Origin of the sequence: Pseudomonas sp. SM4 (genome assembly GCF_051913165.1) — a bacterium.
GTDB lineage: Bacteria > Pseudomonadota > Gammaproteobacteria > Pseudomonadales > Pseudomonadaceae > Aquipseudomonas.
The window spans coordinates 109432-165658 of record NZ_JBODOE010000014.1; the positions used below are offsets into that span (position 1 = coordinate 109432).

52 protein-coding genes and 1 other RNA gene (2 of these 53 running past the window's edge) are annotated in these 56227 nt (G+C 60.3%); 30 read left to right on the forward strand and 23 right to left on the reverse strand.

The genetic code is table 11. From position 1 onward, the window contains the following. From lpoB to ACQ4MY_RS23835, 4 genes are all read right to left on the reverse strand, one after another. Nucleotides 1–579: the 5' portion of a penicillin-binding protein activator LpoB gene (gene lpoB, locus ACQ4MY_RS23820; RefSeq protein WP_008084530.1), read on the reverse strand. Its footprint begins 9 nt before the window's first position; the window shows 579 of its 588 coding nt (coding positions 1–579); its start codon is at nt 577–579; the stop codon falls past the left edge of the window. A 36-nt stretch (nt 580–615) separates the two neighbouring features. Continuing rightward, complete coding sequence (locus ACQ4MY_RS23825) at nt 616–990, reverse strand: YcfL family protein (protein WP_008084528.1); 375 nt, start codon at nt 988–990, stop codon at nt 616–618. Between the two features lie 15 nt (nt 991–1005). After that, nucleotides 1006–2400 carry a COG3014 family protein gene (locus ACQ4MY_RS23830; protein ID WP_008084527.1) on the reverse strand — a complete coding sequence of 465 codons (1395 nt, stop codon included), beginning with the start codon at nt 2398–2400 and terminating at the stop codon, nt 1006–1008. Between the two features lie 208 nt (nt 2401–2608). Further along, nucleotides 2609–4009: a COG3014 family protein gene (locus ACQ4MY_RS23835; protein ID WP_440096669.1), complete on the reverse strand. Its 1401-nt coding sequence runs from the start codon at nt 4007–4009 to the stop codon at nt 2609–2611. Between the two features lie 191 nt (nt 4010–4200). Between ACQ4MY_RS23835 and ACQ4MY_RS23840 the strand changes: the two genes are divergently transcribed. Together ACQ4MY_RS23840 and ACQ4MY_RS23845 are read left to right on the forward strand one after the other, a co-directional pair. After that, nucleotides 4201–6099 (forward strand): FTR1 family protein, encoded by a 1899-nt coding sequence (locus ACQ4MY_RS23840; RefSeq protein ID WP_440096670.1) that lies wholly within the window; start codon nt 4201–4203, stop codon nt 6097–6099. A gap of 110 nt (nt 6100–6209) precedes the next feature. Then, nucleotides 6210–6665 carry a YaiI/YqxD family protein gene (locus ACQ4MY_RS23845; protein ID WP_440096671.1) on the forward strand — a complete coding sequence of 152 codons (456 nt, stop codon included), beginning with the start codon at nt 6210–6212 and terminating at the stop codon, nt 6663–6665. Nucleotides 6666–6782: 117 nt separating this feature from the next. On the opposite strand, the gene elbB is transcribed toward ACQ4MY_RS23845, so the two are convergent. Continuing rightward, on the reverse strand, nt 6783–7451 hold the full coding sequence (gene elbB, locus ACQ4MY_RS23850) for an isoprenoid biosynthesis glyoxalase ElbB (protein ID WP_008084520.1): 669 nt from the start codon (nt 7449–7451) through the stop codon (nt 6783–6785). A gap of 115 nt (nt 7452–7566) precedes the next feature. Between elbB and ACQ4MY_RS23855 the strand changes: the two genes are divergently transcribed. Beyond that, nucleotides 7567–8802 carry a sterol desaturase family protein gene (locus ACQ4MY_RS23855; protein ID WP_440096672.1) on the forward strand — a complete coding sequence of 412 codons (1236 nt, stop codon included), beginning with the start codon at nt 7567–7569 and terminating at the stop codon, nt 8800–8802. On the opposite strand, the gene ACQ4MY_RS23860 is transcribed toward ACQ4MY_RS23855, so the two are convergent. Continuing rightward, nucleotides 8783–9433: a DedA family protein gene (locus tag ACQ4MY_RS23860; protein WP_440096673.1), complete on the reverse strand. Its 651-nt coding sequence runs from the start codon at nt 9431–9433 to the stop codon at nt 8783–8785. The two genes, ACQ4MY_RS23855 and ACQ4MY_RS23860, sit on opposite strands and share 20 nt — an antisense overlap. 207 nt (nt 9434–9640) lie before the next feature. Here ACQ4MY_RS23860 and hemB point away from each other — a divergent pair, with 207 nt between their 5' ends. Further along, nucleotides 9641–10654, forward strand: a complete 1014-nt coding sequence (hemB, locus tag ACQ4MY_RS23865) for a porphobilinogen synthase (protein WP_440096674.1) — start codon at nt 9641–9643, stop codon at nt 10652–10654. 18 nt (nt 10655–10672) lie between these two features. Further along, nucleotides 10673–12898 carry a polyphosphate kinase 1 gene (ppk1, locus tag ACQ4MY_RS23870; RefSeq protein ID WP_159814363.1) on the forward strand — a complete coding sequence of 742 codons (2226 nt, stop codon included), beginning with the start codon at nt 10673–10675 and terminating at the stop codon, nt 12896–12898. Between the two features lie 162 nt (nt 12899–13060). Here ppk1 and ppx read toward each other — a convergent pair whose 3' ends face one another. From ppx to ACQ4MY_RS23895, 5 genes are all read right to left on the reverse strand, one after another. Continuing rightward, nucleotides 13061–14563 carry an exopolyphosphatase gene (gene ppx, locus ACQ4MY_RS23875; RefSeq protein WP_440096675.1) on the reverse strand — a complete coding sequence of 501 codons (1503 nt, stop codon included), beginning with the start codon at nt 14561–14563 and terminating at the stop codon, nt 13061–13063. A gap of 207 nt (nt 14564–14770) precedes the next feature. Further along, nucleotides 14771–15508: an amino acid ABC transporter ATP-binding protein gene (locus tag ACQ4MY_RS23880; protein ID WP_440096676.1), complete on the reverse strand. Its 738-nt coding sequence runs from the start codon at nt 15506–15508 to the stop codon at nt 14771–14773. Then, complete coding sequence (locus ACQ4MY_RS23885) at nt 15495–16145, reverse strand: amino acid ABC transporter permease (protein WP_158954951.1); 651 nt, start codon at nt 16143–16145, stop codon at nt 15495–15497. The genes ACQ4MY_RS23880 and ACQ4MY_RS23885 overlap by 14 nt, the downstream gene beginning before the upstream one ends. Continuing rightward, nucleotides 16142–16810 (reverse strand): amino acid ABC transporter permease, encoded by a 669-nt coding sequence (locus tag ACQ4MY_RS23890; protein ID WP_440096677.1) that lies wholly within the window; start codon nt 16808–16810, stop codon nt 16142–16144. The genes ACQ4MY_RS23885 and ACQ4MY_RS23890 overlap by 4 nt, the downstream gene beginning before the upstream one ends. 21 nt (nt 16811–16831) lie before the next feature. Then, on the reverse strand, nt 16832–17617 hold the full coding sequence (locus tag ACQ4MY_RS23895) for a transporter substrate-binding domain-containing protein (RefSeq protein ID WP_158832135.1): 786 nt from the start codon (nt 17615–17617) through the stop codon (nt 16832–16834). Between the two features lie 256 nt (nt 17618–17873). On the opposite strand from ACQ4MY_RS23895, the gene ACQ4MY_RS23900 reads away from it, so the two are divergent. The 7 genes from ACQ4MY_RS23900 to ACQ4MY_RS23930 all read left to right on the forward strand — a co-directional run bounded on the left by ACQ4MY_RS23900 (nt 17874) and on the right by ACQ4MY_RS23930 (nt 26132). After that, nucleotides 17874–18581: a FadR/GntR family transcriptional regulator gene (locus ACQ4MY_RS23900; RefSeq protein ID WP_440096678.1), complete on the forward strand. Its 708-nt coding sequence runs from the start codon at nt 17874–17876 to the stop codon at nt 18579–18581. A 120-nt stretch (nt 18582–18701) separates the two neighbouring features. After that, nucleotides 18702–19031 carry a thioredoxin TrxA gene (gene trxA, locus ACQ4MY_RS23905; RefSeq protein ID WP_003206727.1) on the forward strand — a complete coding sequence of 110 codons (330 nt, stop codon included), beginning with the start codon at nt 18702–18704 and terminating at the stop codon, nt 19029–19031. A 250-nt stretch (nt 19032–19281) separates the two neighbouring features. Beyond that, nucleotides 19282–20541 carry a transcription termination factor Rho gene (rho, locus tag ACQ4MY_RS23910; RefSeq protein ID WP_003229334.1) on the forward strand — a complete coding sequence of 420 codons (1260 nt, stop codon included), beginning with the start codon at nt 19282–19284 and terminating at the stop codon, nt 20539–20541. A gap of 198 nt (nt 20542–20739) precedes the next feature. Next, nucleotides 20740–22737, forward strand: coding sequence for an acyltransferase family protein (locus ACQ4MY_RS23915; RefSeq protein WP_440096679.1), 1998 nt, complete (start codon nt 20740–20742; stop codon nt 22735–22737). 69 nt (nt 22738–22806) lie between these two features. Continuing rightward, a complete protein-coding gene (ubiD, locus tag ACQ4MY_RS23920; protein ID WP_008081413.1) occupies nt 22807–24273 on the forward strand; it encodes a 4-hydroxy-3-polyprenylbenzoate decarboxylase in 1467 nt (488 codons plus the stop codon). Then, a complete protein-coding gene (locus tag ACQ4MY_RS23925) occupies nt 24273–25241 on the forward strand; it encodes a CDP-6-deoxy-delta-3,4-glucoseen reductase (protein WP_158832141.1) in 969 nt (322 codons plus the stop codon). The genes ubiD and ACQ4MY_RS23925 overlap by 1 nt, the downstream gene beginning before the upstream one ends. A 222-nt stretch (nt 25242–25463) precedes the next feature. Beyond that, nucleotides 25464–26132 carry a gamma-glutamylcyclotransferase gene (locus ACQ4MY_RS23930; RefSeq protein WP_038359047.1) on the forward strand — a complete coding sequence of 223 codons (669 nt, stop codon included), beginning with the start codon at nt 25464–25466 and terminating at the stop codon, nt 26130–26132. Here the strand turns inward: ACQ4MY_RS23930 and glpT are convergent. Beyond that, nucleotides 26108–27457: a glycerol-3-phosphate transporter gene (gene glpT, locus ACQ4MY_RS23935; RefSeq protein WP_007911178.1), complete on the reverse strand. Its 1350-nt coding sequence runs from the start codon at nt 27455–27457 to the stop codon at nt 26108–26110. The two genes, ACQ4MY_RS23930 and glpT, sit on opposite strands and share 25 nt — an antisense overlap. A gap of 222 nt (nt 27458–27679) precedes the next feature. On the opposite strand from glpT, the gene ACQ4MY_RS23940 reads away from it, so the two are divergent. Then, complete coding sequence (locus ACQ4MY_RS23940; protein ID WP_440096680.1) at nt 27680–28309, forward strand: flagellar basal body-associated protein FliL; 630 nt, start codon at nt 27680–27682, stop codon at nt 28307–28309. A 19-nt stretch (nt 28310–28328) separates the two neighbouring features. On the opposite strand, the gene ACQ4MY_RS23945 is transcribed toward ACQ4MY_RS23940, so the two are convergent. Further along, nucleotides 28329–29306, reverse strand: a complete 978-nt coding sequence (locus ACQ4MY_RS23945) for an NADPH:quinone oxidoreductase family protein (protein ID WP_008081424.1) — start codon at nt 29304–29306, stop codon at nt 28329–28331. 150 nt (nt 29307–29456) lie between these two features. Here ACQ4MY_RS23945 and ACQ4MY_RS23950 point away from each other — a divergent pair, with 150 nt between their 5' ends. Next, the gene (locus ACQ4MY_RS23950; RefSeq protein ID WP_045123128.1) at nt 29457–29864 is read left to right on the forward strand and encodes a flagellar basal body-associated protein FliL; all 408 of its coding nucleotides are present in this window, start codon (nt 29457–29459) and stop codon (nt 29862–29864) included. Between the two features lie 141 nt (nt 29865–30005). Here the strand turns inward: ACQ4MY_RS23950 and ACQ4MY_RS23955 are convergent, their stop codons facing one another. Continuing rightward, nucleotides 30006–30458: an EVE domain-containing protein gene (locus ACQ4MY_RS23955; RefSeq protein WP_440096682.1), complete on the reverse strand. Its 453-nt coding sequence runs from the start codon at nt 30456–30458 to the stop codon at nt 30006–30008. A 197-nt stretch (nt 30459–30655) separates the two neighbouring features. On the opposite strand from ACQ4MY_RS23955, the gene ACQ4MY_RS23960 reads away from it, so the two are divergent. Next, nucleotides 30656–30811 (forward strand): hypothetical protein, encoded by a 156-nt coding sequence (locus ACQ4MY_RS23960; RefSeq protein WP_008081430.1) that lies wholly within the window; start codon nt 30656–30658, stop codon nt 30809–30811. 36 nt (nt 30812–30847) lie between these two features. Here the strand turns inward: ACQ4MY_RS23960 and ACQ4MY_RS23965 are convergent, their stop codons facing one another. The 4 genes from ACQ4MY_RS23965 to ACQ4MY_RS23980 all read right to left on the reverse strand — a co-directional run bounded on the left by ACQ4MY_RS23965 (nt 30848) and on the right by ACQ4MY_RS23980 (nt 32265). Then, on the reverse strand, nt 30848–31453 hold the full coding sequence (locus ACQ4MY_RS23965) for a 5-formyltetrahydrofolate cyclo-ligase (protein ID WP_053124886.1): 606 nt from the start codon (nt 31451–31453) through the stop codon (nt 30848–30850). 79 nt (nt 31454–31532) lie between these two features. Then, nucleotides 31533–31711, reverse strand: a non-coding RNA gene (ssrS, locus tag ACQ4MY_RS23970) — 6S RNA. A gap of 30 nt (nt 31712–31741) precedes the next feature. Further along, nucleotides 31742–32059 (reverse strand): cell division protein ZapA, encoded by a 318-nt coding sequence (locus ACQ4MY_RS23975; RefSeq protein ID WP_008081434.1) that lies wholly within the window; start codon nt 32057–32059, stop codon nt 31742–31744. Then, nucleotides 32056–32265, reverse strand: a complete 210-nt coding sequence (locus ACQ4MY_RS23980) for a TIGR02449 family protein (protein WP_007911197.1) — start codon at nt 32263–32265, stop codon at nt 32056–32058. The genes ACQ4MY_RS23975 and ACQ4MY_RS23980 overlap by 4 nt, the downstream gene beginning before the upstream one ends. 130 nt (nt 32266–32395) lie before the next feature. On the opposite strand from ACQ4MY_RS23980, the gene ACQ4MY_RS23985 reads away from it, so the two are divergent. From ACQ4MY_RS23985 to gcvP, 10 genes are all read left to right on the forward strand, one after another. Beyond that, a complete protein-coding gene (locus ACQ4MY_RS23985; RefSeq protein WP_016985920.1) occupies nt 32396–32956 on the forward strand; it encodes a YecA/YgfB family protein in 561 nt (186 codons plus the stop codon). Between the two features lie 27 nt (nt 32957–32983). Continuing rightward, nucleotides 32984–34318, forward strand: a complete 1335-nt coding sequence (gene pepP / locus ACQ4MY_RS23990) for a Xaa-Pro aminopeptidase (RefSeq protein ID WP_440096684.1) — start codon at nt 32984–32986, stop codon at nt 34316–34318. Continuing rightward, nucleotides 34315–35502, forward strand: coding sequence for a 2-octaprenyl-6-methoxyphenyl hydroxylase (gene ubiH, locus ACQ4MY_RS23995; RefSeq protein WP_158832154.1), 1188 nt, complete (start codon nt 34315–34317; stop codon nt 35500–35502). The genes pepP and ubiH overlap by 4 nt, the downstream gene beginning before the upstream one ends. Next, a complete protein-coding gene (locus ACQ4MY_RS24000) occupies nt 35495–35980 on the forward strand; it encodes a DUF4442 domain-containing protein (protein ID WP_440096685.1) in 486 nt (161 codons plus the stop codon). Before ubiH ends, ACQ4MY_RS24000 begins: the two co-directional genes overlap by 8 nt. A gap of 9 nt (nt 35981–35989) precedes the next feature. Beyond that, nucleotides 35990–37207 carry a 2-octaprenyl-3-methyl-6-methoxy-1,4-benzoquinol hydroxylase gene (locus ACQ4MY_RS24005; protein ID WP_400754282.1) on the forward strand — a complete coding sequence of 406 codons (1218 nt, stop codon included), beginning with the start codon at nt 35990–35992 and terminating at the stop codon, nt 37205–37207. Nucleotides 37208–37465: 258 nt separating this feature from the next. After that, nucleotides 37466–38470, forward strand: coding sequence for an extracellular solute-binding protein (locus ACQ4MY_RS24010; RefSeq protein ID WP_158832160.1), 1005 nt, complete (start codon nt 37466–37468; stop codon nt 38468–38470). A gap of 200 nt (nt 38471–38670) precedes the next feature. After that, complete coding sequence (locus ACQ4MY_RS24015) at nt 38671–40287, forward strand: ABC transporter permease (protein ID WP_440096686.1); 1617 nt, start codon at nt 38671–38673, stop codon at nt 40285–40287. 155 nt (nt 40288–40442) lie between these two features. Beyond that, nucleotides 40443–41525 (forward strand): glycine cleavage system aminomethyltransferase GcvT, encoded by a 1083-nt coding sequence (gene gcvT, locus ACQ4MY_RS24020; RefSeq protein WP_440096687.1) that lies wholly within the window; start codon nt 40443–40445, stop codon nt 41523–41525. Between the two features lie 48 nt (nt 41526–41573). Then, nucleotides 41574–41957 (forward strand): glycine cleavage system protein GcvH, encoded by a 384-nt coding sequence (gene gcvH / locus ACQ4MY_RS24025; RefSeq protein ID WP_008081459.1) that lies wholly within the window; start codon nt 41574–41576, stop codon nt 41955–41957. A 205-nt stretch (nt 41958–42162) separates the two neighbouring features. Further along, nucleotides 42163–45036, forward strand: a complete 2874-nt coding sequence (gcvP, locus tag ACQ4MY_RS24030) for an aminomethyl-transferring glycine dehydrogenase (RefSeq protein WP_440096688.1) — start codon at nt 42163–42165, stop codon at nt 45034–45036. Between the two features lie 90 nt (nt 45037–45126). Here the strand turns inward: gcvP and ACQ4MY_RS24035 are convergent, their stop codons facing one another. The 3 genes from ACQ4MY_RS24035 to ACQ4MY_RS24045 form a co-directional block, all read right to left on the reverse strand. Next, entirely contained in the window at nt 45127–45447 is a 321-nt protein-coding gene (locus ACQ4MY_RS24035; protein ID WP_171057234.1) for a DUF2388 domain-containing protein, read from the reverse strand. A 66-nt stretch (nt 45448–45513) separates the two neighbouring features. Beyond that, nucleotides 45514–47298 (reverse strand): GspE/PulE family protein, encoded by a 1785-nt coding sequence (locus tag ACQ4MY_RS24040; protein WP_440096689.1) that lies wholly within the window; start codon nt 47296–47298, stop codon nt 45514–45516. A 92-nt stretch (nt 47299–47390) separates the two neighbouring features. Next, on the reverse strand, nt 47391–47729 hold the full coding sequence (locus ACQ4MY_RS24045) for a hypothetical protein (RefSeq protein ID WP_440096690.1): 339 nt from the start codon (nt 47727–47729) through the stop codon (nt 47391–47393). 126 nt (nt 47730–47855) lie between these two features. Here ACQ4MY_RS24045 and ACQ4MY_RS24050 point away from each other — a divergent pair, with 126 nt between their 5' ends. Then, entirely contained in the window at nt 47856–48326 is a 471-nt protein-coding gene (locus ACQ4MY_RS24050) for an Lrp/AsnC family transcriptional regulator (protein WP_008081464.1), read from the forward strand. A gap of 88 nt (nt 48327–48414) precedes the next feature. Here the strand turns inward: ACQ4MY_RS24050 and ACQ4MY_RS24055 are convergent, their stop codons facing one another. Next, nucleotides 48415–49785: a CYTH domain-containing protein gene (locus tag ACQ4MY_RS24055; RefSeq protein WP_440096692.1), complete on the reverse strand. Its 1371-nt coding sequence runs from the start codon at nt 49783–49785 to the stop codon at nt 48415–48417. Nucleotides 49786–49940: 155 nt separating this feature from the next. On the opposite strand from ACQ4MY_RS24055, the gene argE reads away from it, so the two are divergent. Then, complete coding sequence (argE, locus tag ACQ4MY_RS24060) at nt 49941–51086, forward strand: acetylornithine deacetylase (protein WP_440096693.1); 1146 nt, start codon at nt 49941–49943, stop codon at nt 51084–51086. Nucleotides 51087–51340: 254 nt separating this feature from the next. Next, complete coding sequence (gene argA / locus ACQ4MY_RS24065; protein ID WP_008085349.1) at nt 51341–52642, forward strand: amino-acid N-acetyltransferase; 1302 nt, start codon at nt 51341–51343, stop codon at nt 52640–52642. A gap of 130 nt (nt 52643–52772) precedes the next feature. Here argA and tauA read toward each other — a convergent pair whose 3' ends face one another. After that, nucleotides 52773–53762 (reverse strand): taurine ABC transporter substrate-binding protein, encoded by a 990-nt coding sequence (gene tauA / locus ACQ4MY_RS24070; RefSeq protein WP_440096694.1) that lies wholly within the window; start codon nt 53760–53762, stop codon nt 52773–52775. Nucleotides 53763–54125: 363 nt separating this feature from the next. Between tauA and ACQ4MY_RS24075 the strand changes: the two genes are divergently transcribed. Further along, entirely contained in the window at nt 54126–55481 is a 1356-nt protein-coding gene (locus ACQ4MY_RS24075) for an OprD family porin (protein ID WP_158832176.1), read from the forward strand. Nucleotides 55482–55778: 297 nt separating this feature from the next. Continuing rightward, on the forward strand, nt 55779–56227 hold the 5' portion of the coding sequence (locus tag ACQ4MY_RS24080) for a peroxiredoxin (RefSeq protein WP_008085342.1). 190 nt of this gene lie beyond the right edge of the window; only the first 449 of its 639 coding nucleotides appear in the window; it begins with the start codon at nt 55779–55781; its stop codon lies beyond the right edge, outside the window.

Here is a 56227-nt window from a genome sequence, read left to right on the forward strand (position 1 = left end):
CGTGGTTTTGCGGATCTCTTTTTCGTCCATCCACTCGGCCAGACCGCTTTCAACGTCGATCAGTTGCAGGCTGAATTTGTAGAAGACGTCCTTGTAGTCGCTGCTGCGCTTGACGATCGAGCTGATCGAACCTTCCAGACGGTATTTGGCCGCGATCATGTTGCCAGTCTTGGCCACGGTGCTCTTCTTGTACAGACCGCTCTGGTTTTGCAGCTTGAGCTGGTCGACCTGGCTCTGCATGGCGGTGTTATCGCTGGCGAAACGGGCGACGCCGGTCTTCATCAGCTGGGTCTTGATGCTGGTGGTGATCTCACGCGTGTCGATGTATTCGCTGGTCTTGTTCTTCACATCGTAGACCTGAACCACCGGGCGACCTTGCAGGATGCCGGACTGAGCCATCGAACGGGTCATCGACTCGGCAATCATCTGCAGGTCGGTCGAACCGAATTCGTTGGTCACGGTTTCAACGGCTTTGGTATCACCGTAGCTGATGTTCTTGCTGCCCAGGGTCGGCGAAGTGTTGACGCAGCCGGAGGCCAGCAGGGCAATAACGGCGATGCAGGAAAAGCGTGCAAACATGGGAATGCTCTCTAAATCAGAAATAGGGTGGCGGGCTTACGGCGTCTTGAGTTCCAGACGGAAGTCCACGGCTTTCGGCGTCGGGGCGATGCCCTGAATGAAGCTGGTCTGGGCGCCGTACATCATCTGGCTTTTCCAGACTTCCTCGTCGGCAATCGGGAAGCCTTCCGGGCCCAGCCAGGCGAAGCGGTAGTAGAACGTCTTGTTGCTGTTGAGGGTGTTGCTCAACTGCACGTTGACGGTCATGAAACCGTTTTCGCGGGCGACGCGCATGGCGCCGACGACGATGTGTTTCTGCGGCCCCATGGCCACGACTTTGCTCGCGGCGCTGCCCGGCTCAGGTGGTGGCGGGGTGGCGCAGCCGCTCGCCAGCAAGGCGAGGGCGGCGACGGCGATGAGTTTGAAGCGCATGCAAAGACTCCGTTCTTAAGGTTGTTTGAGGCTGGCGACGTTGGTCGCACTGGCACTCGGGATCACGTGGGCGGCCAGACCGCCAGCGAACACTTGGTTACCGACGGCGCGCAGGCTGATGACCTGATAACGCTGGTCGACGGTGACCTTGACCACCGAGCCGCCAACAGCGCTCGGCAGGGTAACCTGATGCTCGCCTTTTTTCAGGCGCAGACGCACCACTTGGGTGTAGTCCGGCAGGGTACGCCACGTACGGGTATCGGCACCTTCGAGTACAGCTGAAGAGATACCGACAGCCAGACCGGCCAGCGGGTTGGTTTCGTTGATCTTCTTCTGCGCCACGCCTTTGGTGATTGCACGCACGGTGGTGCGCACGATGATCCCCGGCATGTCGTCGCGCAGGGCGCGACGGGACATCGCCGTGGTGCTGTTGAGGGCCGTCAGGTCAACCTGCTGACCGTCGACACCGATCTGCGCGAAGGTGGCGGTGGAGGTGTCCGGTTTGATCACCGGGAACGACAGCGGCGTGATCACCACGCTGTTGGAAATCGGCAGCGGCAACGGAATGCGGATCGAGTCACGTGCCGGCGCCAGGCCGCTTTGCACCACGATCAGGATGTCGCTGTCGTCGGATTTGACCGGCTTGTCGAGGTTGATCAGCGCCTGCTCCAGCAGCGGCGTGTTCGGACGCAGTTCGGCGGCCTTGCGGTAGCCCGGTGCAGCCAGGCCTTTCTCGCCCAGGGCTTCATAGACGAAACCGGAGAGGTAATGGCTGAACGCACTCTGGTAGCTGTTCTTCAGGCCGACGACTTCCGGTGCATCGAGGCTGGCGACCGGATAACCCTGCAGGTCTTTGTACTGGGTCTTGACGCCTTCTTTCTCGGCCTCTTCTTCGCTCTTGAGGTATTCCTTGTCGCGCAGGTCGGCGATCACCGCTTCACGCTCGTGAGTCCGCTTGATCGCGGTGCGTGCGCCGTCAAAGTCATTCACCGCCAGCAGGTTCAGGGCCATCTGCGTGGTCAGCATGACTTTTTCATAGTCATAGCCTTCGTAACGACGCACCTTGTCGTTGACGATGAAGCTGCCGAACTGAGCCAGGTACTTACCAGTGTCGAGCTTGACCGAGTCTTCCCACTGACCGACCACCTGATCGGCGCTGGTCCAGGCGCTCTGGCTGCCGGACAGGTCACCCTTGGCGCGCAGCAACTCACCTTTCTCGAAGTAATAGAGCAGGTCTTTGTCCGGGCCGCTGTTGTTCTTTTCCAGCAGGGTCAGCGCAGCGTCGACGTTGCCGGTCGCCAGTTGCTGATTGGTCTGGGCCAGTTCGGAGTCGTAATTGCGGAAAGCGGAACAGCCGGACAGCAAAGTGACCGCGCTGAGCGCGATCAAGGAGGGAGCGCGGAATGCCATGGGGGTACTTCTTCCCTGGAGTAAATACAGCCGCGGATGCTGGTCGGGCTGGTGTGACCCATCGACAGTGGCGCTGGCCTCCTGCCAATTCCTCATATCCTGAGGAGCTTTAATGCCGGTTCGCGTTAGCGAGGGCGCGGCATTATAAGCGGCGAATGGTGGCTATGTAATAGCTTTTTAATTGCACTGGTTAGTTAGGTGCCATTACTTATTTCAGGTTCGATACCACGCTGCTTGCCGGTGCTCCACTGGACTGAAATGCACTGCCATTGGCAAATATTCGATCGCCCAGGGCGCGCAGACCAACGACTTGGCGGTTCTGGTCGATACGGATTTTCAACGGAGCAGTCCCCGGGGTGTTGGGGAGGCTGATCAAGTGGTCGCCCTTCTTCAGGCGCAGGCGCACGACTTGGGTGAGGTTGGGCAAGGTGCGCCAGGTGCGTGTGTCGGCCTGCTCGAAACCGTCCCAGTGAGTGACGTACGAGGCTTTGCTCGGATCGCGTCGATTGTCCGTGGCCTGAACGTCCGCCGCCAGAAAGGCCCGGTAGGTGGTGCGCTGGATAATGCCTGGCATGTCGTCACGCAGGGTGCGCAAGGACATGTCGGTAATGCTGTTGACCGCGATCAGCTTGTTCTGCCGACCGTCGATGCTCACTTGATTGAAGGCAGGGGTCGACGTGTCGGGCACCATCACCGGGAACGAGACATTGGCGACGATGACCTGACCGTCCTTAAGCTTCACCGGATACGGTACGCGCACCGAGCTGCGGGCTGGCGCCAGACCGCTTTGGACGATGATCAGCACGTCACTTTCGTCGGCCTTGAGCCCAGGACTGTCGAGGTCGCGCAGGGCCTGCTGGAAAAACGCCATGTCCGGGCGCAGCTCAATTGCCTGACGATAGCCGGGTGCCGCCAGATCTTTTTCACCGAGTGCCTCGTAGGTGAAGCCCGCGAGGTAGTGACTGAACGCGCTCTGATAACCGTTCTTCAAGGCAATCACGGCGGCCGATTCAAGCATGACTACCGGGTAGCCTTGCAGATCCTTGTAGTGAACGCGGGCGCCGTTGGCCTTGGCCGCTTCTTCGACCCGCTCGTATTCCAGTTCCCGTTGCCGGGCGATCAGTGCTTCACGCTCGTGGGTTTTCTTGATGTCGGCACGGGCGCCGTCGAAGTCATTCAGGGCCAGTTGATTCAGGGCCATTTGCGTGGTCAGCATGACCTTTTCGTAATCGTAGCCATCGTAGCGCCGCAGCTTGTCATTGATGATGCTGCCCCACTGATTGCCCATGGCGGCGAGCAACTTGTCGCCGGTGGTTTCTATGGTGTCCTGGCGCTGTATGACCATCTGCTCGGCGCTGCGCCAGGCGACCTGGCTCTGTGGGAACTCACCGCCAGCGCTCAATACCGCGCCCTTCTCGAAGTAATAGAGCAGATCCTTCTCTTCGCCCGGGTTGTGCGCCTCGATCAAGGCGAGCGAGCCATCGATGTTGCCGGCCTTGAGCTGTTGCGTGGTCTGTTGCAGTTCCAGGTCGTAATCGCGGTACGCGGCGCAGCCGCTGACTTGCAAAATGGCGGCGATCAGCAGCGATGGCAGCAGACAATGGCGCATGAGCGGGTTCTTCCTTGAACGGACAGTACGAAGAGGTGACGCATTATAGGGGTGGATGATGGCTAACTGCTTTGATGATTTTTCAGGGGCCGATGAGCATCGTGGTGTTCACCTTGGCAACGACAAAGCTTGAGGGATTCGTCGTCGGAGTGAACAATATGTAACTCCGTATTTCCCCTTGAGAACCTTTCATGACTGCCTCGTCCCGCTTTCTGGCCTGGCTGGTGTTTCCGCTGTGCGCCCTGAGCAGTTTCAATCTGCTGGCCGATACCGTGGAAGGCGCGCCGCAAGCGCTGCACCTGCTTGATTACATCAGCGCCGATTACCCGCCGACGGTCGAGGCGGGAAAAATTCTCGACGACGCCGAATACCGCGAGCAGCTGGAATTCACTCAGGCGTTGCAGAGCCTGATCAGCGCGCTGCCGGCCAAGCCGGAAAAAATCGCGCTGGAGCAGGGTGTCGAGGCGCTGCACAGCGCGATCACGGCGAAGCAGGACGGTGCGGACGTCGCCCGCCAGGCGCGGCAACTGGGGGCGAAACTGGCCGTGGCCTATGAAGTCAGCCAGGCACCGATCATCACCCCGGACCCGACACGTGGCGCGCCGCTGTATGCGCAAAACTGCTCGGTGTGTCACGGCGACAGCGGCGCCGGTGACGGCCCGGCGGCGCTCGGCATGACGCCCGCGCCGGCCAACCTGCGTGACGCTGCGCGGATGGATCACCTGAGCCTGTATGCGATCTACAGCACCCTCGGTCAAGGCGTCGAAGGCACCGACATGCCGGCGTTCGCCGATCAGCTCGACGATCGCCAGCGCTGGGATCTGGCGACGTACATCGCCGGGTTCAGTGCCGATGCAACGGCCGCCAAGTCCGAGAAAACCTACAACATCGCCGATCTGGCGCGTCAGACCCCGGCCGAAGTGCAAGGCGCCGAGGGCGCGCCAGCGGCGGCGACGTTCCGTGCCCAGCGTGCCCAGCCACCGCAGGTCAAGCGCGGCCCGGCGCAGTTGCTCGACTACACCGCGGCGACCCTGGACAAGAGTCTGGCGGCGTACCGTGCCGGTGAGCACGATCAGGCCTATGACCTGTCGGTAGCGGCGTATCTGGAAGGCTTCGAGCTGGTCGAAAGTTCGCTGGATAACGTCGACGCCAACGTGCGCAAAGACACCGAAAAATCGCTGATGGCTTACCGTCAGTCGTTGCAGGACGGCTTGCCGGTCGAACAGGCCGAGCAGCGTCTGGACGCGGCCAAGGCCAAGCTGAAGGAGTCCGCCGGGCTGCTTGGCAGCGATGGCTTGAGCTGGTCGCTGAGCTATATCTCCGGTTTGCTGATTCTGCTGCGCGAAGGTCTGGAAGCGATTCTGGTATTGGCGGCGATTCTGGCGTTCCTGCGCAACACCGGCCAGCAATCGGCGGTGCGCAGCGTCAACGTCGGTTGGGGCTTGGCGTTGCTGGCGGGGCTGGGCACTTGGGCGCTGGCGGCGTATGTGATCGACGTCAGTGGTTCGCAACGGGAGTTGCTCGAGGGCGCGACGGCGTTGTTCGCCAGCGTCATGGTGTTGTGGCTGGGCGTGTGGATGCACGACCGTCGTCACGCGGCGGCCTGGCAGGATTACATCAAGAGCAGTCTGGTCGGCGGGGGCGGGCGCTTCGGTTTTGCGATCCTCGCGTTCTTCTCGGTGTATCGCGAGTTGTTCGAGGTGATCCTGTTCTACGAAACCCTGTGGTTGCAGGCAGGGCCAGCCGGGCATGACGCGGTGCTGGCAGGCGGGGCGACGGCGCTGGTGCTGCTGGTCGGTCTGGCGTGGGTGATCCTGCGCGGTTCGGCGAAATTGCCGCTGACGCTGTTCTTCAGCATCAACGCCGCGCTGCTCTGTGCGTTGTCGGTGGTGTTTGCCGGGCATGGTGTGAAGGCGTTGCAGGAAGCCGGGATCTTCGGCACGCGGCCGGTGGCGTTCTTTGAGTTTGACTGGCTGGGGATTCATGCCGATGCGTATTCGCTGACGGCGCAGGCGGTGGCGATTGTCGCGATTGTGGTGTTGTATGGGCGTAGTTGGGTAGCTGAAAAGCGGCGGGTTTCGGCGGCTTGATTGTGTGATCCCTTAAAAGATCGCAGCCTGCGGCAGCTCCTACATAGGTTCGTGTATACCTGTAGGAGCTGCCGCAGGCTGCGATCTTTTGCTTTATGAGGTAAACAAAAATGCGTGTATGGATCGATGCCGACGCTTGCCCACGGGCGGCGAAGGATCTGGTGGTGAAGTTCGCCCTCAAGCGCCAGTACGAAGTGGTGCTGGTGGCCGGGCAGCCGCAGATCAAGCCGGGGCTGGCCATCGTCAAATTGATCGTGGTGCCGAGCGGGCCGGATGCGGCGGACGATTATCTGGTCGAGCACGCGGTGCCGGGGGAGCTGGTGATTTGCAGCGATATTCCGCTGGCCGATCGCCTGGTGAAGAAGGGCGTGGCAGCGCTCGACCCGCGCGGCAAGGAATTCGATGCGCAGAACATGGGCGAGCGGCTGGCGGTGCGCAACCTGTTCACCGATCTGCGTGAACACTGCCAGATGAGCGGCGGCCCGGCGCCATTCGGCGATCGCGAGAAGCAGGCGTTTGCCAATGCGCTGGACCGGATTCTCACGCGCCTGACCCGCAACACCTGAGCCCAACACAAATCCCTTGTAGGAGTGAGCCTGCTCGCGATAGCGGTCGATCATTCAACAGATATGTTGCCTGACACACCGCCATCGCGAGCAGGCTCACTCCTACAATTGACCGTGTCAGGCGTCATTTTCGTGGGTCAGCTCTAATACTCGGTCGACCAGTTTGTTGATCCCCGAAGCAGCCTCGCTGATGTTCTGCGCCAGCATGTAAGCCGGGGTCGTCACCAGTTTGCGCGCCTTGTCTTCGATGATCTCGGTCACCGCGCAATCTTCGTGCGTCGCGCCCATCTTGTTCATCGCCGTCGCGGTGTCGGCGTCATTGCCGATGGTGCAGGTCACGCCCGGGCCATAGATCTTCGCGGCCAGAGCCGGCGAAATGCACATCAAACCCACTGGTTTGCCCGCTTCGGCAAACGCCTCGGCCAAGGCCAGCACTTCAGGCTGCACGCTGCAGCCAGCGCCTTCGACAGCAAAGTTGGAAAGGTTCTTCGCCGCCCCAAAACCGCCGGGCACGATCAGCGCATCGAAGTCATCGACGTCGGCTTCGCGGATGTCCTTGATGTTGCCTCGGGCAATCCGTGCCGACTCGACCAGCACGTTGCGCGTCTCGGGCATTTCTTCGCCGGTCAGGTGGTTGATCACATGCAATTGCGCGATGTTCGGGGCGAAGCACTGTACCTGCGCGCCGCGTTGATCAAGGCGCAGCAGGGTGATGACGCTTTCATGGATCTCGGCGCCGTCGTACACGCCACTGCCGGACAGGATCACTGCAACTTTTTTGCTCATGGGTTTCTCTCCAGATTCATGGCGCTAAATGTCCACTAAATTGTCGCGCGTTGCCATAGGGTAAACGGGCGGCTACACCTAGGATCTGTTCATACGATTGCGAGCAGGGCGCGTCATGGACTTCATTCTGTATGCGGTGCCGTTTTTCCTCGTGTTGATTGCGCTCGAACTGGTCGCCGACCGCTGGCGCGGGGTGAGCAACTATCGCCTCGCCGATGCGGTGAACAGCATCAGCACCGGCGTGTTGTCGACTACGACCGGATTGTTGACCAAGGGCGTCGGCCTGCTGACGTATGCCTTTGCCCTCGATCATCTGGCCTTGCTCAGACTGCCGGCGGACCGCGTCTGGGTCTGGGTGTTTGCGTTCGTCCTCTACGACTTCTGCTACTACTGGCTGCACCGCATGGGCCATGAACGCAATATCCTCTGGGCCGCGCACTCGGTGCATCACCAGAGCGAGGAGTACAACCTTTCCACCGCGTTGCGCCAGACCAGCACCGGGTTTCTGCTCGGCTGGATTTTCTACCTGCCGATGGCCGTGCTCGGCGTGCCGTTGCTGGTGTTCGTCAGCGTCGCGGCGCTGAACCTGCTCTATCAATTCTGGGTACACACCCGACACATTCCCAAGCTCGGCTGGTTCGAGTGGTTCTTCGTTACGCCGTCCAATCATCGGGCTCACCATGCACAGAACGCTCTCTACATGGATCGCAACTACGGCGGGGTGTTCATTTTTTGGGATCGTCTGTTCGGCACGTTTCAGGAAGAGGACGACAACGAACCGGTGATTTTCGGCGTGACCACGCCGCTGGCGAGCTGGAATCCGCTGTGGGCCAACCTGCAGTTTTATGCGCAATTGTGGGATGACGCGCGGCGGGCCGAGCGCAACTGGGACAAGCTGCGGATCTGGTTCATGCGCACCGGTTGGCGCCCGGCGGACGTTGCGGCGAAGTACCCGATGAGCAAGCCGGATCTGGCCCGCTTCCGTAAATTCGAAGTGCCGCTTGAGCGTCGTCAGCAGTTTTACGTGGCGCTGCAGTTTTGCCTTTACATCGCGCTGGGCAGTTATCTGATGAATCTGGAACGCAGCCTGCCGACCGCTGCGCTGTTGCTTGGCTGGGGCGCGGTGACGTTCGGGGTGTTTGCGTTGGGCGTGAGCCTGGAGAATCGCCCGTGGGCGCTGAAGGTCGAACTGTTGCGGCTGGGGTTGAATGTGCCACTGGTGTGGCTGGCGCCGCTGGTTGGATTGTGGCCAGCCAGCCCGATGATCTGGGCTGGCTTGCTCGGGTACAGCCTGCTCAGCGGCATCGGGCTGTACAGCTGCCGTCAGCGCGTTACTCGACTGGCGGTTTAGGTGCGGCGGAATTGGCTGGTTCGGCGAGCTGGAGTTGTTCAGCTTTGGCGGCTTGCTCGTCCTCGTAGATCTTCTTCGCCAGGCGCGCATTCTTGAAGCGGCGACGCAGCCACAGGCCAACACCGAGTACCAGCAGCGCACCCAGCACCCACAGTTCGTACTTCTTGATGCTGCCGAGCATGCCTTCCAGCACCGCGCCGAAGTGGTAAGCCGCAGCCGCCAGCGCCGTGGCCCAGATCGCCGCGCCAATGCCGTTGAGCAGCAGGTAACGTCCCGGCGGATAGCCCGACAGGCCGATCGCCACCGGCATCACCGTGCGCAAGCCATAAACGAAGCGGAAGCTCAGCACCCAGATGTCCGGATGTTTGCGAATGTGCTCCAGCGCGCGGTCGCCCATCATCTGCCAGCGCGGTTTGCGCGCGAGTAATTTGCGCCCGTGCTTGCGGCCGAGGAAGTACCACAGCTGATCGCCGGCATAGCTGCCGAAGAACGCCACGACCACCACCACGTTGATGTCCATGTATCCACGGAACGCGAGGAAGCCCGCGAGCACCAGAATGGTTTCGCCTTCGAAGAACGTGCCGAGGAACAAGGCAAAGTAGCCAAAGTCATGCAGAAATTGTTGGAGCATTGTCTGGGTGCTGGCGAAATGAACGCGCAGCCTAACCCTTCGGACACATTCATGAAAGTGTCGAAATGTGTCTCGACGTGAACAATTCCTACACTGAGAATGGAATGCGGCTACGTGACACGGGTCTCACACAACTGTCATCTGTTGGTCATAATGGCCGTCTATAACTGTCACGCTCGCCCGTTTGCGCGGGCTCAGGAGTCCGCCGTGAGCTTTACCCCCGCCAACCGTCTGTTCCCTGCCACGCGCCTGCGCCGCAATCGCCGCGACGATTTTTCGCGTCGGCTGGTGCGGGAAAATGTGCTGACGGTGGATGATCTGATCTTGCCGGTATTCGTGCTCGACGGTGAGAACCGCCGCGAAGCCGTGGCCTCGATGCCCGGTGTAGAACGCCTGAGCATCGACCTGCTGCTCGAAGAGGCGACCAAGTGGGTTGAACTGGGCATTCCGGCGCTGGCGCTGTTCCCGGTCACACCTCCTGAATTGAAATCCCTCGACGCCGCTGAAGCGTGGAACCCTGAAGGCATCGCCCAGCGCGCCACTCGCGCCTTGCGTGAGCGCTTCCCGGAACTCGGCGTGATCACCGACGTTGCGCTTGATCCGTTCACCACTCACGGTCAGGACGGCATTCTCGACGAAGAAGGCTATGTGCAGAACGACATCACCGTCGACGCACTGGTGCGCCAGGCGCTGTCCCACGCCGAAGCCGGCGCGCAGGTTGTCGCACCGTCGGACATGATGGACGGTCGCATTCAGGCGATTCGCGAAGCGCTGGAAATTGCCGGCCACGTCAATGTGCGGATCATGGCTTACTCGGCCAAGTACGCCAGCGCCTATTACGGCCCGTTCCGCGATGCCGTGGGTTCAGCTTCGAACCTCGGCAAAGCCAACAAAGCCTCTTATCAGATGGACCCGGCCAACAGCGACGAAGCGCTGCACGAAGTCGGTGCGGACTTGTCTGAAGGCGCGGACATGGTCATGGTCAAACCGGGCATGCCGTATCTGGACATTCTTTTCCGGGTAAAAGATGCCTTCAAAGTGCCGACCTTCGTCTATCAGGTTAGTGGCGAATACGCCATGCACATGGCGGCGATCCAGAATGGCTGGTTGAGCGAGGCGGTGATTCTCGAATCACTGACCGCCTTTAAACGTGCCGGCGCTGATGGCATCCTGACTTACTTTGCTGTCCGTGCCGCTCAATTGTTACGAGAGCAGAAATAGCCCTCCCAGGAACATTCAATGAATACCGAAGGACTCACTGAAGTTGCAGTAAAAGAAGCTCAGCCGGTGGTGGAGCAGATCACCGAGACCCCGCCGGAACTGGAGCCAGCGCCACCCGCGCCGGTGGCCGAAACCGCTGTGGCGGTGCCGGCGATCGCCATTCCCGGTCTGGATGACAGCAGCCTGTACATCCACCGCGAGCTCTCGCAATTGCAGTTCAACATCCGCGTGCTGGAACAGGCGCTGGACGAGTCCTATCCGTTGCTGGAACGTTTGAAGTTCCTGCTGATCTTCTCCAGCAACCTCGATGAATTCTTTGAAATCCGCGTCGCCGGCCTGAAGAAGCAAATCACCTTCGCCCGTGAACAGGCCGGTGCCGACGGTCTGCAACCGCATCAAGCACTGGCGCGGATCAGCGAGCTGGTGCACGGCCATGTTGATCGTCAGTACGCGATCCTCAACGACATCCTGTTGCCGGAGCTGGAAAAGCATCAGGTGCGCTTCATCCGTCGCCGCAACTGGACGGTCAAGCTCAAGACCTGGGTGCGCCGCTACTTCCGCGACGAGATTGCGCCGATCATCACCCCGATCGGCCTCGACCCGACGCACCCGTTCCCGTTGCTGGTGAACAAGAGCCTCAACTTCATCGTCGAGCTGGAAGGCATCGACGCCTTTGGTCGCGACTCCGGTCTGGCGATCATCCCGGCACCGCGCTTGCTGCCCCGGATCATCAAGGTGCCGGAAGAAGTCGGTGGCCCGGGCGACAACTATGTGTTCCTGTCGTCGATGATCCACGCCCACGCCGATGACCTGTTCCAGGGCATGAAGGTGAAGGGTTGCTACCAGTTCCGTCTGACCCGAAACGCCGACCTGGCGCTCGACTCCGAAGATGTAGAAGACCTGGCCCGCGCCCTGCGTGGCGAGTTGTTCTCGCGTCGTTACGGTGATGCGGTGCGTCTGGAAGTCGCTGACACCTGCCCGAAACATCTCTCGGACTACCTGCTCAAGCAGTTCAACCTGAGCGAGAGCGAGCTGTATCAGGTCAACGGCCCGGTCAACCTGACGCGGTTGTTCAGCATCACCGGTCTGGACAGTCATCCGGAGTTGCAATACACGCCGTTCACCCCGCAGATCCCGAAACTGCTGCAGAACAGCGAAAACATTTTCAGCGTGGTCAGCAAGCAGGACATCCTCTTGCTGCACCCGTTCGAGTCGTTCACCCCGGTGGTCGACCTGCTGCGCCAGGCCGCGAAAGATCCGCACGTTCTTGCTGTACGGCAGACGTTGTACCGCTCCGGCGCCAACTCCGAGATCGTCGATGCGCTGGTCGATGCCGCGCGTAACGGCAAGGAAGTCACGGCGGTCATCGAGCTGCGGGCGCGCTTCGACGAAGAATCCAACCTGCAACTGGCCAGCCGTCTGCAAGCGGCCGGTGCGGTGGTGATCTACGGCGTGGTCGGTTTCAAGACCCACGCCAAGATGATGCTGATCCTGCGTCGTGAGGCCGGCGAAATTGTGCGTTACGCGCACCTCGGCACCGGCAACTACCACGCCGGCAACGCCAAGCTGTACACCGACTACAGCTTGCTGACTTCCGACGATGCCTTATGCGAAGACGTTGGCAAACTGTTCAGCCAGTTGATCGGCATGGGTAAAACCCTGCGCATGAAGAAGCTGCTGCATGCGCCGTTCACCCTGAAGAAGGGCATGCTCGACATGATTGCCCGCGAGACCCAGTTCGCCGTCGAAGGCAAACCGGCGCACATCATCGCCAAGTTCAACTCGCTGACCGATCCGAAGATCATCCGCGCGCTGTACAAGGCCAGCCAGTCCGGCGTGCGCATCGATCTGGTGGTGCGCGGCATGTGCTGCCTGCGTCCAGGGATTGCCGGGGTTTCGCACAACATCCATGTACGCTCGATCATCGGCCGCTTCCTCGAGCACACCCGAGTGTTCTACTTCCTCAATGGCGGCGACGAACAGATGTTCCTCTCCAGCGCCGACTGGATGGAGCGCAACCTCGACAAACGCGTCGAGACTTGCTTCCCGGTCGAAGGCAAGAAGCTGCTGACCCGAGTGAAAAAAGAGCTGGAGCTGTACCTGACCGACAACACTCACAGCTGGAGCTTGCAGTCGGATGGCCGTTACATCCGCAACACGCCGACCGGCAACCAGAACCCGCGCAGCGCGCAGGCAACGTTGCTGGAACGACTGGGCAGCCCGATCTTGCCGGTGAGCAGCTGACTTTCAGGCGAATAAAAAAGGCGATCCCTTGGGATCGCCTTTTTTGTACCCAAAATCCCTGTAGGAGCTGTCGAGTGAAACGAGGCTGCGATCTTTTGATCTTAAAAACAGATCAAAAGATCGCAGCCTGCGGCAGCTCCTACAGGGGGGATTTGCGGTGTGTCAGTGGACGGTGAGGACGATGCCCACCCGCGTCAGCCAATCGGCTTCGATGCCGAAATCCGCCTGAGTCAGCTGATTCTCGTCCAGCCAGTTCTCCGGGAATTCCACATCCAGGGTGTTGCCCTTGGCGTGCAATACCACCTGCGGCATGGTCTGGGTACCACGAATATGGTGGAACAGGATCGCAAAGCGCAGCAGCACGCACAGGCGGATCAGCTTGTCGCCGTCGTCGCCGAAGTCGGCGAACTTGTCCTTGGGAATATTGCGGCGATGGCCGCGCACCAATAGGGCGAGCATCTGCTGGTCTTCGCGGGAAAAGCCGGCGAGGTCAGAGTGCTCGATCAAATAAGCGCCGTGTTTGTGGTAGTGATAGTGAGCGATATCGAGGCCGACTTCGTGCACTTTCGCCGCCCAGCCAAGGAGTTCGCGCCAGATGCCGTCGTCCAGTTCCCAGTCCACCGCGACCTGATCGAACGCGTGCAAGGCTTTGCGTTCAACTCGCGCGGCCTGTTCCAGATCGACGTGATAGCGCTCCATCAGCGAGGTCAGGGTGCGCTCGCGCACGTCTTCGTGATGATGGCGGCCGAGCAGGTCATAGAGCACACCTTCACGCAGTGCGCCGTCGCAGTGATCCATGCGTTGCAGTTCGAGGGCATCGAAAATCGCTTCGAGAATCGCCAGACCCGCCGGGAAAATGGTCCGGCGATCAGGCTTGATGCCTTCAAAATCGATCTTGTCGACGTCGCCGAGCTTGAACAGGCGACGCTTGAGCCAGGCCAAACCTTCGGCGTTCACTTCGCCGGTGCCATGGCCGCCGGCCTTCAGCGCAAGGCCGATGGCGCGGATGGTGCCCGAGGAGCCGATGGCTTCATCCCAGGTCAGGCGGTGCAGGGCGTGTTCGATGCTCATGATCTCCAGCCGCGCCGCCGTGTACGCCTGGGCGTAGCGGGCCGGAGTGATCTTGCCGTCCTTGAAGTAGCGCTGGGTGAAGCTGACGCAGCCCATTTGCAGGCTTTCGCGTAGCAGCGGCTCGAAGCGCTGGCCGATGATGAATTCGGTACTGCCGCCGCCGATGTCGGCGACCAGGCGTTTGCCCGGGGTGTCGGCGAGGGTGTGCGACACGCCCAGGTAGATCAGGCGCGCCTCTTCACGGCCGGAGATGACTTCCACCGGATGGCCGAGGATTTCTTCGGCGCGGTGAATGAATTCGAGGCGGTTGCGCGCTTCACGCAGGGCGTTGGTGCCGACGATGCGCACGGCGCCCAGCGGCATACCGTTGATCAGTTGGGCAAAGCGCTTGAGGCAATCGAGGCCGCGCTGCATCGATTCTTCGTTGAGCTTGCGCTCATCGTCGATGCCGGCCGCCAGTTGAACCTTCTCGCCGAGCCGCTCGAGAATGCGGATTTCGCCGTTCTGGGCCTTGGCCACGACCATGTGAAAGCTGTTGGAGCCCAGGTCGATTGCGGCGATCAGGGACAGATTCTTGGCTTGGGATTGCGGCATGGTCAGGGGGTCTCGGTCGATAACCTCGACATCGTGCCACGATCAAACGCTGGCGCCAACGCGCACGGTTCAAACCCTTGATTCAGCGCATAAAGAAGGTGACCGCTGCGCGGTCAATCGCGAGCAGGCTCACTCCTACAGGTGAGCGCATTCCCATGTAGGAGTGAGCCTGCTCGCGATGAGGGCGTGGAAGCCCCTGTATTTCTCTCAGCCTGTCGCTTCGACGGTGCCAATAAAGTTCGCCAGCTCCGCCGTCTGCGGATTGGCAAACAGCACCTTCGGATCGCCCACCTCATGCACCTTGCCGTGGTGCATGAACACCAGTTTGTCGCCGACCTCGCGGGCAAAACGCATTTCATGGGTGACCATGATCAGCGTCATGCCTTCCTTGGCCAACTGCCGCACGACGCTGAGCACTTCGTTGACCAGTTCCGGGTCAAGCGCCGAGGTGATCTCGTCGCAGAGCAAAACCTTCGGCGACATCGCCAACGCCCGGGCAATCGCCACGCGCTGCTGCTGACCACCGGACAACCGATCCGGGAAGGCATCGAACTTTTCCCCAAGGCCAACCCGCTCAAGCATCTCGCGCGCCAGTTCCGCCGCCTTGGCTTTCGGCACTTTCTGCACCACTTGCGGCGCGAGCATCACGTTTTCACCGACGGTCAGGTGCGGGAACAGGTTGAATTGCTGAAAGACCATGCCGACCTTCTGCCGCAAGCTGCGCAAATCAGCGCGCGCAGCATCGAGGTATTCGCCATCGACTTCGATCACGCCATCGTTGATCGATTCCAGACCATTGAGCGTGCGCAACAGGGTGGATTTGCCCGAGCCGCTGCGGCCGATGATCGCCACCACCTGGCCTTCCTCGACGCTGAGGTCGATGCCTTTGAGCACGTGGTGATCGCCGTAGTATTTATGCAGGGCGGAAATTCTAAGCAGAGGCATGCAGTCTCCTTTCCAGGTAGCGCGCACTGAGGGACAAGGGGTAGCAGAGCAGGAAATAGCCGAGGGCGACGAGGCCGTAGACCATGAACGGTTCAAACGTGGCGTTGGCGAGCATGCCGCCGGTTTTGGTCAGCTCGGTGAAGCCGATGATCGAGGTCACGGCGGTGCCTTTGACCACTTGCACCGAGAAACCCACGGTCGGCGCCACGGCAATGCGCAGCGCTTGCGGCAGGATCACGTAGCGCAATTGCTCCAGAGGATTGAGCGCCAAACTCGCCGAGGCTTCCCACTGGCCGTTGGAAATAGACTCGACGCAGCCGCGCCAGATCTCCGCCAGATAAGCGCTGGTGAACAAGGTCAGGGCAATCGCTGCGGCCATCCACGGCGAGATTTCAATCCCGGCCAGCGCCACGCCGAAGAACACCAGAAACAGCTGCATCAACAGTGGCGTGCCTTGGAACAACTCGATCCAGGTGCGGGCGATGCTGCTCGACACAGGGTTTTTCGAAATGCGCATGATCAGGATCAGCAGCCCGACGATCCCGCCACCGATAAACGCCACCAGCGACAACGCCAGCGTCCATTGCAGGCCGATGAGCAGGTTGCGCAGGATGTCCCAGAAGGTGAAATCGCTCATGCGTGGCTCCTGCTTATGTAGCGGCGACCGATCCAGTTCAGTAACTGGCGAATCAGCAGCGCCATGCACAGGTAGATCAGCGTGGTCAGCGCGTAGGTTTCAAAAGCGCGGAAGTTGCGCGACTGAATGAAGTTGGCGGCGAAGCTCAGCTCTTCGGTGGCGATCTGCGAACACACCGCCGAGCCGAGCATGACAATGATGATCTGGCTGCTCAGCGCCGGCCAGACCTTGCCCAGCGCTGGCAACAGCACCACATGGCGGAACGCTTCGAAACGCGTCATCGCCAGCGCCGCTGCGGCCTCCAGCTGCCCGCGCGGAATCGCCTGAATGCCCGCGCGGATGATTTCCGTGGAATACGCGCCGAGGTTGATCACCATCGCCAACACCGCTGCCTGCCACTCGGAAATCTGCACGCCCAGCGACGGCAGCCCGAAGAAGATAAAGAACAACTGCACCAGAAACGGCGTGTTGCGGATCAACTCGACGTAGACGCCGAAAATTGCCGAGAACGGGCGAATGTTCCACGCCCGCACCAGCGCCCCGACAATCCCGACGCCGACCCCGAGCAACGCGCCGATGGCCGTCAGCTCAAGGGTGAACAGCGCGCCGCGCAGCAACAGGTCGGTGTTTTGCACCACCGGCATGAAATCGAACTGATAAGCCATGAAGGTCTCCCGCGCAGTCGATCAGAGATCGGCCGGCAGCGGCTCTTTCAGCCAGGTCTGCGAGTTCTTTTCCAGGGCGCCGTCAGCTTTGGCGGTGGTCAGGATGTCGTTGACCTTGGCCAGCAGCGCCGCTTCGTTCTTGTTCACGCCAACGTAGACCGGCGAATCCTTGAGCTTCACTTTCAGCGCCGGCACGCGTTTCGGGTTCTTCTCGCTGATCGCGACCATGACCACGTTGCCGCTGGCGATCAGGTCGACTTGCCCGGCGAGGTAGGCGGCAATGGTCGAGTTGTTGTCTTCGAAGCGTTTGATGGTCACGCCTTCAGGGGCGACCTTGGTCAGCTCGATGTCTTCGATGGCGCCACGGGTGACGCTGATGGTTTTGCCTTTGAGGTCGTCAAGGCTGGCGATGGCAGCATCTGGCGGGCCGAACACGGCGAGGTAGAAGGGTGCGTAGGCGCGGGAGAAGTCGATGACTTTCTCGCGCTCGGGGTTTTTGCCGAGGCTGGAAATCACTAGGTCGACCTTGCCGGTGGTCAGGAACGGGATGCGGTTGGTGCTGTTGACCGGAGTCAGTTCGAGTTTGACCTTGAGCTGATCGGCCAGCAGTTTCGCTGTGTCGATGTCCAGGCCGCGAGGTTTCATGTCCGGGCCGACCGAGCCGAACGGCGGGAAGTCCTGCGGTACGGCGACTTTCAGCGTGCCGCGTTTGACCACGTCGTCGAGGCCGTCGGCGTGAGCGGGTACCTGGCTGAGCAGCAGGCTGGAAAACAGAGCGGCGAGGAGGGCGCTGTAACGCTTGGTCATGGACAATCTCCGAATCGGCGAGAAGTGATTTCTGCCTTCGGACAGAGCATGCGCCGTGCCAATACATGGGTTTCGTCTCGGCAGACCGCGGTTTCAGCGGCTTTGTTCGGTCTTACTGGTCTGAACAGTCAGGTTGTTTTTCGCACTGCGATAGCGCATCAGGCTCGATCACCGAACCCCGCTGGGGCACGACTTGCCGGACTCGGCGAATAGCTTTACAACTAGCCGCACATTGGCCTGACGCGTCTGAAAAACCATGAATTCGATTTCCCGTGCGGTACCCGAAGTGGCGCTGCAAGCGATCCGCAAACTGATCACCGAACAGGGTTTCGGCGCCGGCGATGCCTTGCCGTCGCAACGGGATCTGGCGTTGCAGCTGGGCGTGAGTCGGGCGTCGCTGCGCGAGGCGTTGTCGTCGCTGAGCGCGTTGGGCGTGGTCAGCATTCAGCCGGGCAAAGGCGTGTTCGTGCAGGCGCCGGTGGAGTTGTCGCGTGGCGATACCGCGCCGGGCTGGTCATTCGCCGCGCAGGCATCGCCGCTGGATATCTTTCAACTGCGCTATGCACTGGAAGGTTTTGCCGCCGGGTTGGCCGCAGTGACGTTGAGCACGTTTGATCTGGATGCGCTGGAAGACAATGTCGCGGCCATGCGCGAGCAATTGAAGGCCGGTGACTTTGAAGCAGCGGCGAAACTCGACTTCGAATTCCACCGGCGCATCCTCCTGGCCAGCGGCAATCAGGCGATGCTGAACATCCTCACCGCCAGCGCCGAGATGTTTCTTGAGAGCCAGAAGTTACCGTTCATCCGTGCCGAACGCGCCATGGAAACCTGGCAGGAACATCGTAAGATCCTCCGCGCCCTCGCTCGCCGGGCCTCTGCTGCTGCGCAAAAAGCCATGCAGGAGCATGTGCGCAACGCGGCCCTGCGTACTGGAATTTCCTTCATCGCCCCCGCTACCGCTTGACTTGAGCTATACCCAAACTCATGGGGCACCATAGCAAGACTCAATCATCTGCGGCTTCCTGAACAGGGGAAGGGCGGCTATGATGGGCCACGTTTTTTTGCTTACAACCTGGAGAATTCCATGAGCAGCGATCTTATCAAACACGTTAGCGACGCTAGCTTCGAAGCCGACGTACTCAAGGCCGAAGGCGCTGTCCTGGTCGATTACTGGGCTGAATGGTGCGGTCCTTGCAAAATGATCGCTCCGGTTCTGGACGAGATTGCCGAGACTTACAAAGGCAAACTGACCGTTGCCAAACTGAACATCGACGAAAACCAGGAAACCCCGGCCAAGCATGGCGTGCGTGGTATCCCGACGCTGATGCTGTTCAAGAACGGCAACGTTGAAGCGACCAAAGTCGGCGCCCTGTCGAAGTCGCAACTGGCGGCTTTCCTCGACGCCAACATCTAAGCGTCGCTGCAAAGTGCCTGAAAAAAAGCCCCGCAAAATAGCGGGGCTTTTTGCGTATTCAGGGCTAGACGCTCCGAAACTCAGGTGGTACATTCGGCCCCGCACTGGTTTCTCCATTGCCCCCTGCTAGCCGTCGCCGACGCACTCCTTTTCGAATTAGTTCGCGATCCTGTCGCCTTCTCCGCGGCGCGGCCTCATTAAGCCAAAAGCTTAATTTCCCCCCCTCCATAAATGATTACGTCATTCCTATATGAATCTGACTGAACTCAAGCAAAAGCCGATTACCGAACTGCTCGAATTGGCCGAACAGATGGGCATAGAAAATATGGCCCGTTCGCGCAAGCAGGACGTGATTTTCTCCCTGCTGAAAAAGCACGCGAAAAGCGGCGAGGAAATCTCCGGTGATGGCGTGCTGGAGATTCTCCAGGACGGCTTCGGCTTCCTGCGCTCCGCTGACGCTTCCTACCTGGCCGGCCCGGACGATATCTACGTCTCGCCAAGCCAGATCCGCCGCTTCAACTTGCGCACCGGTGACACCATCGTTGGCAAGATCCGCCCTCCGAAGGAAGGCGAGCGGTATTTCGCACTGCTCAAGGTCGACACGATCAACTTCGATCGTCCCGAGAACGCGAAAAACAAGATTCTCTTCGAGAACCTGACCCCGCTGTTCCCGACCGTGCGCATGAAGATGGAAGCCGGCAACGGTTCCACCGAAGACTTGACCGGTCGTGTGATCGACCTGTGCGCCCCGATCGGCAAAGGCCAGCGTGGTCTGATCGTTGCACCGCCGAAAGCCGGTAAAACGATCATGCTGCAAAACATCGCAGCGAACATCGCCCGTAACAACCCTGAAGTTCACCTGATCGTGCTGCTGATCGACGAGCGTCCGGAAGAAGTAACCGAAATGCAGCGCACCGTGCGCGGCGAAGTGGTTGCCTCGACCTTCGACGAGCCGCCGACCCGTCACGTACAGGTTGCCGAAATGGTGATCGAAAAGGCCAAGCGCCTGGTCGAACACAAAAAAGACGTGGTGATCCTGCTCGACTCCATCACCCGTCTGGCCCGTGCCTACAACACCGTGATCCCGAGCTCCGGCAAGGTATTGACCGGTGGTGTCGATGCCCACGCCCTGGAGAAGCCAAAGCGTTTCTTCGGTGCTGCGCGTAACATCGAAGAAGGCGGCTCGCTGACCATTATCGCCACCGCGCTGGTTGAAACCGGCTCGAAAATGGACGAAGTGATCTACGAAGAGTTCAAGGGTACCGGCAACATGGAACTGCCTCTGGATCGCAAGATCGCCGAGAAGCGCGTGTTCCCTGCGATCAACATCAACCGCTCCGGCACCCGCCGCGAAGAGTTGCTGACCGCCGACGACGAACTGCAGCGCATGTGGATTCTGCGCAAGCTGCTGCACCCGATGGACGAAGTCGCCGCGATCGAGTTCCTGGTCGACAAGCTGAAAACGACCAAGACCAACGACGAGTTCTTCCTGTCGATGAAGCGCAAGTAACATCGCGGTGTGAACCGGCAAAAATGGCGTCCCTCGCGGGGCGCCATTTTTTTGCCTGTTTTTTGCCCGAACGATGGGACGTTGGTGATCTGCTAAGGTCTGTCCCTTGCAAGAATGAGCCGCAACGTACGTGACCGTTTCCGCACAAGAGAATCAGGCTGTACAAATAATAACCAACTGATTGGCATTAAAGATTTTATGAGCACACTCGCTTATCGAAGGGATATCGACGGCTTGCGGGCAGTCGCGGTCATCGCCGTGGTGCTGTTCCATTTTGGCGTCCCGGGGTTTACCGGCGGATTTGTCGGGGTCGACGTGTTCTTCGTCATCTCCGGCTACCTGATCACTTCGATCATCTGGAACCAGCGGCAAGCCGGGCGTTTCAGCTTCGTCGAATTCTGGGCGCGCCGTGCGCGGCGGATTCTGCCGGCGCTGTTCGCGATGATCATTGCGGTGCTGGCGGTGGGCTGGTTCCTGCTGGCGCCCAAGGATTACGAAGAGCTGGGGCGCTCGGTGCGTTATCAGGTGCTGTTCGTCTCGAACATTCTGTTCATGCGTCAGGACGGCTATTTCGACGTCGCCTCTGACCTCAAACCGATGTTGCACACCTGGTCGCTGGCGGTTGAAGAGCAGTTCTACATCCTCTTCCCGCTGCTGCTGGCCGTCATGTCGAGTCGCCTCAAACACTGGCGACTGGCGCTGTTCACGATTTTGCTGGTGTCCTTCGGTCTGAGCGTGTGGGCGGTCAGTCACCACCCGGAAAAAGCCTTCTTTCTGCTGCCAATGCGCGCCTGGGAACTGCTCGCCGGGGCGATGCTGGCGGTCGCGCCGAAGCATGCCTGGCGCTTGAAGCCGATGGCGGCGCAACTGTTGAGCCTGCTCGGCATGGGCCTGATCCTGCTGGCGGTGTTCGGCTACAGCAAAGCCACACCATTCCCCGGTGCGGCGGCGCTGCTGCCTGTGCTCGGTGTGGTGCTGCTGATTTTCGCCAACGGTCATCGCGAGACTGTTGTTGGTCAATTGTTGAGCAGTAAGGTGATGGTCGGTTTCGGCCTGATCTCTTATTCCTGGTACCTGTGGCATTGGCCGGTGTTCGTGTTTTCCAGCTATGCCAGCGTCGAGGAAATCAGCGCGCTAGATAACGCCGGATTAATTCTGCTGACGCTGGTGCTGGGTTATCTGTCGTGGAAATTCATAGAGACACCGTTCCGCGAGCGCCGTCTGCTCGCCGGTCGTCGGCCGATTCTGATCGCTGGCGCTCTGGGTGGGCTGGTGCTGGCGCTGGCCGGGCAAACATTGCGCTGGACCGATGGCTTGCCGTGGCGTTTGTCCGATCAAGCGCTGCAATACGCCAAGGGTCACGACTGGCGGCCGGAGCTGATGGCGTGCCTGGCGGACGACAAGACGCCTGATGACAAACTGTTCTGTCATTACGGCGTGGCCGACGTGCCGGCGCAAGCGATGGTCTGGGGCGACAGTCATGCCACGGCGCTGATTCCGGTGTTCGATGACGGCGCGAAAGCCCATGACGTCAGCGTGATTCTGGCCAGTTCCCCTGGCTGCATTCCGGTGGAGGGTCTGGAACATGGCCCGGTGTGTGCGCATTTCAACCGCCGGATCGAGCAGGCCCTGAAAGAGAAAACCGTCAGCGATGTGGTGCTGGTCGCGCGCTGGAGCCTGTATCTCTACGGCGATGCCAATGGCGACTTGGGCCACGTACTCAGAACCCCTGACGGTCGTTACGATCGCGCCGCTGCCGAGCAACGTCTGGCCGCTGGCCTGCGCACGCGCGTTGCGCAACTGCGTGCCAGTGGCCATCGGGTCTGGCTGGTCAAGGAGGCGCCGTTGCAGGCCTTTAGCCCACCGTATCGCCTGACGCGACTGGCGATGCTCGATCGTTCGGTCGAGGGCGTTGGTCAGCAAGTTGCCGTACATCATGAGCGTCAGGTGTTTATCAGCCAGTTGTTCGCCGAGCTGGCCAAAGACCCGGCAGTGCGTGTGGTCGATCCGGCACCACGGTTGTGCGATGAGCGCGGTTTGTGTCACGCCGAACTCGACGGCTACTCGCTGTACACCGATGACAATCACCTTTCGGAAGTCGGCGCGCGTCTGGTGGCACCGATCATGGAACCGTTGTTCATTAACCTGCAGCGCCGGGAAAACCTTGGCAAAGCCCAGACGAATGCAGCCAAGTAAGCAGCGACAGGCTGCCACAGGGCTGCATAGCAGGTAGGATGTACGCCTATTTTGAGGGTGCCATCGTCAATGAAATTCAAGGATCTTCGGGATTTCGTGCAGCAGCTTGAGCAGCGCGGAGAGTTGAAACGCATCCAGATTCCCGTCTCGCCGGTGCTGGAGATGACTGAGGTGTGTGACCGCACGCTGCGGGCCAAGGGCCCGGCGCTGCTGTTCGAAAAGCCCACAGGCTACGACATTCCGGTGCTCGGCAACCTGTTCGGCACGCCCGAGCGGGTGGCCATGGGCATGGGCGCCGAGTCGGTCAGCGAGCTGCGTGAAATCGGCAAGTTGCTGGCCTTCCTCAAGGAGCCGGAGCCGCCGAAGGGCTTGAAAGACGCGTGGTCGAAGCTGCCGATCTTCCGCAAGATCATCTCGATGGCGCCAAAAGTCGTCAAAGACGCGGTGTGCCAGGAAGTGGTCATCGAAGGCGATGACGTCGACCTGGCGATGCTGCCGGTGCAGACCTGCTGGCCCGGCGACGTCGGCCCGCTGATCACCTGGGGCCTGACCGTCACCAAAGGCCCGAACAAGGAACGCCAGAACCTCGGTATCTATCGTCAGCAAGTGATCGGCCGCAACAAGGTGATCATGCGCTGGCTCAGCCACCGTGGCGGTGCGCTCGACTTCCGCGAGTGGTGCGAGAAGCATCCGGGCCAGCCGTTCCCGGTGTCCGTGGCCCTCGGCGCCGATCCGGCAACTATCCTCGGCGCCGTGACACCAGTGCCGGACAGCCTCTCCGAATACGCTTTCGCCGGTCTGCTGCGCGGTAACCGCACCGAACTGGTCAAGTGCCGTGGCAACGACCTGCAAGTGCCGGCCACCGCCGAGATCATCCTCGAAGGCGTGATCCATCCGGGCGAAATGGCCGACGAAGGCCCGTACGGCGACCACACCGGTTACTACAACGAAGTCGACAGCTTCCCGGTGTTCACCGTCGAGCGCATCACCCACCGGATCAAACCGATCTACCACAGCACCTACACCGGCCGTCCGCCAGATGAACCGGCGATCCTCGGTGTGGCGCTGAACGAGGTGTTCGTGCCGATTCTGCAGAAGCAGTTTCCGGAGATCACCGACTTCTACCTGCCGCCGGAAGGCTGCTCGTATCGCATGGCCATCGTGACGATGAAGAAGTCGTACCCGGGGCACGCCAAGCGTGTGATGCTCGGTGTCTGGTCGTTTTTGCGACAGTTCATGTACACCAAATTCGTTATCGTCACTGACGACGATATCAACGCCCGGGACTGGAATGATGTGATCTGGGCGATCACCACGCGCATGGACCCCAAGCGCGACACGGTGATGATCGATAACACGCCGATCGACTATCTCGATTTCGCCTCGCCGATCTCTGGCCTGGGTTCGAAGATGGGCCTCGATGCCACTCATAAGTGGCCGGGCGAAACCACTCGCGAGTGGGGCCGTGTGATTGTCAAGGACGACGCCGTTACCCAACGGATCGATGCCATCTGGAATCAATTAGGAATAGATTGATGCGTGTAACCCTGCAGCCCTCCGGAGCGGTGCTTGAGATACGGCCCGGTGAGCGAATTCTCGATGGTGCGCGGCGCCTGGGCTACGAATGCCCGCAAAGCTGCCGCAACGGCAATTGTCACGTGTGTGCGGCGCTGCTGGTGGAAGGGCGCGTCGCGCAGGATGGCAAGGTGCACGATCATGGCGAGTTCTACACTTGCATAGCCGAGCCGCTGGAAGACTGTATTTTGCTGTGGGATGGCGTGCTTGCTTTGGGAGAACTGCCGGTGCGCAGCCTGTCGTGTCAGGTCATCGAATGCCGGGACGTGGGCGGCGACACCTGGCGCGTGCGTCTGCGTGCGCCGGCAGGCAAACCGCCGCGTTATCACGCCGGGCAGTACCTGATGATCGAGCGCGAGAACGGCGAGAAATCGGCGTTCTCCATGGCCTCGGCACCGCATGGCGGGCGTGATCTGGAAATCCATGTACTGGCGCGCGAAGCCAGTGCACTGAGTCTGATCGAACAGCTGCAACGCAACCCGATGGTGCGCGTCCAGTTGCCGTTCGGCGACACACATCTGGCGGAACTGCCCGACGGGCCGCTGGTGCTGGTCGCTGCCGGTACCGGCATGGGCCAGATTCACGCGCTGATCGAGCACTGCCGCGCCAACGGCTTCAAACACCCGGTGCATCTGTACTGGGGCGTGCGTCGTCCAGAAGATTTCTATGAAATCGAACATTGGGACGAATGGCTGAAGTTACCCAACCTGTTCCTGCACAAAGTCGTCAGCGATCAATGCGGTTGGGAAGGTCGCTGCGGCATGCTGCACGAAGCAGTCTGCGAAGACTTTCCCGATCTGAAACCGCTGCACGTCTACGCCAGCGGCTCACCGGCCATGGTCTACGGCACCCTCGACGCCTTGGTCGAAGCCGGGATGGACGCCCATCAAATGCGTGCCGACGTGTTTGCCTACGCGCCGCGCTCTTGAGCCGCGCTCTTGAGCCACGTTCCTGAGCCGTTATAACTCTCTATATAGCCGATCGGTATTTATGTAATTGCATAAATACCGCTAGGTTATATATCAATCAGGCAATCAATTAAGAACTGTGCCATGGCACTTAAATCGCCTTAAAACATATGTGCCTTATTGTTACAGCGGTGCGTTCTATTAAGTAATTCTTTACCCGCGGGGAGCTGAACGCTATTCGCCATGAGCGCCATTGAAAACGCTTTTCTGAATCTGAATTACCCTCCGCGGCTCGATCTTGGGCCGCAGCTGACGCACGAACAACTTCTCGCTTCCATGCAATCGACCATGGCGCGCCACAAGGGCGGGCCGGTGTGGCTGTTCGCCTACGGTTCGCTGATCTGGCGGCCGGAATGTTCGGCGGTGGAAAGGGTGCGCGGACGCGTGCATGGCTACCATCGCGGCTTGTACCTGTGGTCGCACGAGCACCGCGGTACGCCGGAAATGCCCGGTCTGGTGTTTGGTCTGGATCGTGGCGGTTCGTGCAGCGGCTTCGCCTATCGCTTGCCGGAAGACAATCTCGATGCGGCGCTGTATGCGCTATGGAAACGCGAGATGCCGGTGCCATCCTATCGGCCACACTGGCTCAACTGCCGTCTTGCCGACGGTAGCCAGGTGCAGGCCTTGGGATTTGTATTGGAGCGACACCTGCCCAGCTATGCCGGCAACTTGCCGGATCACGTGCTGAGCCAGGTGTTCGAAAGCGCCAGCGGGCGTTACGGTACCACTCGCGATTATGTCGAGCAGACCGCACACGCCCTGCGCAGCCACGCCATGCCAGACCGCAATCTGGAGGCGCGGCTCAAGCGCTGTCAGTCACAGTGCGATCAAGCGACCGCTTCACGACTCTGACTGGCGACTTGCTTGTGCCACAGCGTCGGGGCCAGGAAGGCCATCGACAGCAGGCAAGCGCCTACCAGCAGGACAAAACCACCGTCCCAGCCGAAATGGTCAACGGTGTAGCCCATCGCTGCACTCGCCGCGACTGAACCACCCAGATAACCGAACAGACCGGTGAAGCCCGCAGCGGTGCCAGCGGCTTTCTTCGGTGCCAGCTCCAGCGCCTGCAGACCGATCAGCATCACCGGGCCGTAGATCAGGAAGCCGATCGAGAACAGCGCGATCATGTCGACGGTCGGGTTGCCGGCCGGGTTCAGCCAATAAACCAGCGTCGCCACAGTCACCAATGCCATGAACACCATGCCGGTCAGGCCACGGTTGCCCCGGAAGATTTTGTCCGACATCCAGCCGCACAGCAGCGTGCCCGGAATACCCGCCCACTCGTAGAAGAAGTACGCCCACGAGGTTTTATCGACGGTGAAGCCTTTGGCTTCCTTCAGGTACGTCGGCGCCCAGTCCAGCACGCCGTAGCGCAGCAGGTAGACGAAGACGTTGGCCATGGCGATGTACCAAAGCATTTTGTTGCGCAGCACGTATTTGACGAAGATCTCTTTCGCGCTGAATTCATCTTCGTGGCTGGCATCGTAGCCTTCCGGGTAATCGTTCTTGTACTTCTCGATCGGCGGCAGGCCAACCGATTGCGGGGTGTCGCGCATGGTGATGAAGGCGAACACCGCCACGCCCAGCGCTACCGCTGCCGGTACGTAGAACGCCGCGTGCCAGTCGTTGAACAGGCCCATGCCGAGCAGGAATAGCGGGCCGATCAGGCCGCCGCCGACGTTATGCGCCACGTTCCATACGGAAACCACGCCGCCGCGTTCCTTCTGCGACCACCAGTGCACCATGGTCCGGCCACTTGGCGGCCAGCCCATGCCCTGAGCCCAGCCGTTGATGAACAGCAGGATGAACATCATGGTCACGCTGGACGTTGCCCAAGGTGCGAAACCGAAAATGAACATCACCCCGGCCGACACCAGCAGGCCGAATGGCAGGAAGTAACGCGGGTTGGAGCGGTCGGACACCAGACCCATGAGGAACTTCGACAAACCATACGCGATGGCAATCGCCGACATCGCCAGACCCAGATCGCCACGGCTGTAGCCTTCGTCGATCAGATACGGCATGGCCAGGGAGAAGTTTTTGCGCAGCAGGTAGTAACCCGCGTAACCAAAGAAGATACCGGCGAAGATCTGCCAGCGCAGGCGTCGGTACGTGCTGTCTATTTTTTCTTCAGGCAATGGAGCCTGATGTGCGGCAGGTCGAAAGAAAGCAAACATTCAAGAGCTCCAGATTTCTTGTTTTGACTGCGGATGCGAATGTTACAGTTTCGTTACCGAAAATAGCACCGGTTCGCATCGACCAAATAGCGGAAAATGTTGGAAGTCGCGTGTTCTTTTACGAACCTGTCGCTCAGCTGTAAGAACGGGGCGTTTTTGTCGCCGTCAGGGGGTTGTGTCATAGACTCGCGCTCAGTGAATGACTGATTGCAGAGATGAACCATGGCTCCGAATGTGCGCAGGTTATTGCCGAGGTTGCTGATGGTGGCCGTCGTCACCGTTTCGGTGCTGGTGCTGAGTTTCGCCCACGGAGCTGGCGCATCGGGGCTGCGCAACACCACCGTACTGATCGTCCGCCATGCGGAAAAACCGGACGTGGGCCGAGAGCTCAACGCCCAAGGCCAACAACGCGCCGCCGCCTACGCCGACTATTTCGCCTCGCTGAAACTGGACGACGGAACACTCACCCCGCAACGCCTGATCGCCACCGCCGACAGCCAGCAAAGCATCCGCCCGCGGCAAACGCTGATCCCGCTATCCCAACGCCTGCAACTGCCGATCGAGCAGCCCTTCGCCAACAACGACGTCGACAAACTGGTCAGTCAGTTACGCGACAGCAATCAGGCGAAAACCGTGCTGATCGCCTGGCACCACGGCCACATCAACAAACTTATCGCCGCATTCGGCGGCAATGGCCCGGCACTGATCGGCCAGCCGAAATGGCCGGTGGATGTTTATGACTGGCTGATTGTTTTGCGCTTCGATGACAAGGGGCAGTTGGTTGAATCGCGAAGCGAGAAGGTTCAGGAGCATCTGATGCCGGGCGACGTTGCGGCGTCGCCCGGCAGTTGAAGGGGGGCCGTTTCTTTAGTTAGCGCACCTGCACCACAACCTTGCCCACAGCCTTGCGCTGCCCAAGGTCATTGATCGCCTGCGCCGCATTGCTCAGCGGATACACCTGCGACACCAGCGGTTTCAACTTGCCCTCGGCGAACCAGCCGAACAATTGTTGAAAGTTCGCCGCGTTGTCCTGCGGCTGGCGTTGGGCGAAGGAACCCCAGAACACGCCAAGCACCGCCGCGCCCTTCAGCAACGCGAGGTTGACCGGCAGCTCGGGGATGCGCCCGCTGGCGAAGCCGACCACCAGCAGGCGGCCGTTCCAGGCGATGGCGCGGATGGCTTGATCGAACAGATCGCCGCCGACTGGATCGTAAATCACGTCGGCGCCCTGGCCATCGGTCAGGCGCTTGATTTCATCCTTGAGGCTGGCTTCGCTGTAGTTGATCAGTTCATCAGCGCCGGCAGCCTTGGCCACCGCGAGTTTCTCGGCGCTGCTGGCGGCGGCGATGACGCGGGCGCCCATGGCTTTGCCGATTTCCACGGCAGCCAGGCCGACACCGCCGGATGCACCGAGCACCAGCAGGGTTTCGCCCGGTTGCAGGTTGGCGCGTTGCTTGAGCGCGTGCATCGAAGTGCCGTAGGTCATGCTGAATGCGGCGGCAATGTTGAAGTCCATCGACGGCGGAATCGGCAGGACGTTATAGCCCGGCACCGCGACCTGTTCAGCGAAACTGCCCCAGCCGGTCAGAGCCATGACGCGGTCGCCGACCTTGAGGTGGCTGACCTTTTCGCCTACTTCGCGAACCACGCCTGCCGCTTCGCCACCCGGCGAAAACGGGAAGGGCGGCTTGAATTGGTATTTGCCCTCGATGATCAGCGTGTCCGGGAAGTTGACCCCGGCGGCGTGCACGTCCAGCAGGATTTCGTTCTTCTTCGGGGCGGGGCTGGCGACCTCTTCCAGCACCAGCGATTCGGCAGGGCCGAAGGCTTTGCACAGCACGGCTTTCATCAGGGCTATTCCTTTGGGAGTGATGGCCGATAAGTGTAGGTGTGTCAGTCAACGGGTCAACGAGCATGCCCGACCCTGATAGTCAGCCATAAGCTTGTGCTTGCGCGGCGGGTCGTTATGCTAGGCCGCAAACCGGATAAGGAGCGAATTGTGAAAGCGTGGATCATGTTGTTGCTGGCCCTGTCTCTGCCTGTGGCAGCGCTGGCCGAAGAGGCCAAAGAAGGCGAAGCGCCGAAGGTCAACTACATCACCCTGAGCCCGCCGTTTGTGGGCAACTACGGGCTGGACGGCACGCCGAAGCTCAAGGTCTACAAGGCTGACGTGGCATTGCGCGTGACGGGCGAGGAAGCGACCAAACTGGTCAAGGCCAACGAGCCGCTGATCCGTAATCAACTGGTGGCGTTGTTTACCCAGCAGTCGACCGAGGCGATGAGCAGCATCGAGGGCAAAGAAAAACTGCGTCAGGAAGCGTTGAAGCAGACGCAGCAAGTGATGAATGACGAAACCGGCAAGCCGGTGGTTGAAGACCTGTTGTTCAACAACCTGATCATTCAATAAGCCATCCGTTGTCCGGGCGGGCCCCATCGCTGGCAAGCCAGCTCCCACAGGTTTTTCGGGTGGTCACAAATTATGTGTTCACTGAAAATCCCTGTGGGAGCTGGCTTGCCAGCGATTGCATTTTGGCAGGCGCCAAATGAATCAGGGTTTAAGCGCAAGCACCGCCGCCCACTGCTCGGGTGTGACCGGCATCACTGACAACCGCGAGCCCTTCTGCACCAGCGGCATCTCGGCCAGCGCCGTCTGCTGCTTCAGATAGTCCAGCTTCAACACCCGCGCAAACGTCTCGACGTGCTCAACGTCAATCGCACTCCACGCATTCTTCTCCGGCGTAGCCTTCGGATCGAAGTAATGACTTTCCGGCTCCAGTGCGGTGGGATCCGGGTACGCCGCTTCGATTATTTTGCCAATCCCGGCAATTCCCGGCTCCGGGCAGCTGGAATGGTAGAAAAAGAACTCATCCCCCACCGCCATCGCCCGCAGAAAGTTGCGTGCCTGATAGTTACGAACCCCGTCCCAGCGCGCTTTGCCGAGCTTCTCCAGACCTTTGATCGAGAGTTCGTCGGGTTCGGATTTCATCAGCCAATAGGCCATGTCGTGTGCTCCTGAAACGGTCATTGGGCAGGTTGTCGGGCAATTTTATGACAAACCGACGGTCGGTTGACGTCAGCGTTTGCGCAGCGGTTCACGTTGCCGCAAAATGCCGGCCTTTAAAGCTTGACGCTGCTGCACGGCCTACAAACGGAAACCGCTGCTGTCATCGTGATGATGTGCCTTGAGGGGGGCAATCGATGAAACGCAAACCGGATTTACTATGGACTTTGGTAATTTTGTTTGGCTTGGGCGTTGTGACCACCGGTTACGCGCAGAGCCTGTGGACGACCAAGGCCGACGCACCGATCGAAGTTGCGCAACAGGTTCAACAGTCGACAGCCTTCAAGCGCTGAAACTGATCTTTCGACGCCGCTGATCTGCGCGGCGTCCTATCCCGCGAAATACCACGCCTTGTCGCTGACCGTGCCTTGTAACGGCACATCCCAACTCGCTTGCGCCAAGCGTTCGACCTTCTGACACTCATGGGCCAGCCCCAGCAGCGTCGGCTTGCGCCAGCTTTTACGGCGCGCCAGATACGCCAGGCTGCGATCGTAAAAACCGCCGCCCATGCCCAGTCGCCCGCCGACATCGTCAAACCCCACCAACGGCAACAACACCAGATCCAGCGCCCAGACTTTGCGTTGCCGGGCCAGATTGGCCCGCGGTTCGAGAATGCGGAAGCGATTGGGTTTGAGTTTCTCGCCGGGACGAATCCGCTGGAAGACCATCTTGGTTCGCGGCCAGGCACTCAGCACCGGCAGATAAGTCGACTTGCCCCGACGCTGTGCTTCACGCAGCAACAGACGCGGGTCGATTTCACCGTCGGTGGGCAGGTACAGAGAGATATGTTTGGCCCGGCGAAAGTGCGGGTCTTGCGCCAGTTGCCGATAGAGGCCTTTGGCGGCCTGGCGTTGCTCGCTTTTGCTCAGCGAGCGGCGCGCCTTGCGCAGCAGGCGGCGGAGTTGCGGGCGGGGCAGCAGCGCGGGTTCGGTCATGGTTCGGCTTCGGCAGGTTGGACGAAAACGTACGCATAAAAAATCCGATGGCGGTTTTCACCGACATCGGATTCGAATCAGGCTCCCCGGATGAACCGCTGTCAACTTAGCCCTTGAACCCGAAAGTTCAAGGTGGAAGATGCAGTAGACTTTAAGGCTTTCCGTCTAGCGGACATGCACACCAGCCCAACGTGCAACTTCCAGGGTAGTGCGAATCGGCTCAGGGACATCGTCAACTGGCAAGCACCCCAGGGAGTGCCGCGAGTATACCGCAAGCGGCCAGTCGAATCAGCCCTTGGTGTTGGTCTGATCGTCGGCGAGTACCAGATCGACACGATCGAGCAAGTCGCGCACCTGTTCACGGGTCGAACCGCTGGCCTGGATGTCCGGGCGCTCTTCTTTGTGCAAGAGGTCGTGGGTGATGTTCAGCGCGGCCATCACGGCAATGCGGTCGGCGCCGATGACTTTGCCGCTGCTGCGGATCTCGCGCATCTTGCCATCGAGGTAGCGCGCGGCGCTGACCAGATTGCTGCGTTCTTCCTGCGGGCAGATGATCGAATATTCTTTATCGAGGATCTGCACGGTGACGCTATTGCTTGAACTCATGAGTCTTGCTCCAGGGCCTTGAGGCGCGAAATCATCGATTCGACCTTACGCCGGGCGATTTCGTTTTTTTCAATGAGGTGAGCGCGTTCCTCGCGCCAGGTCTTTTCCTGAGCTAGTAAGAGTGCGTTTTGACTCTTTAGTTGCTCGACTCGACCAATCAACAGTTCGAGTCTGGCCATCAGCGCTTGCAGGTCGGTGTCTTCCATTGTGTCCACTGGGTCGGAGTCTGTCTGATGGGATAGCTGGCGGACAGCCTTTAATAGTCTTGGCGAGTCTGTCGATGTAGGATACAAGGCCTTCATTCTAGACATAGCGCCGTCTGGCGCCTAGCTGCCCATGACCATTGCGAATTCCCCGTACCAAGCCTTTGCCACCCTGCTGACCTCCAGCGGCCACAACGTCTCGCCTGCCGAACTGCATGGCGTGCTGCTCGGACGCAGCTGCGCCGGTGCCGGCTTCGATAACGAAGGCTGGTTGATCGACGCCGCCGAACTGCTCGAAGGCGACATCCAGGACAACGTCCGCAACGCCCTGATCGGCCTGCAAGAGATGGTCAAAGGCGAGCTGACCGGCGACGACGTCACCGTTGTCCTGCTGCTGCCCACCGATGACGCACCGCTGGCTGACCGCGCCGCTGCACTGGGCGAGTGGTGCCAGGGCTTCCTCAGCGGTTTCGGCCTGAACTGCCGCGACAGCAGCATGCTCAGCACTGAAGCCACCGAAGTGTTGCAGGATCTGGCCGCCATTTCCCAGGTGCAAGACGCCCTGGAAGAATCCGAAGACGGCGAAACCGATTACATGGAAGTCATGGAGTACCTGCGCGTCGCGCCGCTGCTGCTGTTCTCGGAAACCAAGAAAACCGACGTGCCGCCAGCCGCCAAACCGTCGCTGCATTAATCGCGTGCCAGGGAAAGCCATCTGCCCATGACCCATATCCCCAAAGCGGAATACAGCCGTCGCCGCAAGGCCCTGATGGCGCAGATGGAACCCAACAGCATCGCGATCCTGCCCGCCGCGGCGGTGGCGATTCGCAACCGCGACGTCGAGCACGTCTACCGTCAGGACAGCGACTTCCAGTACCTCAGCGGATTTCCCGAGCCGCAAGCTGTCATCGTCCTGATGCCCGGCCGCGAGCACGGCGAGTACCTGCTGTTCTGCCGTGAACGCAACGCCGAACGCGAATTGTGGGACGGCCTGCGCGCAGGGCAGGAAGGCGCGATCCGCGACTTCGGTGCCGACGACGCTTTCCCGATCACCGACATCGACGACATCCTCCCGGGCCTGATCGAAGGCCGCGACCGGGTGTATTCGGCGATGGGCAGCAACCCCGAATTCGACCGTCACTTGATGGACTGGATCAACGTCATCCGCTCCAAGGCGCACCTTGGCGCCCAGCCGCCGAACGAATTCGTTGCGCTGGATCATCTGCTGCACGACATGCGCCTGTATAAATCGGCGGCAGAAGTGAAGGTCATGCGCGAAGCCGCACGGATCTCGGCGCAAGCCCACATCCGCGCGATGCAGGCCAGTCGGGCCGGGCTCTACGAGTACAGCCTCGAAGCCGAACTCGACTACGAATTCCGCAAGGGCGGGGCGAAAATGCCCGCTTATGGTTCGATCGTCGCCGCCGGACGCAACAGCTGCATCCTGCATTACCAACAGAATGACGCGTTGCTCAAGGACGGCGATCTGGTGTTGATCGACGCCGGTTGCGAGATCGACTGCTACGCCAGCGATATCACCCGTACCTGGCCGGTCAACGGCAAGTTTTCGCCTGAGCAGAAAGCGATCTACGAGTTGGTGCTGGCCTCGCAGGAAGCCGCATTCGCCGAAATCGCCCCGAACAAGCACTGGAATCAGGCGCACGAAGCCACGGTTCGGGTGATCACCACGGGGCTGGTGAAACTCGGATTGCTGCAAGGCGAGGTTGACGAGTTAATCGCCAGCGAAGCCTACAAAGCGTTTTACATGCACCGCGCCGGCCATTGGCTGGGCATGGATGTTCACGACGTCGGCGAGTACAAGGTCGGCGGCGAATGGCGCGTGCTGGAAGTCGGCATGGCGCTGACCGTAGAGCCGGGCATCTACATCGCCCCGGACAATCAAAACGTCGCGAAGAAATGGCGCGGCATTGGCGTGCGCATCGAGGACGACGTGGTCGTAACCAAGACTGGCTGTGAAATCCTCACCACCGGCGTACCGAAAAGCGTCGCCGACATCGAAGCGCTGATGGCACAAGCAAGGACACACGCGGCATGAGTCGAGTCAATCTGGCAATCATCGGTGGCGGTCTGGTCGGCGCCAGTCTGGCGTTGGCCTTGCAAGCCGGGGCCAAGGCGCGCGGCTGGAAGATCGTGCTGATCGAGCCGTTCGCCCCCGGCGACAGTTGGCAGCCAAGCTACGACGCACGTTCGTCGGCGCTGTCTTTCGGCTCGCGGCAGATTTATCAACGCTTGGGCGTGTGGCAGGAAATCTCCCGCCGCGCCGAGCCGATCAAACAGATTCACGTCTCCGACCGTGGCCGCTTCTCCACCGCCCGTTTGTCGGCGATGGAAGAGGGCGTGCCGGCACTCGGTTATGTGGTGGAAAACGCCTGGCTCGGCCAGTGCCTGTGGCAGCACGTCGATAAGGACGTGATCAGCTGGCGTTGCCCGGCAGAAGTCACGCGCATGGAACCGCTGCCTGACGGTTATCGCCTGACCCTTAACGATGAAACCACGCTGGAATGCGACCTCGCGGTGCTCGCCGATGGCGGTCGCTCCGGGCTGCGCGAACAGTTGGGCATCAACGTGCGCAAGCGTCCGTACAACCAGAGCGCGCTGATCGCCAACATCACTCCGAGCGAAGCGCACAACGGCATGGCTTTTGAGCGCTTCACCGACGAAGGGCCGATGGCGCTGCTGCCGCTGCCGGACAACCGCTGCGCTTTGGTCTGGACGCGTCTGGGCATGGATGCGCAGCGCTTGGCCGATTTGAGCGAGCGTGATTTCCTCAGCGAACTGCAGGGCGTGTTCGGTTATCGCCTCGGCACGTTGAAACAGGTCGGCGCGCGGCATTTGTATCCGCTGACGCTGGTCGAGGCCGAAGAGCAAGTGCGCTCGCATCTGGCCGTGCTCGGCAATGCGGCGCACAGTCTGCACCCGATTGCCGGGCAGGGTTTCAACCTGTCACTGCGCGATGCCGATGCCTTGGCCGCTGCACTGCTGGCCAGCGATAAACCGCTGGGCGATTTCGCCACGTTGCAGGCGTATCGCGAGCGTCAGCGTCTCGATCAGGACCTCACCGTGGGCTTCTCCGATCAGGTCACGCGCTTGTTTGGCAGCACGCAGCCGCTGGTTTCGCTGGGGCGCAACATCGGCTTGCTCGGTCTCGATCTGTTGCCACCGGCCAAGCGCTGGTTTGCGCGTCAGGCCATGGGGTTGGGGACGCGTCCGGATGCTTAAGTGGTTGACGAATAAATTTGGCAAGGCGCGGTTGATGCGCTGGGTAATGACCTTTTACCCGCCGTACCTCGGCGCTGGCGTGCGCGTTCGCCATATCAGCGATGACTTCCGCGACGTCCAGGTGTCGATGGGCCTTGGCTGGTACAACCGCAATTATGTCGGCACCCAGTTCGGTGGCAGTCTGTACTCGATGGTCGATCCGTTTTTCATGCTGATGCTTATGGAAAACCTCGGCTCGAAGTACATCGTCTGGGACAAGGCTGCCGACATCGATTTCATCGCGCCGGGCAAAGGCCGGGTGTTCGCCCGGTTCAGCATCGACGAGACCTTGCTCGGCGAGATCCGCCGGCAGACCGCCAATGGCGAAAAATACCTGCCGCAGTTGCAGGTCGACATTCATGACGGCGCCGGCAACCTTGTCGCGCGGGTCGGTAAAACCCTTTACGTGCGGCTCAAGCCGCAAGCGAGACAGGCTTAAAGCATGGACATGCGCGCAGATCTGCTGATTGTCGGAGCCGGAATGGTCGGCAGCGCCCTGGCGTTGGCGTTGCAGGACAGCGGGCTGGAAGTGCTGCTGCTCGACGGCAGCCCGCTGAGCGTCAAACCGTTCGACGCCGAAGCCGCGTTTGAACCGCGAGTGAGCGCGTTGTCCGCCGCGAGCCAGCGAATCCTCGAACGCCTCGGCGTCTGGGACGGCATCGCCGCACGGCGCAGCAGCCCTTACACCGACATGCACGTGTGGGACGGCAGCGGCACCGGGCAGATTCATTTCTCGGCGAGCAGCGTACACGCCGAGGTGCTCGGGCATATCGTCGAAAACCGCGTGGTGCAGGACGCCTTGCTCGACCGTTTGCACGATTGCGATCTGGGTATGTTGGCCAATGCGCGACTGGAACAGATGCGTCGTTCCGGTGATGACTGGCTGCTGACGCTGGCCGATGGTCGTCAGTTACGCGCGCCGCTGGTGATTGCCGCTGACGGCGCCAACTCGGCGGTTCGTCGTCTCACCGGGATGGCCACTCGTGAATGGGATTACATGCATCACGCCATCGTCACCAGCGTGCGCAGCAGCCAGCCGCACCAGTCGACCGCGTGGCAGCGTTTTACCGATCACGGGCCGCTGGCGTTTTTGCCGCTGGAGCGTGACGGGCAGCAGGATTGGTGTTCGATCGTCTGGTCGACCACGCCGAGCGAAGCCGAGCGCTTGATGGCGCTGGATGAAGCGGATTTTTGCCGTGAGCTGGAGCGCGCCTTTGAAGGGCGTCTGGGCGAAGTGATCAGTGCTGATCCGCGATTGTGCGTGCCGCTGCGTCAGCGCCATGCCAAGCGTTATGTGGCTGAAGGCCTGGCGTTGATCGGCGATGCGGCGCACACCATTCACCCGTTGGCGGGGCAGGGTGTGAACCTTGGTTTCCTCGATGCGGCGGTGCTGGCGGAAGTGTTGTTGCAGGCGGCCGAGCGTGGTGAGCGTCTGGCGGATGTGAAGGTGCTGAGCCGCTACGAGCGCCGGCGCATGCCGCATAACCTTGCGCTGATGGCGGCGATGGAAGGGTTTGAGCGGTTGTTTCAGGCGGATCGTTTGCCGGTGCGTTGGTTGCGCAATGCCGGGTTGAAGCTGGTGGAGCAGATGCCCGAGGCTAAGGCGCTGTTTGTGCGCGAAGCGCTGGGGTTGACGGGTGATCTTCCGGCGCTCGCCAAGCCCTGAAATCTTCGTTGGGGCTTATGGCCTCATCGCGAGCAGGCTCACTCCTACAGTTGGAATGCGTTCCCCTGTAGGAGCTGCCGAAGGCTGCGATCTTTTGATCTTAAAAACAACATCAAAAGATCGCAGCCTGCGGCAGCTCCTACAGTGGGGTGGTCAATCATGCAACATCTGGTAACTCCTTCAAAAAGAGTTCGATTGAGGTGGTAAATGTGAGTCCTTATCATTTGGCCCACATTTTCCGACCGAGAGACCACTCCCATGTTGGCACCCAAGCGTCTTCTGACCGCACTGGCCCTGACCCTGATCGGTAGCACCACGGCCCAGGCCGCTGATGAGGTGGTGGTTTACTCGTCGCGCATCGATGAGCTGATCAAACCGGTCTTCGATGCCTACACCGCCAAGACCGGGGTGAAGATCAAGTTCATCACCGACAAGGAAGCGCCGTTGATGCAGCGCATCAAGGCCGAAGGTGAAAACGCCACCGCCGACCTGCTGCTCACCGTTGATGCCGGCAACCTCTGGCAGGCCGAGCAGATGGGCATTCTCCAGCCGTTCACCTCGAAAACCATCGACGCCAACATTCCCCTGCAATATCGCTCGTCCACTCACGCCTGGACGGGCCTGAGCCTGCGCGCACGCACCATCGCTTACTCCACCGAACGGGTGAAGCCGGGCGAACTGACGACTTATGAAGCACTGGCCGACAAGAACTGGGAAGGGCGCCTGTGCCTGCGCACGGCGAAGAAGGTCTACAACCAGTCGCTGACCGCGACCATGATCGAAGTTCACGGCGCGGCGAAGACTGAGGAAATCCTCAAGGGCTGGGTGAATAACCTGTCCACCGACGTGTTCTCCGATGACGTTGCAGTGCTGGAGGCAATCAATGCCGGCCAGTGTGACGTCGGCATCGTCAACACTTACTACTACGGTCGCCTGCACAAGCAGAAGCCGGAGCTGCCGGTGAAACTGTTCTGGCCTAATCAGGCGGATCGCGGCGTGCATGTGAACCTGTCGGGCATCGGCCTGACCAAACATGCGCCGCACCCGGAAGCCGCCAAGGCTTTGGTTGAGTGGATGACCACGCCGGAAGCGCAGAAGATTTTTGCCGACGTGAACCAAGAGTTCCCGGCCAACCCGGCGGTGGCGCCTTCGGAAGAAGTGGCGGCGTGGGGCAAGTTTGTTGCCGACACCTTGCCGGTGGAAGTGGCGGGCAAGCGTCAGGCTGAGGCGATCCGGATGATGGATCGCGCGGGTTGGAACTAACGCCTGGGTTATATTCTGTGGCGAGGGGATTTATCCCCGATGGGGTGCGAAGCACCCCCAATGCCCTTGATGAAGGCTTTCTGATTCACCGCGTGCGTAGCTTTTACGAATGCTGCGCATCCGATCGGGGATAAATCCCCTCGCCACAATATGGGGCCGGCATTACTCTTGCGTCGCCCCACGATTTATTAGAGAACCTCTTGGCCCACCCCGCCCAACGCCGCTGGTACCCCATCGTCTTCACCATCGCCGCGCTGGTGCTGCTGCCCCTGAGCGTTCTGCTGCTGTCCTGGCAGACCATCGACCAACAAATCTGGTCGCACCTGTGGCAAACCCAGATGCCACGCCTGCTCGGCAACACCCTGACGCTGGTACTCGGCGTCGGTGTCGGCGTGACCCTGCTCGGCGTCAGCCTGGCGTGGCTCACCAGCCTCTGCGAATTCCCCGGGCGGCGCTGGCTCGACTGGGCGCTGATGCTGCCCTTCGCCATTCCCGCGTACGTGCTGGCCTTCGTCTTCGTCGGCCTGCTCGACTTCGCCGGCCCCGTGCAAACCCTGCTGCGCGAATGGTTCGGCACAGGCCTGCGCCTGCCGCGAGTGCGCTCCACCGGCGGGGTGATCATCGTGTTGGTGCTGGTCTTCTATCCATACGTTTACCTGCTGGCCCGCACCGCGTTTCTCGCGCAGGGCAAAGGCCTGATGGAAGCGGCGCGGGTGCTCGGCCAATCACCGTGGCAGGCCTTCTGGCGGGTGGCGTTGCCGATGGCGCGCCCGGCGATCGGTGCCGGCGTGGCGCTGGCGTTGATGGAAACCCTCGCCGATTTCGGTGCGGTGTCGGTGTTCAACTTCGACACCTTCACCACGGCGATCTACAAAACCTGGTACGGCTTCTTCAGCCTGTCGAGCGCAGCGCAACTGGCGAGTCTGTTGCTGCTGGTGGTGATGCTGGTGCTGTACGGCGAACGTCGCGCGCGCGGCGCCAACCGCGCGAGCAACGAGCGGCCTCGGGTGAAAGCGCTGTATCACTTGCGCGGATTCAAGGCGCTTGCGGCGATGAGCTGGTGCGGACTGGTCTTCGCCTGCGCCTTCGTGATTCCAATGCTGCAACTGATCGTCTGGTTCTGGCAGCGCGGGCGTTTCGATCTGGATGAGCGCTACGCCGGGCTGATCCTGCACACCCTCTATCTAGGTGGCATGGCCGCGTTGATCACCGTCAGCGTTGCGTTGCTGCTGGCCTTCGCCCGGCGATTGGCGCCGACGCCGGCGATCAACTCCGGCGTTGGTCTGGCCAATCTCGGTTACGCCTTGCCGGGTTCGGTGCTGGCGGTGTCGATCATGCTGGCGTTCAGTTATCTGGATCGCGAGCTGGTGATTCCGCTTTCCGGCTGGCTCGGTGGCGCCGGTAAACCGTTGCTGCTTGGCAGTCTGGCAGCATTGTTGATGGCGTATCTGGTGCGCTTTATCGCAGTCGCTTACGGCCCGCTGGAAAACAGTCTGGCGCGTATACGGCCGTCTTTGCCCGAAGCGGCACGTAGCCTCGGTGTCAGTGGGCCGCGACTGTTTTTCAAAGTATATCTGCCACTTTTGTTGCCCGGCACATTGAGTGCGGCGTTGCTGGTGTTCGTCGATGTGCTCAAGGAAATGCCCGCGACCCTGCTGATGCGCCCGTTTGGCTGGGACACGCTGGCGGTGCGGATCTTTGAAATGACCAGCGAAGGCGAATGGGCGCGGGCGTCGTTGCCGGCGCTGACCCTGGTTCTGGTCGGACTGTTGCCGGTCATTGGTCTGATCCGCCGCTCGGCGCACCGAAACACTTAGTCGTCAGTCCTCAATCATGCGGCTACAATGCGCGGCATTCGGTACGGTTCGTCTGACAGACCCGTTCGCTGGAATCGGCTGAGAGCCTTATATTTCAAGGCTTTCGTCCGTGCAGCGGCGGTCCGCACCTTCGCCACGCCCGGAAGGAGAAACCCATGGGACAGCGTACGCCTCTGTATGACCTGCATCTCGCCCTCGGCGCGAAGATGGTCGATTTTGGCGGTTGGGACATGCCACTGCATTACGGCTCGCAGGTCGAGGAACACCACGAGGTGCGCCGCGATTGCGGGGTGTTCGATGTATCCCACATGACCGTGATCGATGTCACCGGCCCCCAGGCCAAGGCCTGGCTGCAGCATTTGCTGGCCAATGACGTCGAGCGCCTGCACCGCCCCGGCCGTGCGTTGTACAGCACCATGCTCAACGAGCGCGGCGGCATCGTTGACGACATGATCGTCTACCGCCTCGACGATGCGTATCGTCTGGTGTTCAACGCCTCCACCCGCGATCAGGATCTGGCCTGGATGAACGCGCAGCTCGGCGATTACGACGTGCAACTGCACGAGCGCTCCGAGCTGGCGATGCTCGCTATTCAGGGCCCGCAGGCCCGGCAGAAGATTGCCGAACTGGTGACCCAGTCACGCGCCACGCTGATCCAGCACCTGAAACCCTTTGAAGGCTACACCGACGGCGACTGGTTCATCGCCCGCACCGGTTACACCGGTGAAGATGGCCTGGAAATCTGCCTGCCAGCCAATCAGGCGCCGGGTTTCTTCAACGACCTGGTCGGTGCCGGCATTTCCCCGATCGGCCTCGGTGCCCGCGACACCCTGCGGGTTGAAGCCGGGATGAACCTCTACGGTCAGGACATTCATCAGGACGTATCCCCGCTGGCCTCGAACATGGCCTGGAGCATTGCCTGGGAGCCGGCCTCGCGCCAGTTCATCGGCCGCGCCGCGCTGGAGGCGGAAAAAGCCGCTGGCGTTGCGCATAAACTGGTCGGCCTGGTGCTGGAAGAACGTGGTGTTTTGCGTGCTCATCAAGTGGTTCGTATCGCCGATGTTGGCGAAGGAGAGATCACCAGTGGTAGTTTCTCCCCTACGCTAAGCAAATCGATTGCCCTGGCGCGTGTTCCGATGGCCACTGCCGACCGCGCCGAAGTGGAAATCCGTGGCAAGTGGTACCCGGTACGGGTGGTCAAACCGACCTTCGTACGCCATGGCAAAACTTTGATCTAACCTTTTTTGGCGGGCATGACCGCTGACCCAATTCCGAGGACACCGAAGATGAGCAATATCCCCGCTGAACTGCGTTTTGCCGAAAGTCATGAATGGGCACGTCTGGAAGCTGACGGCACCGTCACCGTGGGCATCAGCGATCACGCGCAGGAAGCGCTGGGCGATGTGGTGTTCGTCGAGCTGACCGAAGTGGGCAAAGTCTTCGCCGCTGAAGATCAGGCTGGCGTCGTTGAATCGGTGAAAGCCGCCTCCGACATCTATTCGCCGATCAGCGGTGAAGTCATCGCAATCAACGAAGAGCTGAGCGGCTCCCCGGAGCTGTTGAACTCCGACCCGTACGGTGCCTGGATCTTCAAGCTCAAGCCAAGCGACAAGGCTGAGCTGGACAAGCTGCTCGACGCTGCTGCTTACAAGGCTGCCATCGGCGAGTAAGTTGCCTGCGACACCCCAAAGCCCCGACTTGTCGGGGCTTTTTTTTCAGGATCAAAAGATCGCAGCCTGCGGCAGCTCCTACAGGGAGATGCGTTTCCAATGTAGGAGCTGCCGCAGGCTGCGATCTTTTGATCTTCAAGGGCACTGCTATGCTGGTTTGACCGTGTTGCATTGACGCCGAGCGCCAGCCAAGAGAGAGCCCGTCATGTCCCAGTTGCCGTCCCTGAGCCAGTTACGCGATCCCGATGCCTTCCTGCGCCGCCACCTCGGCCCGGATGCCGCCGAGCAACAGGCGATGCTCGACAGCCTCGGCCTCGGCAGCCGCGCCGAACTGATCGAACAGACCGTGCCGCCGGGCATTCGCTTCAATCGCGCACTGGATCTGCCTCCGGCGCTGGATGAACAAGCGGCGCTGGCCAGACTGCGCGGTTATGCCGAGCAGAACCAGGTCTGGACCAGCCTGATCGGCATGGGCTACCACGGCACCCTGACGCCGACGGTTATCCTGCGCAATGTGCTGGAAAATCCCGGTTGGTACACCGCCTACACGCCGTATCAACCGGAGATCGCCCAGGGCCGGCTCGAAGCGCTGCTGAATTTCCAGCAACTGACCATCGACCTCACCGGCCTCGAATTGGCCAACGCCTCGCTGCTCGATGAAGCGACGGCAGCGGCGGAAGCCATGGCCTTGGCCAAGCGTGTGGCGAAGTCGAAGAGCAATCTGTTTTTCGTCGATGAGAACTGTCACCCGCAAACCATTTCCGTGGTGCAGACCCGCGCCGAAGGGTTTGGCTTCGAGGTGATCGTCGACGCTGTGGATAACTTGAAACAGCACCAGGTGTTCGGCGCGCTGCTGCAGTATCCCGACACCCATGGCGAGATTCGCGATCTGCGGCCATTGATCGATCATCTGCATGCGCAACAGGCGCTGGCCTGCGTCGCGACGGATTTGTTGAGTCTGCTGTTGCTGACGCCACCGGGCGAACTGGGCGCTGATGTGGTGTTCGGCTCGTCTCAGCGTTTTGGCGTGCCGATGGGTTACGGCGGCCCGCACGCGGCATTTTTCGCCAGCCGCGAGGAATACAAACGGGCGATTCCCGGGCGGATCATCGGTGTGTCGAAGGACGCTCGCGGCAACGTGGCGCTGCGCATGGCGTTGCAAACCCGCGAGCAACATATTCGCCGCGAAAAGGCCAATTCGAACATCTGCACCGCGCAAGTATTGTTGGCCAATATCGCCAGTTTCTATGCGGTCTATCACGGTCCGGAAGGCTTGAGGCGCATCGCTCAGCGCACGCATCGGTTGACCTGCATTCTGGCGGCGGGCCTTGAGCGGCATGGGCTGAAACGCCTCAACGCGCAATTTTTCGACACGTTGACGCTGGACGTCGGTGGCGCACAAACCGCAATCATCGAAAGCGCACAGGCTGCGCAGATCAACCTGAGGATTCTCGGCCGTGGCCGGGTAGGGCTGAGCCTTGATGAAACGTGCGATGAAAATACCGTCGCCAAACTGTTCGATGTATTGCTCGGAGCTGATCACGGCTTGACCATCGACGATCTTGACGCCGAGGCACTGACCTCAGGCATCCCCGACAACCTTCAGCGCACAACGCCGTACCTGCGCCATCCGGTGTTCAACGCGCATCACAGCGAAACCGAGATGCTGCGCTATCTCAAGCGACTGGAGAACAAGGATCTGGCGCTCAATCAGTCGATGATCCCGCTGGGCTCCTGCACCATGAAACTCAATGCCACCAGCGAGATGATCCCGATTACCTGGCCGCAGTTCGCCAACCTGCATCCGTTCGTGCCGCGCGAGCAGGCCGTCGGTTACACGCTGATGATCGAAGAGCTGGAACGCTGGTTATGTGCGATCACCGGCTTCGATGCGATCTGCATGCAGCCCAATTCCGGTGCGCAGGGTGAATACGCGGGGTTGCTGGCGATTCGTAAATATCATGAGAGCCGGCAGCAGGGTGCGCGGGATATTTGCCTGATTCCATCCTCGGCTCACGGTACCAACCCGGCATCGGCGCAGATGGCCGGGATGCGTGTGGTCATCGTCGAATGCGACGAAGCGGGTAACGTTGATCTGGAGGATCTGAAGTCGAAAGCGGCGGAGGCTGGGGATAAGTTGTCCTGTCTGATGGCGACCTATCCGTCGACCCATGGCGTGTACGAGGAGGGCATCAGCGAGATCTGCGAAGTGATCCACCGGCACGGCGGTCAGGTGTACATGGACGGCGCCAACCTCAATGCGCAGGTCGGGCTGGCGCGGCCGGCGGACATTGGCGCCGACGTGTCCCACATGAATTTGCACAAAACCTTTTGCATTCCCCATGGTGGCGGCGGGCCTGGCATGGGGCCGATCGGCATTCGTGCGCATCTGGCGCCGTTCGTTGCCAATCACCCGGTGGTGCCGATCGACGGGCCGCTGGCGCAGAACGGCGCGGTCAGTGCGGCGCCGTGGGGCAGCGCGAGCATTCTGCCGATCAGTTGGATGTACATCGCCATGATGGGCCCGCAACTGGCGGACGCCAGTGAAGTGGCGATTCTTGCGGCAAATTATCTGGCACAGCATTTATCCGGCGCGTTTCCCGTGCTGTACACCGGGCGCAACGGGCGGGTGGCGCACGAATGCATTCTTGATTTACGGCCGCTGAAGGCGCAGACCGGGATCAGCGAAGAGGACGTTGCCAAACGTCTGATGGATTACGGTTTCCATGCGCCGACCATGTCATTCCCGGTGCCGGGGACCTTGATGGTCGAGCCGACCGAGAGCGAGTCGAAGGCTGAGCTGGATCGGTTTATCGGCGCAATGTTGAGCATTCGTGCGGAAATCACCGAGGTGCAGAAGGGCAATTGGCCGGCCGAGGACAACCCCCTGAATCGGGCGCCGCATACCTTGGCTGATGTCACCGGCGTGTGGGAACGGCCATACAGTATCGAACAAGGCATCACCCCGGATGCACACACCAAGGCGCATAAATATTGGCCGGCGGTGAATCGGGTCGATAACGTTTACGGTGACCGCAACCTGTTTTGCGCCTGCGTCCCGGTGGACGATTACCGCTGAAGATCAAAAGATCGCAGCCTGCGGCAGCTCCTACATGGGAACGCATTCACATGTAGGAGCTGCCGCAGGCTGCGATCTTTTGCTTTTGAGTTACTCGGAAGCCACGGCGTTCTTCGCCAGAATCGCATTGGCCAATTCCATATCAGTCGCCTGCAGGCCCGGATTATCGGCGCGGACTTTCTGCATGGCCGCTTCCAGGTATGGCCCGCGAATCCCGCCGTCACTGGCAACGAAGCTGCCGGCATCGTCCTGCGCGGCGATGATCAGCTTGTGATCCTTGAAGGTCAGGTAGGTCGAACCGGTGGTCGCACCGGACGAAATGACGTTACGCCAAAAGCTGTCCGCCATGGCCGAACCAACGGGAAGGGACAGCAAGGCCAAGGTGGCGACAGCAAGTTTGAGACGCATGATGAGGTGACTCCTGGGGGTTAACTACGGCGTTGGATTGCCAATCCCCTGATCCAGTTCCGTGAGGGGCTATTTCAGCTCACTCTGTGGCGTCACCCGCAGCACTTCCTCAACGGTTGTCAGCCCTGCCGCAACCTTCTGCGCGCCGGACAGACGCAAGCTGCGCATACCTTCCTTGAAGGCCTGGCGGCGGATCGCCGCGAGATCGGTGTCCGGGGTGATGAACGCCTTGAGGCTGTCGCTCAGTTGCATGATTTCGTAAACCCCGGCGCGGCCGTGATAACCGGTGTCGCGACATTCGACGCAGCCGATCGCGCGCTGCGCATTGCCCGGCAGCGGCGCTTGCCACGGGCGGGTCAGGGTTTGCCAGTCTTCTTCCTCCAGCGTCAGCGGCGCCTTGCAGTGCGGGCACAGAGTGCGCACCAGACGCTGGGCCATGACCCCGAGCACGGTGGCTTTGATCAAGTAATGCGGCACGCCGAGTTCGAGCAGACGACTGATCGCGCTGGGCGCGTCGTTGGTGTGCAGGGTCGACAGCACCAAGTGCCCGGTCAGCGCTGCCTGAATCGCCATTTCGGCGGTTTCCAGATCGCGGATCTCGCCGATCATGATGATGTCCGGGTCTTGCCGCATCAGCGCACGCACCCCGGCGGCGAAGCTCAGGTCGATGTTGTGCTGCACCTGCATCTGGTTGAACGCCGGCTCGACCATTTCGATCGGGTCTTCGATGGTGCAGAGGTTCACTTCCGGCGTCGCCAGTTTCTTCAGCGTGGTGTACAGCGTGGTGGTCTTGCCCGAACCAGTCGGCCCGGTGACCAGAATGATGCCGTTGGGCTGGCGGGTCATGTCTTGCCAGCGCCGCAGGTCGTCGGCGCTGAAGCCCAGTTGATCGAAATCCTTGAGCAACACTTCCGGGTCAAAAATCCGCATGACCATTTTTTCGCCGAACGCGGTGGGCAGCGTCGACAGGCGCAGCTCGACTTCGCCGCCCTCCGGGGTCTTGGTCTTGACCCGGCCGTCCTGCGGTTTGCGCTTCTCGGCGACGTTCATCCGCCCGAGGCTTTTCAGGCGACTGACGATCGCCATGGTCACCTGCGGCGGGAATTGATAGACGTTGTGCAGCACGCCGTCGATGCGAAAACGCACCGTGCCTTGCTCGCGACGCGGTTCGATGTGGATATCGCTGGCGCGCTGCTGGAAGGCGTACTGGAACAGCCAGTCGACGATGTTGACGATGTGCGCGTCGTTGGCGTCCGGCTCCTGATCGCTGGCACCGAGATTGAGCAGTTGTTCGAAATTGCCGAGGTTGCCGCCCTGGGCGTCAGCATTGCTGGCGCCGCTGACCGATTTGGCCAGTCGAAAGAACTCGACGCTGAAGCGCTGGATGTCCGCCGGGTTGGCCATTACCCGTTTGATCGGCAACTTCAGCACGTGAGTCAGGTCAGCCTCCCAACCGGTGACGTAAGGCTGAGCGCTGGCCACGGTTACCGCATCACGGTCGACGGCCACAGCGAGAATTTTGTGCCGTTGCGCAAAAGCGTAAGACATCAGCGGCGTGATCGCGGCGACGTTGATCTTCAACGGGTCGATGCGTAAATACGGCTGGCCGGCCTGTTGCGCCAGCCACAGGGTCAGGCTCTCCAGGTCGAGGTGTTTGCCCGGGCGACTGAGGTCGTCGAGTTGCTGGCTGGCGATGAATTCCAGCGGATGCATCTGGCCATTCGCGGCGTGGCGACGGCGCGCATTCAGCGCCTGTTCTGCCGCGTCCTGGCCGATAAAGCCTTGGGCGACCAGTTCACGCAATACATCATTGAGCTCCAGCCAGCGGTCCTGAGTGGCGAGTTGAACGGACATGCGGGCTTCCTTTTAAGCGACAGTGCGCAAAAGGATAGTCGCGGCCCGGCAGACTGTTGGGCCACTACCCGACGAAGCCGTTGCCGGATTTGTCAGCCGGCCGCTTGCGCAGGTGCATCCCAAGCGCTGTCGGCGTTTTGCAGATCCACCGAGCAGACGCTGATCAGGTTACGAAGTTTTTCCGCGATCACTTGCGCGCGATGCCAACTGAGGCCGCCCATGACGAGTTCGATCGACAGCAGATCGTCCATGCGCTGCACGTTGACTTGCTCAGGCGTGAGAAATTGCAGGGCGAACAAATTCAGCACCCGCACCAGCAAATCCGGCTCGGCCTCGGCGAGGATTTGATATTGCGCCAGGCAATGGGCGTTGCTGACGTTCCAGACGTCGGCGCGGTGCGGGGCGCTGTTCACGGCTTCAAGATGCGGCATGGTGGGTCTCCAAAATAACTGGAGGAATTTTTACATTCGGTTGCGGGCATTTCTTGGCTATGATCGGCGTTATTGGCGATTGATCGACTAAATCAATTCGCAAAGAATTAGATTAGAGGTTTTTTTATGCACAGCGAGCTGGACGGCTACGACCGCAAGATTCTCGCCCTGCTGCAAGAGGACGCTTCACTGTCTAGCGCGCAGATCGCCGAGCAGGTCGGCCTGTCGCAATCGCCGTGCTGGCGGCGGATTCAGCGGATGAAAGAGGAGGGAATCATTCGTGGCCAGGTGACCTTGCTTGATCGCAAGAAGATTGGCCTCAACACGCAAATCTTTGCCGAGATCAAACTCAACGCGCACGGGCGTTCGAACTTCACTGAATTCACCGAGGCGATTCGGGAGTTTCCTGAGGTGCTGGAATGTTATGTGCTGATGGGCGCGGTGGATTTTCTGTTGCGCATTGTCGCGGCGGACATTGAGGCGTATGAGCGGTTCTTCTTCGAAAAACTGTCGCTGGTGCCGGGGATACAGGAAGTGAATTCGATTGTGGCGCTGTCGGAGATCAAATCCACCACGAGTTTGCCTGTCTTGCGATAAAGCAAAAGATCGCAGCCTGCGGCAGCTCCTACATGGGGCGGGTGTACACCCTGTAGGAGCTGCCGAAGGCTGCGATCTTTTAGCGGTGTTACATGCGCAGCAGCATTTTCCACGCACGATTCTGGTAAACCGCAATCGCCTGCTGCTTGCGTGCATCGAGCAGTTCGTCAGTGATCGTCGGTTCGTTGGCAAGTTGCGCCAATTTGTTCAACTCGCCGTAGAGGCGATCCATTTCCGCGATGTCCAGCACGTTGCGGGCGTGGTGCAGCCAGACCTGAATGCGTTCGATACGCGGCAGTTGCTCAGCCAGATCTTCCGGCTGCTGCTGATAACGCTGCAATTGCAGAGCCGTGGCTTCTTCGCCCAAGGTGCGCGGCAACCAGCTGTGCAACTGCGCGCCGCCCTGACGATTGCCACGCACGTTGCGCTCGGCGGTCCAGGTGCGGGCCAGCAACCAGCGCGAAGTGTTCAGCGAGAACAGACCCCAGCGTGGGTCTTCGAGTTCTTCGAGGAACTGCTCCGGCGCGGCTTTGCGCACGTCTTCGTCTTCGATACCGGCTTGCACCAGCGGACGCCAGTCTTCCAGCAACGCATCCAGGGCAACACGCAAGTCGTGAGTCGACTGACGCGGTGCGGCCTGGCCGAGGCTGCTGAGCAGGGCGCGCATTTCGGCGAGGTTCTCGACCCAGTCGAGCAGCAGGCGCCAGTGGCCGTTGAAACGGTACTGTTCCGCCAGACGCTGGCTGCTGCCGAGCAAGTGCCAGCTCAGTGCGGCAAACGCGTCGTCGAGTTGGGTCTCCGCGGTCAGCTCCGGCGCCGGCAGGCTCAGCGAGTAGCTGTTGGCGTCGTACAGACGATAGCCGCGCTCAGCCTTGCTGATGTCGCACGGCATCAGTGCGAGGGTTTCGGCCAGTTCGGCAGCCAGTTCCAGCAGCGCGGCAGGCTCGCCTTCGCGCAGTTCCAGTTCCAGCTCGCAGATTTCTTCTTTCTGCTTGCCGACCACTACGTGACCGAGATCCAGCGCAGCTTCGATAACCACTTTGGTCTTGCCACGGCCCCAGGCGATTTCGGCGCGCTCGCGGACGAAATCGGTGGTGAAGATCGGCTTGAGGGTTTTCTTGTCCAGCTCGGCCAGCGACTCGGGCCAGCATTCGCCGTCGAGTTTCTTCACGTCGAGCTTGGCTTTCGGCAACTTCCAGTCGTATTCGTTACGCTCGGACAAACCGGCGACGCTCTGGCCACGGGTCTTGAGGGTCTGAATCACTTCGTCACCGTCCTTGCGCAGGCGCAGGGCGACTTTGGCCTGAGCCAGATCGCGCTCGGGGGTGTCGAAGTACTGGTTCATCAACTCACGGCGTTCCCAGCCACTTTTGTTGCGTTTTTTCAGTAACGGGTGCTCGCGCAGGGCAGCGAGGGTTTCGCGGCTGACGCGGAGTTTGATTTCGGTTTCTTTCTGCATGGCCGGAAAATCCAGGATCGGGAGCGCAGCCGGGGAATATGTGGCTGCCAAGGCCGTGCAGTGTACAGGACTCAAACTTCCTACGCCCTGCGACGGTTTATTCCGAGCGCCGGATGGTTCTATGATGGACCTCAATTCGGGAGTTGGAGTCAGCGATGCCTTTGCCATCCATGCAAGACCAGTTCGCGGCGCTGATCGCCGCGCCATCGGTCAGCTGTACCCAACCGAGCCTCGATCAATCCAACCGGGCGGTGATCGATTTGCTCGCTGGCTGGCTGGGCGATCTGGGTTTCAGCTGCGACATCCAGCAGGTCAGCCCCGGCAAGTTCAACCTGCTCGCCAGTTTTGGCAGCGGCCCCGGCGGGCTGGTGCTGGCCGGGCACAGCGACACGGTGCCGTACGACGATGCGTTGTGGCAGACCGATCCGCTGAAGCTCACCGAAGTCGATGGCCGCTGGGTCGGCCTCGGCAGTTGCGACATGAAGGGCTTTTTCGCGTTGATCATCGAAGCGGTGCAGCCGCTGCTCGATCAGCCGTTCAAGCAGCCGTTGTTGATCCTCGCCACCTGCGATGAAGAAAGCTCGATGTCCGGCGCCCGCGCTCTGGCCGAGGCCGGGCGTCCATTGGGCCGCGCAGCGGTGATCGGCGAGCCGACCGGGCTCAAGCCGATCCGCATGCACAAAGGCATCATGATGGAGCGCATCGATATCCTCGGGCAGAGCGGCCATTCGTCGGATCCGCGCCTGGGCCACAGCGCCCTTGAGGCGATGCACGATGCGATCGGCGAACTGCGCGGCCTGCGCCTGTTGTGGCAGCGTGAATTCAACAATCCGCAGTTCAGCGTGCCGCAACCGACGATGAACTTCGGTTGCATCCATGGCGGCGACAACCCCAACCGTATCTGCGGCCAGTGCTCGCTGGAGTTCGACCTGCGGCCGTTGCCGGGCATGGACCCGAAGGTGCTGCGCGCGGAAATTCTGCGCAAGCTCAACCCGGTGGCCGAGCGGCATCAGGTGAAGATTGATTACAAACCACTGTTCCCGGAAGTGCCGTCGTTCGAGCAGGCTGAAGACGCCGAACTGGTGCGCATCGCCGAAAAGCTTACCGGCCACCGCGCCGAAGCAGTGGCGTTCGGCACCGAAGCGCCTTATCTTCAGCGCCTCGGTTGCGAAACCATCGTCCTCGGCCCTGGCGACATTGCCTGTGCGCATCAGCCCGGCGAGTACCTTGAAATGTCACGTTTGCAGCCTACGGTGCATCTATTACGGCAACTGATTGAACATTACTGCCTGAAGAATTGAACGCCTCCCTTGTAGGAGCTGCCGCAGGCTGCGATCTTTTGATGTTGGTTTTAAGATCAAAAGATCGTCCGATCGCGGCCCGAGCCTTCGGCAGCTCCTACAGGGGGGTAGTCGTTAAATTTGTGGGGATTGAACCCGTATTCATGAGGAGAGCGCGCGTGTCGCCAAGCCTGTTCCGACGATAACCATCAGCCCGCTGTGCGTTTTTCGTTTCGCCCCTTTTTTCGGCTGCTATTTATTACAGGCCCAGGTTCATGCCCGAATACGTTAACTGGCTTCGTCACGCGTCTCCCTATATCAATGCCCATCGCGATTGCACCTTCGTCGTCATGCTGCCCGGCGACGGCGTCGAGCATCCGAATTTCGGCAACATTGTCCACGACCTTGTCTTGTTGCACAGCCTTGGCGTGCGTCTGGTGCTGGTACACGGTTCGCGCCCGCAAATTGAAACCCGCCTCGCCGCTCGCGGCCTGACTCCGCATTACCACCACGGCATGCGCATCACTGATGCCGCAACGCTGGAATGTGTAATCGACGCGGTCGGCCAGTTGCGCATCGCTATCGAAGCGCGGCTGTCGATGGACATGGCGTCCTCGCCGATGCAGGGTTCGCGCTTGCGCGTGGCCAGCGGCAATCTGGTGACTGCACGGCCGATCGGCGTGCTCGAAGGTGTCGATTATCACCACACCGGCGAAGTGCGCCGGGTTGACCGCAAGGGTATCAATCGTCTGCTCGATGAGCGTTCGATCGTGCTGCTGTCGCCGCTGGGTTACTCGCCGACCGGTGAAATCTTCAACCTCGCCTGCGAAGACGTCGCTACCCGCGCCGCCATCGACCTGGGCGCGGACAAGTTGCTGCTGTTCGGTGCCGACCTCGGTCTGATCGACGAAAACGGCAAACTGGTGCGCGAACTGCGTCCACAGCAAGTGCCGGCGCATTTGCAGCGTCTGGGCAGCAGCAACTATCAAGCAGAACTGCTCGATGCCGCCGCCGAAGCCTGCCGTGGCGGCGTGGCGCGCAGCCATATCGTCAGTTACGCCGAGGATGGCGCGCTGCTGACCGAGCTGTTCACCCGTGACGGTGGCGGTACGCTGGTTGCGCAAGAGCAATTCGAACTGGTGCGCGAGGCGGCGATTGAAGACGTCGGCGGCTTGCTCGACTTGATCAGCCCGCTGGAAGAGCAGGGGATTCTGGTGCGGCGTTCGCGCGAAGTGCTGGAGCGCGAGATCGAGCAGTTCAGCGTGGTTGAGCGCGAAGGCATGATCATCGCCTGTGCGGCGCTGTATCAGATTGCCGATTCGGATGCCGGTGAACTGGCGTGCCTGGCGGTGAACCCGGAATATCGCCATGGCGGTCGTGGGGATGAATTGCTGGAGCGCATCGAAACCCGAGCACGGGCGCAGGGTTTGAAAACCTTGTTCGTCCTCACTACGCGGACTGCGCACTGGTTCCGCGAACGTGGCTTCGAGCCAAGCAGCGTCGAGCGCATGCCTGCGGCGCGGGCGTCGTTGTACAACTATCAGCGCAACTCAAAGATCTTCGAAAAAACCCTCTGACCCGGTTCATCTGGATTCGATCGTTCCCACGCTCTGCGTGGGAATGCCTCAACGGACGCTCCGCGTTCGCTTTCGATGGGACGCGGAGCGTCCCGAGATGCATTCCCACGCGGAGCGTGGGAACGATCAATTACTCGGTGATGAATTTCGCGCTCACGTACGGTGAGTAGTCCGGCAGCACCGTTTCAACCTTGCCCTGTTCCTTCAAAAACTTCGCCGTCTCGCCAATCGCCTTCGCCGTGCCGCCGTCCAGCAGCGCCGTGGTTTGTTGTGCCTTGGCGTCCGGGAATGCCGAGCCTGCGAGCAATTCCGGCACGTCGGCGGCGTTGGCACCGGTCAGTTTGGCGATTTTCTGCACCGGCACCGAGTCAGCCGTCCAGCTGTCTTTATGCGCGGCGTAATCGGCGAACGAGTCGAGCGTGACCTTGGCGAATTTCGCGACCACCTCGGGGTGCTTCTCGGCAAAGTCCTTGCGCGCTACCCACACTTCGAACGTCGGCGCGCCCCACTGGCCGACTTGTGCAGCGTCGGTCAACGTCTTGCCGGTCTTGCGGATTTCGCCCAGTGCCGGCGACCAGACAAACGCACCATCGATATCGCCACGCTTCCACGCCGCCGCGATTTCTGCGGGTTGCAGGTTCACCACTTTGACTTTCGAGGCGTCCAGGCCCCAGTGCTTCAGGGCACCGAGCAGGCTGTAGTGCGAGGTGGATACGAACGGCGTGGCGATGGTCTTGCCGACCAGATCCTGCGGGCTATTGATACCGCTGCCATTGCGCACCACCAGTGCTTCGGCGGCATTGATCTGCGCTGAAACGATGAACGCGACGATCGGCAGATTGCGTGAAGCGGCTGCCGCCAGCGGGCTGGAGCCGAGGTTGCCGATCTGTACGTCCCCGGAAGCAATGGCTGTCACAACTTCCGGGCCACTATTGAAGCGGCGCCAGTCGATTTTCTCACCGATGGTTTTCTCGTAGACGCCGTCGGCCTGCGGGACTTTGCTCGGGTCGATACCGGTTTGATAGCCAACGGTGAGGTTGCCAGCGTGAGCGGAGAAAGAAATCAGTGCTGATACACAAACTGTAACAAATTGACTAGATAGTGCGCGTTTGGCCATCATGGCGTCGCCTTTTCGATAGGGTTTGACGATTCGGGGTTACGCCAAAGCTAATCGATATAAAAAAAGGCTAACAAATACCATTTAGGAATGAGCTTAGTCGCCGATACGCTGTATCCCGGCGAAGATGGCAAGATACTGGCCATATTCCGAAATGATATGAAAAAGAATGAATAAATTCTTTTTGGGTTTATCAGGAAATCTTTACTCTGCACGGACCAAATCACTGCGATTAGACCTTGGTCGTAGACACACAAGGTTACGATTGACTTGTCGGTCACGAACTGGCGCTAATCGCGCATCTCGGATCCAGGGCAACAGACCCAGGGCCAGAAACACAAAAATTAGAAACGAGAGGAGCTTTACATGAACAAGTCCACCTTGGCCCTGGCTGTGGCCGTAGGGGTTATGGCGCAGCAGGCAGGCGCCGCCGGTTTCATCGAAGACAGCAAGGCTACTTTGGGGTTGCGCAACTTCTACATCAACACCGATAACCGCAGCGGCACTGCCGAGCCGAGCCGCAACGAAGAGTGGGGCCAAGGCTTCGATCTGCGTTTCATCTCCGGCTACACCCAAGGCACCGTGGGCTTCGGTATTGACGCTATCGGCCTGTTGGGCGTGCGTCTGGATTCGGGCGGTGGCACCAACGGCAACGTTAACGGTAATGGCACCCCTGGTAGTGCCTACGGTGGCACTGTTTTTCCAAGCGAATCTAATGGCCAAGCGGTTGATAATTTCTCCAGCCTGGGTCTGACTGCCAAGGCCAAGGTCTCCCAGACTGAACTGAAACTGGGTACCCTGCAGCCAAAACTGCCGGTTATCGTGACCAACGACGGTCGTCTGCTGCCACAAACCTGGCAGGGTGGCCAGATCACTTCCGGCGAGATCAAGGACCTGACTCTGGTCGGTGGTCAAGTCGAGCACGTGAAAGGTCGTAACTCGAGCAACAACGAACAACTGTCCATCGGTGGTGCAAACGCGCGTACCGCTAACAGCAACAAGTTCATCTACGCCGGTGGTGACTACAAAATCACCAAAGACCTGACTGCCCAGTACTACTACGGCAACCTGGAAGACTTCTACAAGCAGCACTTCCTGGGTCTGGTTCACAACTGGGCAATCGGCCCGGGCGTGCTGAAGTCTGACTTCCGTTACTTCAACAGCTCCGACGATGGCGCCAACGGCAACACCTCTGCGTATTTCAGCAACGGTAACTACTCCGGTGTTGCCAGCGGTCGCGGTAAAGTCGACAACAACCTGTATAGCGGCCTGTTCCTGTACACCGTTGCAGGTCACACCTTCGGTGGTGGCTACCAGGTTTCCAACGGCAGCAGCGACTTCCCTTGGCTGAACCAGGGTGACGGCTCGTCGAACTACACCATCACCGACATGCAGATTCAGAAGTTCGGCCGTGCCGGCGAACGTACCTGGCAAGCTCGCTACTCGTATGACTTCGCCAAAGTCGGCGTACCAGGCCTGACCGCTGGTATGGTTTACCTGCGTGGCGACAACATCGACACCGTTACTTCCCGCGGTCTTGAAAACGGTAATGGCGACTCCGAGTGGGAACGTGACCTGACTGTCGGTTACGTCGTACCGGAAGGCCCGCTGAAAAACGTTGGCTTCATGTGGAAAAACGCTACCTGGCGTACCAACATCGCCGGTGTTCGCGACCAGGACGAAAACCGCCTGATCCTCAGCTACTCGATCCCGCTGCTGTAATAGCGCGTTTCGATCCGCTGAAGTAAAAAAAGCCCCGTCCGGCATCGCGCCGGACGGGGCTTTTGCGTTTTCGAGTCAGACTCACCCCCGTAAGCCCTCCCCGAAATTCCCCTCTTTACAGCAACTCAAGGCCTTCTCGAACCTTGCGGCCGATGTTCGTCGGGATGCCGTCGAGCGTCCAGTGAACAGATGTTTAATATTCACTAATGATCTAGATATCTCATTATTTATTCTTTTTCATGATGGCAAATCCCAAGCTACAGTTGAGGTCTCCAACAACTCATCAGGAGCAGCACCATGAGCATCAGACTCGGCGACATCGCCCCCGATTTCGAACAGGATTCCAGCGCCGGCAAGATTCGTTTCCACGAATGGCTGGGCGATAGCTGGGGCGTGCTGTTCTCTCACCCGGCGGACTTCACCCCGGTGTGCACCACTGAGCTGGGCTTCACCGCCAAGCTCAAGGATGAGTTCAGCAAGCGCGGCGTCAAAGCCATCGCACTGTCGGTCGACCCGGTGGATTCGCACCACAAGTGGATCGAAGACATCAACGAAACCCAGAACACGATCGTCAACTTCCCGATCCTGGCCGATGCCGATCGCAAGGTTTCCGATCTGTATGACCTGATCCACCCGAACGCCAATGACACGCTGACCGTGCGTTCGCTGTTCGTCATCGATCCGAACAAGAAGGTGCGCCTGACCATCACTTACCCGGCGAGCACCGGGCGCAACTTCCACGAGAT

Excerpts from the sequence above, each read along its gene's own strand:
- ACQ4MY_RS23980 (WP_007911197.1), bottom strand. The coding sequence starts at position 32,265 with ATGGAAGACACCGACCTGCAAGCGCTGATGGCCAGACTCGAACTGTTG.
- ACQ4MY_RS24045 (WP_440096690.1), bottom strand. The coding sequence starts at position 47,729 with ATGCCGCATCTTGAAGCCGTGAACAGCGCCCCGCACCGCGCCGACGTC.
- argE (WP_440096693.1), top strand. The coding sequence starts at position 49,941 with ATGCCTTTGCCATCCATGCAAGACCAGTTCGCGGCGCTGATCGCCGCG.
- ACQ4MY_RS23955 (WP_440096682.1), bottom strand. The coding sequence starts at position 30,458 with ATGGCCTATTGGCTGATGAAATCCGAACCCGACGAACTCTCGATCAAA.
- ACQ4MY_RS23860 (WP_440096673.1), bottom strand. The coding sequence starts at position 9,433 with ATGCTCCAACAATTTCTGCATGACTTTGGCTACTTTGCCTTGTTCCTC.
- ACQ4MY_RS23845 (WP_440096671.1), top strand. The coding sequence starts at position 6,210 with ATGCGTGTATGGATCGATGCCGACGCTTGCCCACGGGCGGCGAAGGAT.
- gcvH (WP_008081459.1), top strand. The coding sequence starts at position 41,574 with ATGAGCAATATCCCCGCTGAACTGCGTTTTGCCGAAAGTCATGAATGG.
- ACQ4MY_RS23985 (WP_016985920.1), top strand. The coding sequence starts at position 32,396 with ATGACCATTGCGAATTCCCCGTACCAAGCCTTTGCCACCCTGCTGACC.
- ACQ4MY_RS23895 (WP_158832135.1), bottom strand. The coding sequence starts at position 17,617 with ATGACCAAGCGTTACAGCGCCCTCCTCGCCGCTCTGTTTTCCAGCCTG.
- ACQ4MY_RS23900 (WP_440096678.1), top strand. The coding sequence starts at position 17,874 with ATGAATTCGATTTCCCGTGCGGTACCCGAAGTGGCGCTGCAAGCGATC.
- ACQ4MY_RS24040 (WP_440096689.1), bottom strand. The coding sequence starts at position 47,298 with ATGTCCGTTCAACTCGCCACTCAGGACCGCTGGCTGGAGCTCAATGAT.
- ACQ4MY_RS23945 (WP_008081424.1), bottom strand. The coding sequence starts at position 29,306 with ATGAAAGCCGTGCTGTGCAAAGCCTTCGGCCCTGCCGAATCGCTGGTG.
- ACQ4MY_RS24000 (WP_440096685.1), top strand. The coding sequence starts at position 35,495 with ATGCTTAAGTGGTTGACGAATAAATTTGGCAAGGCGCGGTTGATGCGC.
- ACQ4MY_RS23960 (WP_008081430.1), top strand. The coding sequence starts at position 30,656 with ATGAAACGCAAACCGGATTTACTATGGACTTTGGTAATTTTGTTTGGC.
- ppx (WP_440096675.1), bottom strand. The coding sequence starts at position 14,563 with ATGCCGCAATCCCAAGCCAAGAATCTGTCCCTGATCGCCGCAATCGAC.
- ACQ4MY_RS23965 (WP_053124886.1), bottom strand. The coding sequence starts at position 31,453 with ATGACCGAACCCGCGCTGCTGCCCCGCCCGCAACTCCGCCGCCTGCTG.
- ubiD (WP_008081413.1), top strand. The coding sequence starts at position 22,807 with ATGAAATTCAAGGATCTTCGGGATTTCGTGCAGCAGCTTGAGCAGCGC.
- ACQ4MY_RS23830 (WP_008084527.1), bottom strand. The coding sequence starts at position 2,400 with ATGGCATTCCGCGCTCCCTCCTTGATCGCGCTCAGCGCGGTCACTTTG.
- ACQ4MY_RS24075 (WP_158832176.1), top strand. The coding sequence starts at position 54,126 with ATGAACAAGTCCACCTTGGCCCTGGCTGTGGCCGTAGGGGTTATGGCG.
- glpT (WP_007911178.1), bottom strand. The coding sequence starts at position 27,457 with ATGTTTGCTTTCTTTCGACCTGCCGCACATCAGGCTCCATTGCCTGAA.
- ACQ4MY_RS23915 (WP_440096679.1), top strand. The coding sequence starts at position 20,740 with ATGAGCACACTCGCTTATCGAAGGGATATCGACGGCTTGCGGGCAGTC.
- ACQ4MY_RS24055 (WP_440096692.1), bottom strand. The coding sequence starts at position 49,785 with ATGCAGAAAGAAACCGAAATCAAACTCCGCGTCAGCCGCGAAACCCTC.
- ppk1 (WP_159814363.1), top strand. The coding sequence starts at position 10,673 with ATGAATACCGAAGGACTCACTGAAGTTGCAGTAAAAGAAGCTCAGCCG.
- ACQ4MY_RS24010 (WP_158832160.1), top strand. The coding sequence starts at position 37,466 with ATGTTGGCACCCAAGCGTCTTCTGACCGCACTGGCCCTGACCCTGATC.
- gcvP (WP_440096688.1), top strand. The coding sequence starts at position 42,163 with ATGTCCCAGTTGCCGTCCCTGAGCCAGTTACGCGATCCCGATGCCTTC.
- ACQ4MY_RS24050 (WP_008081464.1), top strand. The coding sequence starts at position 47,856 with ATGCACAGCGAGCTGGACGGCTACGACCGCAAGATTCTCGCCCTGCTG.
- ACQ4MY_RS23975 (WP_008081434.1), bottom strand. The coding sequence starts at position 32,059 with ATGAGTTCAAGCAATAGCGTCACCGTGCAGATCCTCGATAAAGAATAT.
- gcvT (WP_440096687.1), top strand. The coding sequence starts at position 40,443 with ATGGGACAGCGTACGCCTCTGTATGACCTGCATCTCGCCCTCGGCGCG.
- tauA (WP_440096694.1), bottom strand. The coding sequence starts at position 53,762 with ATGATGGCCAAACGCGCACTATCTAGTCAATTTGTTACAGTTTGTGTA.
- ACQ4MY_RS23885 (WP_158954951.1), bottom strand. The coding sequence starts at position 16,145 with ATGAGCGATTTCACCTTCTGGGACATCCTGCGCAACCTGCTCATCGGC.
- ACQ4MY_RS23880 (WP_440096676.1), bottom strand. The coding sequence starts at position 15,508 with ATGCCTCTGCTTAGAATTTCCGCCCTGCATAAATACTACGGCGATCAC.
- ACQ4MY_RS24005 (WP_400754282.1), top strand. The coding sequence starts at position 35,990 with ATGCGCGCAGATCTGCTGATTGTCGGAGCCGGAATGGTCGGCAGCGCC.
- rho (WP_003229334.1), top strand. The coding sequence starts at position 19,282 with ATGAATCTGACTGAACTCAAGCAAAAGCCGATTACCGAACTGCTCGAA.
- ACQ4MY_RS23940 (WP_440096680.1), top strand. The coding sequence starts at position 27,680 with ATGGCTCCGAATGTGCGCAGGTTATTGCCGAGGTTGCTGATGGTGGCC.
- trxA (WP_003206727.1), top strand. The coding sequence starts at position 18,702 with ATGAGCAGCGATCTTATCAAACACGTTAGCGACGCTAGCTTCGAAGCC.
- ACQ4MY_RS23930 (WP_038359047.1), top strand. The coding sequence starts at position 25,464 with ATGAGCGCCATTGAAAACGCTTTTCTGAATCTGAATTACCCTCCGCGG.
- pepP (WP_440096684.1), top strand. The coding sequence starts at position 32,984 with ATGACCCATATCCCCAAAGCGGAATACAGCCGTCGCCGCAAGGCCCTG.
- ACQ4MY_RS23825 (WP_008084528.1), bottom strand. The coding sequence starts at position 990 with ATGCGCTTCAAACTCATCGCCGTCGCCGCCCTCGCCTTGCTGGCGAGC.
- ACQ4MY_RS23855 (WP_440096672.1), top strand. The coding sequence starts at position 7,567 with ATGGACTTCATTCTGTATGCGGTGCCGTTTTTCCTCGTGTTGATTGCG.
- ACQ4MY_RS23840 (WP_440096670.1), top strand. The coding sequence starts at position 4,201 with ATGACTGCCTCGTCCCGCTTTCTGGCCTGGCTGGTGTTTCCGCTGTGC.
- ubiH (WP_158832154.1), top strand. The coding sequence starts at position 34,315 with ATGAGTCGAGTCAATCTGGCAATCATCGGTGGCGGTCTGGTCGGCGCC.
- ACQ4MY_RS23890 (WP_440096677.1), bottom strand. The coding sequence starts at position 16,810 with ATGGCTTATCAGTTCGATTTCATGCCGGTGGTGCAAAACACCGACCTG.
- argA (WP_008085349.1), top strand. The coding sequence starts at position 51,341 with ATGCCCGAATACGTTAACTGGCTTCGTCACGCGTCTCCCTATATCAAT.
- elbB (WP_008084520.1), bottom strand. The coding sequence starts at position 7,451 with ATGAGCAAAAAAGTTGCAGTGATCCTGTCCGGCAGTGGCGTGTACGAC.
- ACQ4MY_RS23835 (WP_440096669.1), bottom strand. The coding sequence starts at position 4,009 with ATGCGCCATTGTCTGCTGCCATCGCTGCTGATCGCCGCCATTTTGCAA.
- ACQ4MY_RS23925 (WP_158832141.1), top strand. The coding sequence starts at position 24,273 with ATGCGTGTAACCCTGCAGCCCTCCGGAGCGGTGCTTGAGATACGGCCC.